The organism is Pseudoflavonifractor intestinihominis (genome assembly GCF_040096055.1).
Lineage (GTDB): Bacteria > Bacillota > Clostridia > Oscillospirales > Oscillospiraceae > Pseudoflavonifractor > Pseudoflavonifractor intestinihominis.
Genome location: NZ_JBBMFK010000024.1, coordinates 1 through 57,671, shown reverse-complemented (window position 1 = coordinate 57,671; position 57,671 = coordinate 1). Strand labels below are relative to the sequence as shown.

At 52.9% G+C, this 57,671-nt stretch carries 45 protein-coding genes, 1 tRNA gene and 2 riboswitches (1 of these 48 running past the window's edge); of the genes, 34 read left to right on the top strand and 12 right to left on the bottom strand.

The genetic code is table 11. The features are described from left to right. Nucleotides 1–4,910: the 5' portion of a PDDEXK-like endonuclease domain-containing protein gene (locus tag WMO64_RS13215; RefSeq protein ID WP_349232270.1), read on the bottom strand. Its footprint begins 253 nt before the window's first position; only the first 4,910 of its 5,163 coding nucleotides appear in the window; its start codon is at nucleotides 4,908–4,910; its stop codon lies off the left edge, out of view. 330 nt (nucleotides 4,911–5,240) lie between these two features. Continuing rightward, nucleotides 5,241–5,465, bottom strand: coding sequence for an LLM class flavin-dependent oxidoreductase (locus WMO64_RS13210; RefSeq protein ID WP_349232269.1), 225 nt, complete (start codon nucleotides 5,463–5,465; stop codon nucleotides 5,241–5,243). 612 nt (nucleotides 5,466–6,077) lie between these two features. Here WMO64_RS13210 and WMO64_RS13205 point away from each other — a divergent pair. After that, nucleotides 6,078–6,920, top strand: coding sequence for a helix-turn-helix domain-containing protein (locus WMO64_RS13205; protein ID WP_349232268.1), 843 nt, complete (start codon nucleotides 6,078–6,080; stop codon nucleotides 6,918–6,920). A gap of 151 nt (nucleotides 6,921–7,071) precedes the next feature. On the opposite strand, the gene WMO64_RS13200 is transcribed toward WMO64_RS13205, so the two are convergent. Then, nucleotides 7,072–8,601 carry a M23 family metallopeptidase gene (locus WMO64_RS13200; protein ID WP_294521289.1) on the bottom strand — a complete coding sequence of 510 codons (1,530 nt, stop codon included), beginning with the start codon at nucleotides 8,599–8,601 and terminating at the stop codon, nucleotides 7,072–7,074. Nucleotides 8,602–9,090: 489 nt separating this feature from the next. On the opposite strand from WMO64_RS13200, the gene WMO64_RS13195 reads away from it, so the two are divergent. From WMO64_RS13195 to WMO64_RS13175, 5 genes are all read left to right on the top strand, one after another. Continuing rightward, on the top strand, nucleotides 9,091–9,954 hold the full coding sequence (locus WMO64_RS13195) for a metallophosphoesterase (protein ID WP_349232267.1): 864 nt from the start codon (nucleotides 9,091–9,093) through the stop codon (nucleotides 9,952–9,954). 510 nt (nucleotides 9,955–10,464) lie between these two features. Next, a complete protein-coding gene (gene mnmG, locus WMO64_RS13190) occupies nucleotides 10,465–12,330 on the top strand; it encodes a tRNA uridine-5-carboxymethylaminomethyl(34) synthesis enzyme MnmG (RefSeq protein ID WP_349232266.1) in 1,866 nt (621 codons plus the stop codon). Between the two features lie 214 nt (nucleotides 12,331–12,544). Next, entirely contained in the window at nucleotides 12,545–13,018 is a 474-nt protein-coding gene (locus WMO64_RS13185; protein ID WP_294521280.1) for a hypothetical protein, read from the top strand. Between the two features lie 27 nt (nucleotides 13,019–13,045). Then, nucleotides 13,046–14,098 carry a tRNA 2-thiouridine(34) synthase MnmA gene (gene mnmA / locus WMO64_RS13180; RefSeq protein WP_349232265.1) on the top strand — a complete coding sequence of 351 codons (1,053 nt, stop codon included), beginning with the start codon at nucleotides 13,046–13,048 and terminating at the stop codon, nucleotides 14,096–14,098. A 316-nt stretch (nucleotides 14,099–14,414) separates the two neighbouring features. After that, nucleotides 14,415–14,503: riboswitch (cyclic di-GMP riboswitch) on the top strand. 50 nt (nucleotides 14,504–14,553) lie between these two features. Then, nucleotides 14,554–17,007, top strand: a complete 2,454-nt coding sequence (locus tag WMO64_RS13175; RefSeq protein ID WP_349232264.1) for a right-handed parallel beta-helix repeat-containing protein — start codon at nucleotides 14,554–14,556, stop codon at nucleotides 17,005–17,007. A gap of 89 nt (nucleotides 17,008–17,096) precedes the next feature. Here the strand turns inward: WMO64_RS13175 and WMO64_RS13170 are convergent, their stop codons facing one another. After that, nucleotides 17,097–17,927, bottom strand: a complete 831-nt coding sequence (locus WMO64_RS13170; RefSeq protein WP_294521270.1) for a MerR family transcriptional regulator — start codon at nucleotides 17,925–17,927, stop codon at nucleotides 17,097–17,099. A 132-nt stretch (nucleotides 17,928–18,059) separates the two neighbouring features. On the opposite strand from WMO64_RS13170, the gene WMO64_RS13165 reads away from it, so the two are divergent. Further along, on the top strand, nucleotides 18,060–19,391 hold the full coding sequence (locus WMO64_RS13165) for an MATE family efflux transporter (protein ID WP_349232263.1): 1,332 nt from the start codon (nucleotides 18,060–18,062) through the stop codon (nucleotides 19,389–19,391). Between the two features lie 48 nt (nucleotides 19,392–19,439). On the opposite strand, the gene WMO64_RS13160 is transcribed toward WMO64_RS13165, so the two are convergent. Then, a complete protein-coding gene (locus tag WMO64_RS13160) occupies nucleotides 19,440–20,861 on the bottom strand; it encodes a radical SAM/SPASM domain-containing protein (RefSeq protein WP_294521264.1) in 1,422 nt (473 codons plus the stop codon). A 240-nt stretch (nucleotides 20,862–21,101) separates the two neighbouring features. Between WMO64_RS13160 and WMO64_RS13155 the strand changes: the two genes are divergently transcribed. The 4 genes from WMO64_RS13155 (at nucleotide 21,102) to WMO64_RS13140 (ending at nucleotide 26,061) form a co-directional block, all read left to right on the top strand. After that, nucleotides 21,102–21,686, top strand: coding sequence for a hydrolase (locus WMO64_RS13155; protein ID WP_349232262.1), 585 nt, complete (start codon nucleotides 21,102–21,104; stop codon nucleotides 21,684–21,686). Between the two features lie 5 nt (nucleotides 21,687–21,691). Further along, nucleotides 21,692–23,071, top strand: coding sequence for an MATE family efflux transporter (locus WMO64_RS13150; RefSeq protein WP_349232261.1), 1,380 nt, complete (start codon nucleotides 21,692–21,694; stop codon nucleotides 23,069–23,071). Nucleotides 23,072–23,987: 916 nt separating this feature from the next. After that, nucleotides 23,988–24,539, top strand: a complete 552-nt coding sequence (locus WMO64_RS13145) for a sporulation protein (protein ID WP_349232260.1) — start codon at nucleotides 23,988–23,990, stop codon at nucleotides 24,537–24,539. A gap of 52 nt (nucleotides 24,540–24,591) precedes the next feature. Next, nucleotides 24,592–26,061, top strand: coding sequence for a M20/M25/M40 family metallo-hydrolase (locus WMO64_RS13140; RefSeq protein WP_349232259.1), 1,470 nt, complete (start codon nucleotides 24,592–24,594; stop codon nucleotides 26,059–26,061). A 358-nt stretch (nucleotides 26,062–26,419) separates the two neighbouring features. Here WMO64_RS13140 and WMO64_RS13135 read toward each other — a convergent pair whose 3' ends face one another. Together WMO64_RS13135 and thiT are read right to left on the bottom strand one after the other, a co-directional pair. Next, the gene (locus WMO64_RS13135) at nucleotides 26,420–27,229 is read right to left on the bottom strand and encodes an HAD-IIB family hydrolase (protein WP_349232258.1); all 810 of its coding nucleotides are present in this window, start codon (nucleotides 27,227–27,229) and stop codon (nucleotides 26,420–26,422) included. A gap of 26 nt (nucleotides 27,230–27,255) precedes the next feature. Then, nucleotides 27,256–27,846, bottom strand: a complete 591-nt coding sequence (gene thiT / locus WMO64_RS13130; protein WP_349232257.1) for an energy-coupled thiamine transporter ThiT — start codon at nucleotides 27,844–27,846, stop codon at nucleotides 27,256–27,258. A gap of 69 nt (nucleotides 27,847–27,915) precedes the next feature. Continuing rightward, nucleotides 27,916–28,033: riboswitch (TPP riboswitch) on the bottom strand. 117 nt (nucleotides 28,034–28,150) lie between these two features. Between thiT and WMO64_RS13125 the strand changes: the two genes are divergently transcribed. Continuing rightward, nucleotides 28,151–28,648, top strand: a complete 498-nt coding sequence (locus WMO64_RS13125; RefSeq protein ID WP_294521245.1) for a GNAT family N-acetyltransferase — start codon at nucleotides 28,151–28,153, stop codon at nucleotides 28,646–28,648. Nucleotides 28,649–29,066: 418 nt separating this feature from the next. On the opposite strand, the gene WMO64_RS13120 is transcribed toward WMO64_RS13125, so the two are convergent. From WMO64_RS13120 to typA, 4 genes are all read right to left on the bottom strand, one after another. Continuing rightward, nucleotides 29,067–29,981 carry an RluA family pseudouridine synthase gene (locus WMO64_RS13120; RefSeq protein ID WP_349232256.1) on the bottom strand — a complete coding sequence of 305 codons (915 nt, stop codon included), beginning with the start codon at nucleotides 29,979–29,981 and terminating at the stop codon, nucleotides 29,067–29,069. After that, on the bottom strand, nucleotides 29,956–30,456 hold the full coding sequence (lspA, locus tag WMO64_RS13115) for a signal peptidase II (RefSeq protein ID WP_294521240.1): 501 nt from the start codon (nucleotides 30,454–30,456) through the stop codon (nucleotides 29,956–29,958). Before lspA ends, WMO64_RS13120 begins: the two co-directional genes overlap by 26 nt. Before the next feature lie 64 nt (nucleotides 30,457–30,520). After that, nucleotides 30,521–30,736 (bottom strand): hypothetical protein, encoded by a 216-nt coding sequence (locus tag WMO64_RS13110; RefSeq protein WP_294521237.1) that lies wholly within the window; start codon nucleotides 30,734–30,736, stop codon nucleotides 30,521–30,523. 193 nt (nucleotides 30,737–30,929) lie between these two features. Continuing rightward, nucleotides 30,930–32,756 (bottom strand): translational GTPase TypA, encoded by a 1,827-nt coding sequence (typA, locus tag WMO64_RS13105; protein ID WP_294521234.1) that lies wholly within the window; start codon nucleotides 32,754–32,756, stop codon nucleotides 30,930–30,932. Between the two features lie 671 nt (nucleotides 32,757–33,427). Between typA and WMO64_RS13100 the strand changes: the two genes are divergently transcribed. The 21 genes from WMO64_RS13100 to WMO64_RS13005 all read left to right on the top strand — a co-directional run bounded on the left by WMO64_RS13100 (nucleotide 33,428) and on the right by WMO64_RS13005 (nucleotide 56,338). Then, nucleotides 33,428–33,504: transfer RNA gene (locus WMO64_RS13100), tRNA-Arg, on the top strand. A gap of 341 nt (nucleotides 33,505–33,845) precedes the next feature. Further along, nucleotides 33,846–34,265: a GIY-YIG nuclease family protein gene (locus WMO64_RS13095; protein WP_349232255.1), complete on the top strand. Its 420-nt coding sequence runs from the start codon at nucleotides 33,846–33,848 to the stop codon at nucleotides 34,263–34,265. A gap of 128 nt (nucleotides 34,266–34,393) precedes the next feature. Continuing rightward, nucleotides 34,394–34,732 carry a plasmid mobilization relaxosome protein MobC gene (mobC, locus tag WMO64_RS13090; RefSeq protein ID WP_435412073.1) on the top strand — a complete coding sequence of 113 codons (339 nt, stop codon included), beginning with the start codon at nucleotides 34,394–34,396 and terminating at the stop codon, nucleotides 34,730–34,732. Nucleotides 34,733–34,843: 111 nt separating this feature from the next. Then, a complete protein-coding gene (locus tag WMO64_RS13085; protein ID WP_349232254.1) occupies nucleotides 34,844–35,137 on the top strand; it encodes a hypothetical protein in 294 nt (97 codons plus the stop codon). A 74-nt stretch (nucleotides 35,138–35,211) separates the two neighbouring features. Continuing rightward, entirely contained in the window at nucleotides 35,212–36,612 is a 1,401-nt protein-coding gene (locus WMO64_RS13080; RefSeq protein WP_349232253.1) for a relaxase/mobilization nuclease domain-containing protein, read from the top strand. Between the two features lie 318 nt (nucleotides 36,613–36,930). Then, on the top strand, nucleotides 36,931–37,137 hold the full coding sequence (locus WMO64_RS13075) for a helix-turn-helix domain-containing protein (protein WP_349232252.1): 207 nt from the start codon (nucleotides 36,931–36,933) through the stop codon (nucleotides 37,135–37,137). Nucleotides 37,138–37,139: 2 nt separating this feature from the next. After that, a complete protein-coding gene (locus WMO64_RS13070; RefSeq protein WP_349232251.1) occupies nucleotides 37,140–38,024 on the top strand; it encodes a DUF4007 family protein in 885 nt (294 codons plus the stop codon). Between the two features lie 7 nt (nucleotides 38,025–38,031). Further along, nucleotides 38,032–41,604 carry a hypothetical protein gene (locus tag WMO64_RS13065; protein WP_349232250.1) on the top strand — a complete coding sequence of 1,191 codons (3,573 nt, stop codon included), beginning with the start codon at nucleotides 38,032–38,034 and terminating at the stop codon, nucleotides 41,602–41,604. Between the two features lies 1 nt (nucleotide 41,605). Then, nucleotides 41,606–43,276 (top strand): phosphoadenosine phosphosulfate reductase domain-containing protein, encoded by a 1,671-nt coding sequence (locus tag WMO64_RS13060; protein ID WP_349232249.1) that lies wholly within the window; start codon nucleotides 41,606–41,608, stop codon nucleotides 43,274–43,276. A gap of 11 nt (nucleotides 43,277–43,287) precedes the next feature. Further along, entirely contained in the window at nucleotides 43,288–44,409 is a 1,122-nt protein-coding gene (locus WMO64_RS13055) for an aminotransferase class V-fold PLP-dependent enzyme (RefSeq protein ID WP_349232248.1), read from the top strand. A 4-nt stretch (nucleotides 44,410–44,413) separates the two neighbouring features. After that, entirely contained in the window at nucleotides 44,414–44,611 is a 198-nt protein-coding gene (locus WMO64_RS17120) for a putative Se/S carrier protein (protein WP_353963968.1), read from the top strand. Between the two features lie 12 nt (nucleotides 44,612–44,623). Then, on the top strand, nucleotides 44,624–46,804 hold the full coding sequence (locus WMO64_RS13050; protein ID WP_349232247.1) for a DEAD/DEAH box helicase family protein: 2,181 nt from the start codon (nucleotides 44,624–44,626) through the stop codon (nucleotides 46,802–46,804). Next, a complete protein-coding gene (locus WMO64_RS13045) occupies nucleotides 46,782–46,937 on the top strand; it encodes a hypothetical protein (protein WP_349232246.1) in 156 nt (51 codons plus the stop codon). The genes WMO64_RS13050 and WMO64_RS13045 overlap by 23 nt, the downstream gene beginning before the upstream one ends. Further along, nucleotides 46,934–48,934 (top strand): AAA family ATPase, encoded by a 2,001-nt coding sequence (locus WMO64_RS13040; RefSeq protein WP_349232245.1) that lies wholly within the window; start codon nucleotides 46,934–46,936, stop codon nucleotides 48,932–48,934. The genes WMO64_RS13045 and WMO64_RS13040 overlap by 4 nt, the downstream gene beginning before the upstream one ends. A 1-nt stretch (nucleotide 48,935) precedes the next feature. Next, complete coding sequence (locus tag WMO64_RS13035) at nucleotides 48,936–49,490, top strand: hypothetical protein (protein WP_349232244.1); 555 nt, start codon at nucleotides 48,936–48,938, stop codon at nucleotides 49,488–49,490. Between the two features lie 129 nt (nucleotides 49,491–49,619). Next, nucleotides 49,620–50,645, top strand: a complete 1,026-nt coding sequence (locus WMO64_RS13030; protein WP_349232243.1) for a hypothetical protein — start codon at nucleotides 49,620–49,622, stop codon at nucleotides 50,643–50,645. Further along, nucleotides 50,645–51,364, top strand: a complete 720-nt coding sequence (locus tag WMO64_RS13025) for a hypothetical protein (RefSeq protein WP_349232242.1) — start codon at nucleotides 50,645–50,647, stop codon at nucleotides 51,362–51,364. The genes WMO64_RS13030 and WMO64_RS13025 overlap by 1 nt, the downstream gene beginning before the upstream one ends. 40 nt (nucleotides 51,365–51,404) lie before the next feature. Beyond that, nucleotides 51,405–52,385, top strand: coding sequence for a helix-turn-helix transcriptional regulator (locus WMO64_RS13020; RefSeq protein ID WP_349232241.1), 981 nt, complete (start codon nucleotides 51,405–51,407; stop codon nucleotides 52,383–52,385). Between the two features lie 63 nt (nucleotides 52,386–52,448). Further along, on the top strand, nucleotides 52,449–54,422 hold the full coding sequence (locus WMO64_RS13015) for a DUF262 domain-containing protein (RefSeq protein ID WP_349232240.1): 1,974 nt from the start codon (nucleotides 52,449–52,451) through the stop codon (nucleotides 54,420–54,422). 113 nt (nucleotides 54,423–54,535) lie between these two features. Beyond that, entirely contained in the window at nucleotides 54,536–55,207 is a 672-nt protein-coding gene (locus tag WMO64_RS13010; RefSeq protein ID WP_349232239.1) for a LexA family protein, read from the top strand. Nucleotides 55,208–56,047: 840 nt separating this feature from the next. Further along, a complete protein-coding gene (locus tag WMO64_RS13005) occupies nucleotides 56,048–56,338 on the top strand; it encodes a helix-turn-helix domain-containing protein (protein WP_349232238.1) in 291 nt (96 codons plus the stop codon). Between the two features lie 148 nt (nucleotides 56,339–56,486). Here WMO64_RS13005 and WMO64_RS13000 read toward each other — a convergent pair whose 3' ends face one another. Continuing rightward, nucleotides 56,487–56,969, bottom strand: coding sequence for a hypothetical protein (locus WMO64_RS13000; protein ID WP_349232237.1), 483 nt, complete (start codon nucleotides 56,967–56,969; stop codon nucleotides 56,487–56,489). Between the two features lie 115 nt (nucleotides 56,970–57,084). Here WMO64_RS13000 and WMO64_RS12995 point away from each other — a divergent pair, with 115 nt between their 5' ends. Beyond that, nucleotides 57,085–57,327, top strand: a complete 243-nt coding sequence (locus tag WMO64_RS12995) for a helix-turn-helix domain-containing protein (protein ID WP_349232236.1) — start codon at nucleotides 57,085–57,087, stop codon at nucleotides 57,325–57,327. Nucleotides 57,328–57,671: the final 344 nt, after the last annotated feature.

Genomic DNA, 57,671 nt, shown 5'->3' with positions numbered 1-57,671 from the left:
TCCTGCGTTTTTAATGGAGGCATTTTCTCCGGGGCAGGATTTTGCTGCGCAGTCTTTAATCGCTGATCACGGACAAGCTTTATTGCCGTTTCGGGAAGAACTACAGGCGCACTCACAGGAAAAATTTCGCTTTCAGCAGGACTTTGCACTGTATCCATATCTTTTATCCCTGTAACCTGTTCCTTTTCTTCTGGAACGGCCAGATCATTTACTTTTTCAATAGATGTGCCAATCACATCGTTTTTAGGATCCAGCGCGGCTTCGATGACACTCTCATCCAACTCAGATGTTTCGCCGTCATCTTGGTGAATGATTGCGAAAGCACGTTGCTTCACCCGTTGCAAAAGCTCTGTTTCTCTGATCTTGGTATCCTGAACGGCGGAGGACGCTTCCGGCTCAATACCATTGTCATTCAATTCGGAAACAACGCGCTCCATTGTCTTGTTGGGATCACGATAGTATTCACTTCCACGGATTCGGATAAATTGCCAACCCAATCGTTCCAGAATCGTCTGGCGCTCCATATCTTCCCGGATCTTATCCTCGCCGCTATGCCAACGCTCGCCATCGCATTCGATTGCGACCTTTTTTCTGCCGCATACGGCCACCATATCCAGACGATATGCGCCGACTTTCCACTGCTGTACCAGGTGATAGCCTCTGACTGTCAGGAAGCGAGCCACCGCAGACTCAAAAGGCGATTCTGCTTTTTGTTCAATCTTGGCGTTGGATATGGCAACAGATTCTGGATTCAGCGAATAGTCAATCAGCATTTTACGAATATCACCCGGCTTCAGGTCATTTGCAGAATCAAGTGAATCGACAACCCACAGCTGATCTCTGGCTCGGCTGGCAGCAACATTATAGCGCTTCCTGTAAGCGTCATCCACACCGAACGCTTGTTTTGCCACCGGGCCCGTACCATTTGCGCAGTCTACCACACTCAGGAAGATAACATCCCGTTCATCACCCTGAAAGTTCGAGGCATTACCGCAGAGGATTCTTCGCTCACTGACGTCCTTGGGATCAATATGGGAATAGATTTCTTCTTGTAACTTTTTGACCTGTTCATCTCCCAGCAAAGAGATGATGCCAAATGTTTTTCCTGCATACTCCGGCTGCTCCATACAAGCCTGCATCAGTGCGACAACAGCTTTCGCTTCATTGGGGTTGGTCTTACCGATACGCTCACCGTTTGCAACCCGATAGTTTACCACAGCAGGCAAAAGGACATTGTTGCTGCAATCCCGCAAGGGCTTAATTTTGAAGTCGTAAGAGAGCCAGTTGGAAAATCCGATGATCTCCGGCACACAGCGGAAATGTTCATGGAGCATCAGCGGTTGGAATGTGGTTGCCGCAATATCATAGATAGAGGTCTTAGCGTCATAGAGGTGGTCATTGGGAATCTTGCCGGCAATATACATTTCTTTCAATGCATTCATCTTATCGACCTGAACGCCGACCGCCATAGGGCTGACCTGTTTATCGTCACCTACAATGACCAGCTTTTTTCCCATATACAAAATAGCCAGAGAAGAAATATCCGACTGACTGGCCTCATCAATGATGATAATATCAAACTTATTCGTACCGGGATTCAAACTTTCCAGCGCCTTGCCAATAGGCATAATCCAACCAGGAACCGCACTTTGGCACTTGACCATCAGTTCACGGGCCTTAGCTCGATACATCGGAGCGTTCTTACCAGTTCCTTTGCCGATTTTCTTGACAGTCTGCTTCCAGCCAATCAGCGCCTGCTTCATGCTGATGTCATGCTCGGTTGTTCGCAAAAGATTGTACCAGGCAGCCTTCTCAGCATACTTTGCAGTAATCCTGCGATACTCCTTACTAAGGGCAAGACTACGCTTTTGAAGCTCCGGGAAAGGCTCAGCAATAATCTCTTCAATGATCCCATAGTACTGTTTCCACTTCCACGCATCGTCAATGTCACTTGGAACGGCAGCTTCTCCGTGGATACCGCTTCGAGTCCGAATAGCGTCAGCCCACTGAGGTGCCACCGGAGCCAGCCGATTCAAATAGTTTTCACGCTTGGCCTTCAGACTTGTCTTGGCATAGGTTTCCTCCAAGATTGCAAAGGCAGTCCGATATGCATGCGGATCATAGGCTTCTGCGGCTAAATGCAGTACTTTGCAGACATTGGAATATATACGTTTTCCAATTTGAAGGACATTGCGGTTTTTCTCAAGCTCTTTCTGTGTGTCGGCAATTGTCTGAACCACATCAAAAATATCACAGATTTTGGGAATGGTGTTTCCGAGGGCTGCCAGGATTTTCTCGGCGGATACAAGTTCGGAATCCAGCACATTGCGCTGGAAAATCATATCACAGGGCAATCCCACAGCACTCATGCGCATTGTCAGCACTTCATATTCTCTCTGGAACCAATCCAAATACCGCTGAATATAAGGGATATAGTTTGCTGCAACTCGTTCTGGCTCAGATGCATCCAAATCGTAAAATGCAGGAACACCATGCTTGGAAAGCAAATCATTCCAATAAGAAGCGCACTGATCCCGCATGGACTTCATTTCCATAACATGGAGGATCAGCTGACAGTCTTCAATAGTCTGTGGTTGCCGCCCGTTCACAGTTGCGCCATTCAATGCCATTTCCAGCTGTTTATTAAAAAGTAGCGTCAGCTTGCCAATCTTTCCCCCTTGTTTGTACTTCTCCAGCAACTGTTTCATTGCATCCGCAAAATCAGGGTCTGGATTAAAAATCTGAACGTCTTTGCCAAACTTTTCAGCGGTTAATCTTTCTGCGTACACAGATGTGTCCTGTAACTGCTGAATCAGCTGAGTCCACAACTGTTTATACGTCTCTCCCTTCTTGCCATCTACAGCGCAATGCTGCATCCAAGGTTCTACTTTTGGGAATGCAGAAACATAGTCTCGCAGTTGGTTAACAGCAATCGATTCTGGATAATCCAAGGTCAATTGGCCAAAAGGCGCGGTGATTGATATTTTGTTTTCGACAGGCAGATTCTGAATTTTCCACCCTTCGTTTTCGGATATAGTATCCAGATGAGCCATAGCCGAGTTTAGAGCATTGCATTTATCTTCAAAGTCTTTGGGGGTCATCACATCCTCTGGATTTGGAAGATCATGGTTAAATTCGGATTCATCTTCTGCGGTGATACTGCTATTGCTCCGATATAACTCAGATAGTTCTGCAAATGTAAGTGGCAACGGCTCGTAAAGGCGGACCATACCGGGAATATAGGATAGGGTTTCGCTGTTTTCCCGAACAAATTCAGCGGCCATAGAGGGAGAAAGTTCCTCGCCGTTAAAGACAATGCAATTGCATTCCTGATTGATAATAGAAAACAGTTTCTTTCGAGTTTTCGCAAGATCACGAATAATTTGCTTCCGTTCCAGCCCCAAGGACTCCATTTCCTTTTTTAGCTCGAAGGAAGTGTACTGAGACATATAGCTTGTAATTCCATCAATGGATTTCTCCATATCCACATTGGAATCATCCAGCATGGAAACGCATAGGCTTTGCAGTCCCGGAGCGACCTTGTCTTTCAGAACAATCAATGCCTTTTGCGTATGGCTGGTCACCAGAACACTCTTACCTTGGGCCAAAAAGTGTCCCATGAGGTTTGCAATGGTGTGTGTCTTACCTGTACCGGGAGGCCCCTGTACCAAAACGGCATTATAGCGTTCGATCCGCCGGGCAATCTCCAGCTGTTCCTTATTGGCCTCTTTGGAGAGCAGAATATCTACACTTTCACCGCCAACTGCCGCAAGCTGCTCTTCAATAGAGACTTCTCCAGTATCTTCGGGAATATCAATTTTTCCACCCTCGACGATGTCGCCAATCGGGGCAGGAACTTCTCCGGTTTTCTCGACATGTTCAATAATTTGTTCAATGGCTTTCAGCGCACCATCCATGCGTTTCCGCAGAATATAGCAGGGATTGCGGTACAGTAGGAGCCTTTCTTTTTTCTGCCAGCTGTCAGGAATACCGTCTTCGACATAGATACTCTCCGAGGAGAGCTGATGGACAAATATTTTAAGAAATGCAGGCAGATCATTACGATCTAAGGGATGGTAGTCATTCTGGTGGAGATCATCCCGCATATGGTTAATGGAAGACAGATTGATCCCGTCCATGCTCTGGAACATTACGGTGTACAATTCGGTTTCCACATTGGTATCCTCGATATATATCGTGTTTTCCGCTGCGTCATGCCGAATCTTTACACGCCGGGTCAAAATTGGGTGATCAAGTTCGGGCAGATCCCGATCTCGAAGAAAGCCATCGGCGACCACCAACTCCAGAGTTTCAGACTCCCGCTCCAAATCAACGCTGATCTTGTAAAGCTCCGAGAAGAAATCTCTGGTTTTTTCCAGCATTTTCTGCTTTTCCGCCCACAAATCTCGTTTTGCTGTCCATGTATGAAATGCTGCTATACGTTCTTCGCTGTCAGAGAAAAACTCCCTATAGGTGTGATTTTCTTCGTCAATGCGCTCCTTATCAGCTTCTGAAATCTCTTCCGGGAGCCGCACTTGATCCAGAGGCAGAAGAATAAAATTCTTAACTTTTGCCTTATAATGATAGTCATTCCAGCCCTGTTCCAGCCAATTTTCTAAGTTGGGATCAGGAGTTGGACAACTCTGAAATTCAGGCTTATGAACGGCCAGTAACACATCTGTCGTATCCTCAGTATCTTCCTCTTCTACGCGATCCCGGTAATACACTTTGATGTTTTCCGGATCATCAGGAAGGGAGCTGATGGGGCGGAACCACGGGTAATCGGATACTCGAAGCACCACTTTTTGCTTTAATTTATTCAGCTCTTCAATAAACTTGAAGAGAGATAGTACTTTTTCCTGTTTGGTGATTTCCTGCCTCACTTCAGTAGTCTCAATCTTATCGTCCAAGATTACACCTCTTATCCGTTACACATCTTGATTGGAGTGGAAATAGCCTCCATGATGCGCCTAAATCACAGTTTTTAGAACTCTGCACATTCTTTGCAAGCGAATCTATTGATATATCTATATTTTAAGTTGCCGTTGGATACAAGTCAATGGCTACACACAATGTTTGTAAGAATCACTTCCAGGTGCATTTTTGCATGATTAAATCCGCCCCATGTATCCTCTGTCAGAATTCAGTATTTAACCTTAAGTGATTATCGTGGATAGACAAGAAATGTGATTTTTTGGAACTAATAAGGCTATATCTGTAAGTGGAGTCAACAATTTTTCTCATCCTTGGCGCTTCTGCCAAACAATGTCATACCCTAACACATCGGCCAGCTCCACCGCCTCACCGTAGCGCAGGCTGCCGCGTTTCAATTTGTCGGACAGATTGGGGACGCTGCTGCTCCAACCGTATTCGTCGGCCAAGATTTCTACGGCCTCGCTCATAGTCATGCCAGCCCGGATGATATACGACTTGATCTCGTTTCGGTAAATCTCTTTGTTTCTCATGGCTTATGCCCTCCTTTTTTTGTATGCCTGACGGTGAAGCCGATGTGCTGGTGAACGTACTGGGTTCATCGTTGGGCGATGGATAATGGTATGCGAATAACTGTTTTCTCTGTCGTATGCGAAGCCCTGTTCACAAGTGGTGGGGTTCGGTTTCACTGTTCCGTATGGATTTTTGCGGAACGGAGAAATTATGCGCTGGACAGCGTATCCGCTTCGCTGCCCAGCGTATCGTGCTTTGATGGCGTTATCAGTATGAAAACGCCGGATTTTTCGTTGTTTTCACTTCCTTCGGAAAAATCACTGAAATTTTGCCGTTCTCCCCGAATGCTGTTCCTGCCCCTGCCTTTTCAGCGGCGTATTCCAGCATTGGCACGCTCTCCCGTGCTTTTAGGCACATGGAGTCATGGCGCTGCTTCCCCTGCCGGGGGTATCCCATTCGGACGGTCATGTAATTTTCAAGGTACTGTCGTCTCTCGACAAGTACAGTTTAACGAAAAATCGGGCCTGTTCCCGTATATCCAAGAGGTTGGAAAACGGGTGCGAAACGCAGAAATTTCCACGCTTATAGAAATCTGTGCTATAATGGGAAGCAGAACGAGAGGGGGCGCGGATATGAACATCAAACTGACGATCCCAGAGCGGCTCAAAGATTTGCGGACAGAGCGCGGCCTGACGCTGGAACAGCTTTCCGTGGCGACTGGGATTTCCCGTGCCGCCCTCGGCAAGTATGAGGCGGACGATTTCAAGGACATCAGCCCGTTCAGCATCGCGGCACTGGCAAAGTTCTATGGAGTGTCCTCCGATTACCTGATGGGATTGACGGAAACAAAAAATCACCCAAACACAGAGCTGGAAGCCCTGCATTTGGGTGACAGTGCGATTGAAGTATTGAAAGACGGACAGTTCAACCACCGGCTGCTGTCGGAGCTGATCTGCCATAAAGATTTTCAGCGCTTGATGCTGGACGCAGAAATCTATGTTGACCGCATCGCGGATATGCGGATCAACGACATGAACGCCGTGCTGGAAGCTGTGCGTCAAATGGTGCTGACAAAGCGGGAGGATAGTTCGAACGATCTCTACCTCCGCACACTGGAATTGGCGCAGGTGCCGGAGGAAGAATATTTCGGCCATGTGGTTGCGGATGACCTGACAGGGATACTCCGCGATATTCGGGAAGCCCACAAAACTGACAACACAACGGCGGACGAGCCATCCGCCGCTGCACAAGCCCAGCAGCAGTTGCAAACGGCTATGAACTTTGAAGGCAGCAGCGATGAGAAGAAGGCGCGGGCGTTTCTGGCGACTTTCGGCATTGACTATGATGCCATCACAAAGGAGCAGTTTATCACGCTGATTGAAATACTGCGGCTATCAAAGCACATGAAAAGCCCCATAAGCCAGCGGGGTAGAGCCAGCATGACACACGGGAAAGGAAAACGAAAGCGCAAATAGGCAAGAAAATACGCCGTATCCAGCAAAATCTGCTGAATACGGCGTATTTCTTCGTTGCCCAATCCTGCCTGACAGATGCCATAATTGGTTTTCTTTCAAATCACTTTCTTATGAGCACCTGTCCCAGGCGCGGGGGATGCTGTTATCTTGTTCAGGGCAGGTAGGACAGGGGGTTGACGGTGGTGCCGTTGATCTTCACCTGGAAGTGGCAGTGGTTGCCGGTGGACCGGCCGGTAGAGCCCACCCGGGCGATGACCTGGCCCTGGTAGACCTTGTCGCCGACGCTGACCAGCAGGCTGGAGCAGTGGGCGTAGTAGGTCTGGTAGCCGTTGCCGTGGTCAATGATGACATACTTGCCGTAGCTCCAGTTGCTGCCGGTGCCGGTGCCCGCCCAGATGACGGTGCCGCCGTCAGCGGCCTGGATGCCGGTGCCGTAGGCCGCGGCGATGTCGATGCCGGAGTGATAGCTGTAGCTGCCGAAGATATAGCGGTAGCCGAAGTAGGAGGTGATGTTGCCGTACACGGGCCAGATGAAGGAGCCGGTGGGCAGCCAGCTGGGCCGCTCCTTGGTGCCAACGGCGATGACCTTGGCGGTGGGCTCGGTGATGGTGACGTTGTTGGTGATGTTGCGCTCACGCTCGTTGCCGTTGACGTAGGTCACGTCGGCGGTGATCTCCGCCAGGCCCTCGCTGCCTGCGTCCAGCACCTTGGTGTCGCCCTGGTACATGGAGTCGTCCTCCACCTCTTCCACCGGGCTGGCGATGGCCTCCTGGTAGGTGATGGTCTCGGTGGTCTGGACGGACAGGAAGGGGATGACCTCCCGCACGTTGAGGATCTGGCCGATATAGATGTTGTTGATGTCCACGTCGGGGTTCAGGGCCTCCAGCTCGGACAGGGACATGTCGTTGTCGTAGGCGATCTGCATGAAGGTGTCGCCCTTCTGGACCTCATAGGTGGTCTGGCCGTTGGTGTTGGCGGTCAGGCGGGCCTCCATGGCGGACAGATCCTGCTCCACGTCGGAGGGGGTGTACTGCCGGCTGATGGACACGGACTCCACAAACTCGGCGGAGGTGGTGTTCTCGTTGACATAGGGGGCCTTGATGGCGTCCAGCATGGCGGTGAGAGAGGTCTCGTCCTGGGCCGCGCCGATGAATTGGCCGTTGACCTTGAGCACGTAGCTCTTCATCACCTCGCCGATCTGGTCGAACAGGTAGGTCTCAAAGTCGCCCACGTTGGACAGCTTGTCCTTCTCGGTGAGGGCGAAGTCGTAGGTGACGGCGTTGTCCAGGGTGTAGTCATACCCCAGAATATCGGAGGCCCGGGCTTCCACCCGCTCCATGGCGCCCTCGAACACCTCCGGGTCGGAGACCACGCCCAGGGTGACGCCGTCCACCGACACCACGTAGCTGGGGGTGTACACGGTGCCCACCACCAGGGCCACGCCGATGACGCCGGCGATCAGCAGGAAGGCCAGAGGGCCCACGGCCTTGTGGCCGGCGGCGGCGGCGTCCGCCCGGTGGAGCAGGGCGCCCACGCTGCGGCCTGCGGCGATGAGGGCGTCCAGCACAGGGCGGCGGCCCTGCCGGGAGCTACCTTCCTCCCGGACGCCGCCCGCCGTCTCTTCGGCGGGGATGGCGTCGGGCACTGCCTGCCGGCCATTGGAGTGTAAGATCTCATCCATCGGAGAAGGACCTCCTTAAGAAAGGCAAAAAGTCAAAATAAGAATCCGCCTGCAACACAGCGGGGAGCGCTGAAAATTACAGAACGGAATGAAATGATTACAAACTGGTTACAAACGGTATCATACACGCTTTTTGCCTTTACGTCAATACTTTTTTACATGAAAACGGGCGGGAAAGGGGAGATTTTTCCTACGAAAGGGGCCGGGGCGGGGAGTAAGCTTAAAAAACGGGGCGAAATCTTAAGAAAACCCCGTCCCGCCGCCCGCCGGGCGGCGGGGTTCGGGCGGCTTTTCTTGCGTGGGGGCGGTGGGGCGTGGTATAATAGCCGCTGCCCGGCCATCGTTATTTTTGTTTTTTAGGCCGGCTCTCCCGCCCCTTTCAGGGCGACCGGAACTCCCGGCGGGAGATCATTCCGGCGCCGCCGTCATGGGATACGGCATCATTAAGGCGGCGGTGCCGCCGGTCCATTTTTCAACTGGAGGCGCTTCATGGCAACAAGGAAATCCCGTCCCCGGCGCAGAGGGCCGCTGATCCTGCTGGCGGCGGTGCTGGTGCTTGTGGCGGGTGGACTGTTCTTTTACGACCAACAGACCCGGATTCAGACCGAGACCCTCACGGTTGCCTCAGACCGGCTGCCCGCGGGGTTTGACGGCTACCGCATCGTGCAGATCTCCGACCTCCACGGCAGGGAGTTCGGGGAGGACAACAAAATTCTGCTGGAAAAGACGGCGGCGCTGGAGCCCGACCTGATTGCCATCACCGGGGACGTGATCGACGACCCGGACCAGATGGGCATTCTGGAGCCCCTGGCCAGGGGCCTGACCGCCATCGCCCCCACCTTTTATGTGACGGGCAACCACGAGTGGGCCATCAAGGAGGCGGCCACGGTGAAGAGCCTGCTGGAGGAGCAGGGCGTGACGGTGCTGTCCAACGAGTACCTGACCCTGGAGCGGGGCGGGGATACCATCGTCCTGGCGGGCATCGACGACCCCAACGGCCCCTACGACCAGAAGACCCCGGAGGAGCTGTCCGACGAGATCCACGCCGCCCTGGGGGACCCCTACGTGGTGCTGCTGGCCCACCGGAACGAGTACTACCAGGTGTACGACCGGTGCGGCTTTGACCTGACGCTCTGCGGCCATGTCCACGGGGGGCTGATCCGGCTGCCCTTTACCGACGGGCTCATCGACAATACCCGCCGCCGGTTTTTCCCCACCCACACCGCCGGGCTCTATCCCCTGGACGGAGGCGGCACGCTGATGGTGTCCCGGGGCCTGGGCAACGGGGGCATCTCCTTCCGGCTGTTCAACCGGCCCCACCTGCCGGTCATTGTGCTGAAATCGGGGGAGTAAGAGGTAAAACAGGCATAAAGCCCGCTCAGGCAGAGGCTGGAACACGGCGTAGAGACTGCGTGCGGCATTGAGAACGCCCCTTGAATTGCAGCTGCTTACAAGTCTGGGCGGGTAACTCTGCTCGGGCGACGCAGGAACGATACGTAGGGCACCGAACCGGCATAGTAACTGCTCACAAATACAGCGGGTGATTGAATTTTGCCGCCGCCGGACGTACTCCGAAAGGGGGTACCAGGGGGAAACGGGCGCGTTTGGCCCTGAAAGGGCCCTCCGCGCCTGTTGCCCCCTGGCGAGCTTTTCCTACTTTCCCTCGCTGGAAAGTAGGCCGCCGGAGGCCGTTCCCCTTGTATCCACAAACCGCCTGCGAACTGAGAGATTTCCCCTCATCCGACATTTGCTGCGCAAATGCCACCTTCCCCCCAGAGGGGGGAAGGCTTAGGACGCGCCCCATAGGCTTTCCCCCGGGGGAAGGCATTTTACCCCCACAATATAAAGAAAAGAGAACTGACCATGGAATATTTTGCGGGAACCTTTGATATTGCGGTCATCGGCGCGGGCCACGCGGGCATTGAGGCGGCGCTGGCCGCCGCCCGGCTGGGCCTGCGGACGGTGTGCTTCACCGTGAACCTGGACGCGGTGGGCAACATGCCCTGCAATCCGGCCATCGGCGGCACGGGCAAGGGCCACCTGGTGCGGGAGATCGACGCCCTGGGGGGCGAGATGGGCCGGGCCGCCGACGCCGCCTGCATCCAGTACCGCATCCTGAACCGGGGCAAGGGCCCTGCGGTGTGGTCCCTGCGGGCCCAGGCCGACCGGCGGGAATACCAGAAGGTGATGAAGCACACCCTGGAGAGGCAGGAAAACCTGTGGGTCAAGCAGGCCGAGGTGGTGGCCATCCGCACGGAGAACGGCGCCGTGTCCGCGGTGGTCACCGCCACCGGGGCGGTGTATGCCGTGCAGGCCGCGGTGGTGTGTACCGGCACCTTCCTGGGGGGCCGCACCATCGTGGGCGACGTGGTGCGGGACTCGGGCCCCGACGGTCTGGCCGCCGCCCTGCCCCTGACCGAGTGCCTCAAATCCCTGGGGCTGTCCATCCGCCGCTTCAAGACGGGCACGCCCCCCCGGGTCCACCGGCGGAGCGTGGACTTCTCCAAGATGGAGCTCCAGCCCGGCGACCCGGACGCCCAGCCCTTCTCCTTTGAGACGGCCGCGCCCCCGGCCAACAGGGCCGTGTGCTACCTGACCTACACCAACGCCGCCACCCACGCCGTCATTCGGGCCAACCTGGACCGCTCCCCCCTCTACGACGGCACCATCGAGGGGATTGGCCCCCGGTACTGCCCCTCCATTGAGACCAAGATCGTCCGCTTTCCCGACAAGGAGCGGCACCAGCTCTTCATCGAGCCCATGGGCCTGGACACGGAGGAGCTGTATATCCAGGGTCTGAGTTCCTCCCTGCCCGAGGAGGTACAGGTGGAGATGCTCCACACCATCCCCGGCCTGGAGCGGGCCGAGATGACCCGTGCGGCCTACGCCATCGAGTACGACTGCGTGGACCCCACGGAGCTGCTGCCCACCCTGGAGTGCAAAAAAATCCCCGGCCTGTACGGCGCGGGCCAGTTCAACGGCTCCTCCGGCTATGAGGAGGCCGCCGCCCAGGGCCTGGTGGCGGGCATCAACGCCGCTTTGAAGCTGCTGGGCCGTCCCCCCATGGTCATCGGCCGGGACCAGGGGTACATCGGCGTGCTCATCGACGACCTGGTGACCAAGGGCACCAACGAGCCCTACCGGATGATGACCTCCCGCACCGAGTACCGGCTGCTGTGCCGCCAGGACAACGCCGACCGCCGTCTCACCGGCCTGGGCCGCCAGGTGGGGCTGGTGAGCGAGGAGCGGTACCGCGCCATGCTGGACAAGTACGCCGCCGTGGACCGGGAGTGTGCCCGGCTGGAGCACACCGGCGTGTCCCCCTCCCCCGCCCTGGACGCCCTGCTCTCGGGCAAGGGGGAGCCCCCCGCCCCCAACGGGGCCCGGCTGGCCGACCTGCTCCGCCGTCCCCGCATGACCTACGGCGACCTCTCTCCCCTGGACCCCGGGCGGCCGGAGCTGCCCGCCGCCGTCACCGAGGCGGTGGAGATCGACCTGAAGTACCGGGGCTATATCGAGCGGCAGCAGCGGCAGGTGGAGGAGATGCGCCGGCTGGAGAGCCGCCCCCTGCCCCCGGATTTGGACTACCAATCCCTCCAGGGCCTGCGGCTGGAGGCCAGACAGAAGCTGTCGGAAATCCGTCCCCTGAACCTGGGCCAGGCCAGCCGGATTTCCGGCGTGAGTCCTGCTGACATCGCGGCGCTGATGATCGCACTGGAGCGGGGCTGACGCCATTTCCCTCATCCGCCCCCTGCGGGGGCACCTTCCCCCCAGGGGGAAGGCTTTGGGCGCGATACGGATGAGGGGAACCGCCCCGCTGCCGTTTTCCGGGGAAAGGTGGGTCGGGCTTAAAAAATCGTCACGATTTCTTCACAGGCTGTCCACATTTTCCGGGTAGACTGTGGAGAAAAGGAGGCGAATAGCCGTGATGAATGAGGATAGGATGGAAAAAGAAGTACGCCGGGGCGTGCGGTTCAACAAGATCGCCCTGGCAGCGCTGGCGCTGCTGGCGGCGGTGGGGGCGTGGGCGCTGCTGAGCTGGTTTGGCCGCCCCCTGGACGACAGCATCACCCCCGACGGCCTGGCCCAGCACCTGAGCGGCGGCGCTCTGGGCAAGACCGGCGGAGTGTACTACACCCTGGAGGACGGCAGCGGTCTGGTGGACGTCCTGGACCTGCCCGGCTGGACCATCACCCAGGAGGAGGCGGAGGGAGAGCCGCTGGTGGTGTTCCGCCTGTGGGAGAACTGCGAGCTGGCCCTGTACGAGGGCGGTCTGGCCTATGCCTGGAACGGCTACGCCCCGTCGGACACCACCGGGGCGGCCTGGTACACCGTCCCCGAGGGGACAGCCCAGGCGGCGGCCTCCCTGCTCAAGGCGGACGGACAGCTGGAGGCGGACCCCGGCGTCCGGTTCTGACTTATTTTTAAATAAAGGAGCAAGCACGTGACAACAAAGCCAAAGGTAGTGCTGGGCCTGTCGGGCGGAGTGGACTCCGCCGTGGCGGCAGAGCTGCTGAGCCGGGACTATGAGGTCCACGGCCTGTATCTGGACATCGGCCTGGGGGGCACGGGAAAGGCGGACGCCGCCGCCGTGGCCGACCGACTGGGCATCCCCTTCCACACCGCGGACATCCGGGACGCGCTGGAGCGCCAGGTGTGCGGCCCCTTTGCGGCGGACTATCTGGCGGGGCGCACCCCCCTGCCCTGCGCCCGGTGCAATCCCACGGTGAAGTTCCCCGCCCTGCTGGCCCTGGCGGAGGAGATCGGCGCGGACAAGGTGGCCACCGGGCACTACGCCCGCACCGCCCTGGCCCCCGACGGCAGGGTGTTGCTGCGCAAGGGCCTGAGGGCCAACGACCAGTCCTATATGCTCTCCCGGCTGCCCCAGGATATATTACAGAAGGTAATTTTCCCCCTGGGTGATTACGAAAAGACCCAGGTGCGGGCCATGGCGGGGGCGGCGGAGCTGCCGGTGGCCAACAAGCCGGACTCCATGGAGATCTGCTTCATCCCCGACGGGGACTACGCCGCCTGGCTGGAGCGCCGGGGCGCGGTGCCGCCGCCCGGGGACTTTGTGGACAGGGACGGCAAGGTGCTGGGCCGCCACGGAGGCATCCACCGGTACACCCTGGGCCAGGGCCGTGGGCTGGGGGTGTCCGGCCCCCACAAGTACTATGTGACCGAGATCGACCCGGCCTGCGGCAAGGTGGTGCTGTCCGACGGCGCCGACCTGATGGCCGGGCGGGTATACTGCGCCGACATGAACTGGCTGGCCGTGGACGGCCTGCCGGAGCCGCTGGAGGTGACGGTGCGCCTGCGCCACTCCAAGACCGAGCTGGCGGCCGTGGCCCGTGCCGACGGGGAAAGCGTGGTGCTGGAGATGCAAACCCCCGCCCGGGCCCCCACGCCGGGCCAGCTGGCGGTGCTCTACCTGGGGGACGTGGTGGCGGCCAGCGGCTGGATCACCGGCGCGGACCGGACCGTCCCCGGCCCATAGAGACAGAAGGAACAATGGCTCTCCCCGCTGGCGGGGAGAGCCATTGTTTTTTTACGAAAAAAAGAGATGACAGAAAAATGTTTTTCTATGGAAAACAAAAGCGCGGAAATGAATGAAAATGAGTGTTTTATAGAAAATCAGGGGGGAATACGCACATATAGGGAGGATGAAGCGGGAACAGAAGATCCCATTCCTTCACAATAGAAATATAAATAAAAAACATTTTTTGAAATGTGACCGAAATGTAACCGTTGCATGATACAGTATTGCCGTAGACGGGGGCGGACCTGACTCGGGATGGTCTCCCCTTCTGAAGAAGCGACAAAGGCAAACCGGCCGAAAGGCCGGGACGCAAAGCCAGGAGGCTAAAGCGGCAGCTGCCGCCATGCCGGTCCGGCCGCCGCAGATTTCATAGACCTTTCTCCCGCAGCGGAGAAAGAAAGGAGAAATGAAATATGCTGGCAAAGACGAAGAAGATCTTAGCAATGGTCCTCACCCTGTGCATGGTGGTGGGGATGCTGGGCACCGCCGCCATCGCGGCGGAGGAGCCGGAGAGCACCGGCAGCCCGGAGGTGCTGAGCGGCACCGACCCCACCCCCGGCGAGAACCCTGACGACACCCAGCCCACCGACGGCCAGGCCGCCCTCCAGGCCCAGGTGGACGCCGCCGAGGCCGGCGGCACGGTCACCCTGGAGGGGGACGTGGAGCTGGCCGGGGCCGTAAACATCAGCAAGAGCCTGGTGCTGGACCTGAACGGCCACAGCCTGAAGGGCGCCGGCGCGGACCAGCTGCTGGTCATCACCAGCCCTGACGGCGCCGCGGTGGACGTGACCGTAAAGAACGGCACACTGGACGGCGGCCAGAGCGCCGGCCGGGGCAACGCGGCATTTTACGGCGGCGCCATCTACTGCACCGCCGGCAAGGCCAGCACCCTGACCCTGGTGGACTGCGCCTTTGAGAACAACGTGGCGGGCACGGGCAGCGCCCTGTGGACCGACAGCTCCCTGTACATGGAGGGCTGCACCCTGGAGAACAATGTGGGCACCGCCGGCACCAACTACGGCTCCGCCGTGGCGGTGAAGGGCCCCACCACCAGCGAGGGCGCCGACGCGCCCAAGGTCCCCTCGGTCACTGTCACCGGCTGCACCTTTGAGAGCAACGGCCGGGACGACGCCAACACCCTGGGCGGCGCGCTGTACATGCTGGGCGTGGATACCGTCGCGGTGAGCGACAGCTCCTTCACCGGCAACCAGGGCGGCACCGGCGGCGCCGTGTACTGCAGCAACAGCAATTCCGTGTCCTTTACCGGCGTGACCTTTACCGGCAACAGCAGCGTCAGCGGCTCGGGCGGCGGCGGCGCGTACGCGGACAACGTCAAAGCTCTGCGCTTTGACGGCTGCACCTTCACCGGCAACACCGCCAGCGGTATGGGCGGCGGCCTCTGCTCCGGCGCCCAGAACAGCCTGACCGTCACCAACTGCACCTTTACTGACAACAGCTGCACCGCGGGCAACGGCGGCGCCATCTCCCACCAGAGCGGCCCCGCTGTCATCTCCGACAGCACCTTCACCGGCAACACCGCCGCGGTCATGGGCGGCGCCATCCTGGTGGCCGACACCTTCACCATGGACACCAGCCTGAAGCTGGAGAAGTGCACCATCGCCGACAGCACCGGCGGCTATGGCGGCGCGCTGGCCATCCAGGGCATCAAGGGCAGCTACAACGTGCCCGCCACTGTGGACAGCGAGACTACCATCACCAACAGCACCGCCACCGTGTACGGCGGCGCCATCTACGCGGCCTACATGGACCTGGACCTGGGCGCCGCCATCACCGGCAGCACCAGCCCCAGCTACGGCGGCGCGGTGTACGCCTACCTGGGCGACCTGGACGTGACCGGCTCCATCACCGGCGGCGCCGGCGCCAACTACGGCGGCGGCATCTACGCCAACCAGGTCAACGTGACCGTCACCGGTACCGTCACCGGCAACGCCGTGGCCCTGCACAGCACCGGCGTCAACGGCTACGGCGGCGGCATCGCCAGCCTGTACGGCACCCTGACCCTGGGCGAGGGGGCGGCCGTGTACAACAACACCGCCGCCGGCGCGGGCGACGACATCTACAGCATGGGCATGGAGGGCTACCCCAACGTGCTCAACCTGGTACCCGCCGGCCAGATGTCCGGCGACCTGACCCTGACCGGCGGCGACAAGATCACCGGCTGGTATGTGGACGGCCTGAAGGGCGCCGATGCCACCAGCCGCTGGAGCGTGGACGGCTACTACGACGAGTACACCCCTGTGGCGGACGAGGTCACCTATCTGGCCCTGAAGGCCGCCCACGGCGAGCCCTACGTCCCGTCCTACATGTACTACCACGTCACCGTCAACTATCTGGACAAGGACACCGGCCGGACCATCGCCTCCAGCTACACCTCTCCCAGCCACATTGAGGGCAGCGCCTATGACGTGAGCGCCTATGACGCCATCGCCATCGACGGCTACACCTACGACAGCACCAGCGGCGACGCCCTGACCGGCGTGCTCAACAGCAACAAGACCGTGAACGTGTACTACGTGGCCGACAAGGAGACGGACATCGATGATGAGGACACCCCCACCACCGACCTGCCCGAAACCACCGATCCCACCGACCCCGGCCAGGGCGGCCAGACCGAGATCCCGGATGAGGATACCCCCACCACCGATCTGCCCGAAACCACCGACCCCGGCCAGGGCGGCCAGACCGAGATCCCCGACGGCGACATCCCCACCGGCAACCTGCCCCAGACCGGTACCACCAGCAGCGCCCCTGTGTTCCGGGCCATCAGCGGTGTGTTCCTGTGCCTGGCGGTGGTGTTCGGCGGCGTGACCGTGGTCCTGTTCCGCAAGGAGCGCCACCAGGGCTGAGCCTTCGGCCTGAACCCCGCGAGAGGAAATTCCAGCACCAGAGCATAATGGAGCCCCGCCCCTGATTTCAGAGGCGGGGCTCCTTTGTTCTACAGACCATGCTCCGGCGGGGCGGTGAGGATGGACATCTGGAGCACGTAGTTGTCGTACCCGTCCACGGACAGCTCGTCCAGCAGGGCGTCCTCGTAGAAGGGGCCGGTGAGGGGCAGGCCCTGGTCTTGTGCCCAGGAGAGCATACGGCGGTAGGTGCGCCAGGCGGTGTCGTACCCGCCGGTGTGGCAGGCCACCAGGTACTGCCCGGCGGGCCGCACGGTGACGGGCACCCCGCCGGGGCGGCGGTCCATCTGGGTGTAAAAGGCGCAGTACCCGTCGGGGCTGGGCTGCACCGCCTTCTCCGGGTCCATGATGGCCCCCACCGGGTAGGGGCTGACGATGTGTCTGGCCTCCCGGAACTGCATGTGGGCCACAAAGGCCAGGCTGACGCTCTCCCCCGGCCTGCGGGGGGTGGTGATGAGCAGGGCCTGGGGCCGCTCCTCCACCCGCACCCCCTCCCGGTCCGCCGCCATGGCCGCCCGGGTCAGGGCCGCCTTCCGGCGGATCAGGTCCCGCATCTGCCGGAGCCGGCGGATCTTGTCCTCCAGCTCCCCCGCCTCCCCCTCCAGCAGGGCCACCAGTTCCTCCGGGCTGCGCCGGTCCAGGTAGGCCTTGATCTGGGACAGGGGCATGTCCAGCTCCTTGAGGGTGGAGATGACGTAGAACACATCCATCTGGGGAAAGGTGTAGTACCGGTAGCCGTTCTCCCCCTTGACCGCCGGGGAAAAGATGCCCAGCTGGTCGTAGTGGAACAGGGTGTGCTTGGTGGTGCCGCACAGGCGGGCAAAGTCGCCGGTGGTGAGATAGCCCTGGGGGACTGCGCACATGTCCCGCCGCCTCCTCTCTGACAGAAACAGCCGCCCGGAGCGGGCGGGAATTTGGCTCTTGACTATCGGGTTACCCGATACCCTATAATATCTGACGCATCAAGATTCTGTCAAGAAAGGCCGGTGCCTCCCATGGAAAACCGTCTGGACAGGGACTATGATTTTCTCTCCCTGCTCCGCTTCTCGCTGCCCAGCGTGGTGATGATGATCTTCACCTCCCTCTACACCATTGTGGACGGCATGTTTGTCTCCCGCTTTGTGGGGGAGGACGCCCTGGCGGCTCTGAACATCGTCTTTCCCGTCATGTGCCTGATCATGGCGGCGGGGATCATGCTGGCCACCGGGGGCAGCGCCATTGTGGCCCGTCGGATGGGCTCCGGGGAGGAGCAGTCCGCCCTGGAGGGCTTTTCCCTGCTCATCCTGGTGAGCGCGGCGGCGGGCGGGGCGTTTTCGGTGCTGGGCCTGGCGGCGGCGGAGCCCATCTGCCGCCTGCTGGGGGGCGAGGGGGACCTGATGGTCCACTGCGTGCCCTACCTGCGGATCATCATGCTCTTCGGGCCCATGAGCATGCTCCAGCTCATGTTCCAGAGCTTTTTCGTCACCGCCGGACGGCCCGGGCTGGGTCTGGGCCTGACGGTGGCCGCCGGCGTGGCCAACATGGTGCTGGACTATGCGTTCATCGTGCCGGGGGGCATGGGGGTGGCGGGGGCCGCCCTGGCCACGGTCACCGGCTACTGTATCCCGGCGGTGGCGGGGCTGGTGTTTTTTGCCCGGCAGCGGCAGGGGCTCCGCTTCGCCCGGCCCCGGTGGGACGGCCGCATGCTGGCCAATGCCTGCTTCAACGGCTCCTCCGAGATGGTGTCCAACCTGTCCAGCGCGGTGGTCACCCTGCTGTTCAACCTGACCATGCTGGAGCTGCTGGGCCCCCCCGGCGTGTCCGCCATCACCATCGTGCTCTACGCCCAGTTCCTCCTCACCGCCCTGTACATCGGCTTCTCCATCGGCGTGGCGCCGGTGTTCAGCTTCAACTACGGCGCCGACAACCGCCCCCGGCTCCGGGCCCTGTTCCGTTCCTGCCTGGTCTTTGTGGGAGTGACGTCGGCGGCGCTGTTCTTTGCCTCCCTGTTCATGGCCGACGGCGTGGTGGCCGTCTTCTCCACCAGGGGCTCGGAGGTGTACGGCCTGGCGGTCCACGGCTTCCGGCTCTTTGCCCCCATGATCCTCTTCGCCGGGGTGAATATCTTCGCCTCCGCCCTGTTCACCGCTCTCTCCAACGGCCCGGTGTCCGCCCTGCTGTCCTTTCTGCGGACCTTCGGCTTCCTGACGGCGGGGCTGCTGCTGCTCCCCCGTCTGCTGGAGGTGGACGGCGTGTGGCTGGCCGTGCCGGCGGCCGAGCTGCTGTCCTTTGGGGTGAGCCTGTGGTGCTTCCGCTGGGGCGGAAAGCGGTACGGCTACGCCGGATAGACGAAAAAATCCCCGCCGCGGTACGCGGCGGGGATTTTGGTATGTAGGTTACTGGCCGATGGTCTCTCTGGGATCCCGGAGATTCTCGCGGGACACCCGCTCCTCCTCGGAGACGTAGCGGTCCGGGTGCTTGCTGGCCTGGCTGTCGTCCCAGATCTTCTTGGCGGCAGGGGCCCAGCAGGCGGCGTAGCTGTCGCACTTGGCGCACAGGTGCTCGGCGGACTCGGGGGACTGGGGGTCGGTGGAGTGGGCGCCGGTCCGGGCCACCATGTCGCGCAGCTTGTTGGGGTTCTCCAGCATGGGGCAGGGCTGGAGCATGTTCTCGTTGAAGGGCTGGCCGTCGTGATAGGCCATGAACAGGGGCCCGCGGAGGGCGTCCAGCAGGGACTTCTCCCGGATGTTGGTGTCGGAGTAGTGGATGAACACGCAGGGGTCCACATCGCCGTTGGCGTTGATGTGGAGGTAGCGGCGGCCGCCGGCGATGCAGCCGCCCACGAACTCGGCGTCGTTCTGGAAGTCCATGGCGAACAGGGGCTTGCGGCTGCGGTAGTCACGGACACGGCGGTACATCTCGGTGCGCTGCTCGGGGGTGGGCAGCAGCTCGGGCACGGCGTCGTTGCCCACGGGCATGTAGTGGAAGTACCAGACGAACAGGGCACCCAGCTCGATCATCTTGTCGTAGTAGGCCTCGCTGGTGATGGACTCGAAGTTGGCGCTGGTGTAGCAGCAGGAGATGCCGTAGGGCAGGCGCTTGCGCTTGAGCAGCTCCATGGCGGCGATGACCTTCTGGTACACGCCGTTGCCGCGGCGGCCGTCGGTGGCCTCCTCGAAGCCCTCCAGGCTGATGGCGGGGATGAAGTTCTTCACCCGCAGCATCTCGTCGGCAAAGGCCTCGTCGATGAGGGTGGCGTTGGTGAAGCAGAGGAACTGGCAGTCGCTGTGCTTCTCGCACAGGCGGATGATGTCGGCCTTGCGGACCAGAGGCTCGCCGCCGGTGTAGATGTACATGTACACGCCCAGCTCCTTGCCCTGGCGGATGATGTCGTCGATCTCGTCAAAGGACAGGTTGAGCTTGTTGCCGTACTCGGCGGCCCAGCAGCCGGTGCAGTGCAGGTTGCAGGCGCTGGTGGGGTCCAGCAGGATGGCCCAGGGGATGTTGCAGTGGTACTTGGCCCGGGCGGCCTCCTGCTTGTCCCAGCCGATCAGGTTGGCGTTGAGGAAGAAGTTGACGAAGGTGGTCTTGAGCACCTCGGGGTCGATGTCCTTCACGATGTGGAGGATCAGGCTGTGGTAGGGGTGGTTGGGGTCGGCGATGGCGTTCCGGATGGCCTCCCGCTGGGCGGGGAAGCTGCCACGGGAGAACTTGTCCACCCAGCTCATCAGAGTAGGCAGATTCTTCTCCGGGTCCTTGGTGATGTAGTCCACGGCCTGTTCAATGCCGAATTGCTTCAAACTGTTGGGGATATGCATAAAAATCACTCCTTGTCCGTCAGTAGAACAATCTTTGATACTAAATTATTCCGGGCCCTGCCGATTCTCAACGGACAGAGTGGGGAAAGTGTCAAATTTGGGGACAAAACCGCGAAACTGTCCAAAGATATGGGGGCGGCAGGGAGACGCGGCGGGGAAAGCGGCTGGATTTTTCGTGGCGCATATGCTAAAATTATATTTTACCGTATGGGAGAATATGAACAGGAAAAGAGGAGTGTTATGAGCGCCCGAGAGGAATTTATTGAAATTTTTACCGGGAAAATCCACCGGAACGGGGCCTCCGCCCTGCTGGACTATCTGGAGAACAAGAGCGATTTTTTCACCGCTCCCGCCTCCGCCCGGTTCCACGGCGCCTACGCCGGCGGCCTGTGTGAGCACAGCCTGAACGTGTACCACTGTCTGGTGGACTATCTGTCCCGGCCCCGGGTCCAGGAGCTCTACGGCCTGGAGTACAGCGAGGAGACGGTGGCCCTGGTGGCCCTGCTCCACGATGTGTGCAAGATCGGGTGCTACAAGCCGGGCACCCGCAACGTGAAGGGGCCGGACGGCAAGTGGCAGTCCGTGCCCACCTACTCCTTTGAGGACCCCCTGCCCTACGGCCACGGGGAGAAGAGCGTGTATATCGTCAACGGCTACCTCCGCCTGACCAGGGAGGAGGCCATGGCCATCCGGTGGCACATGGGCTTCTCGGGCACCGAGGACGCCCGCACCGTGGGCCAGGCCTTCCAGAAGTTCCCCCTGGCCTTCGCCCTGGCCACCGCCGACATGGAGGCAACTTATTTCCTGGAAAATGAGGAGGCGTAATCACCGTGGCAAAGCGCACCAATGACCTGGGCAAAGACCCGGTCCCCCAGCTGCTCCGCCGGCTGGCGCTGCCCGCCGTCACCGCCCAGGTGGTCAACGCCCTGTACAACATTGTGGACCGGATGTACCTGGGCCACATGAAGCCGGATGGGGACATGGCCATCACCGGCGTGGGCGTGACCTTTGCCGTCATCATGTTCATCTCCGCCCTGTCCGCCCTGGTGGGCATGGGCGGCGGCTCCCGGGCGGCCATCCGCACCGGCGAGGGCCGCACCGACCTGGCCGAGGAGATCCTGGGCAACTGTACCCTGCTGATCCTGATCATCTCCGTGGTGGTCATGGCGGTGTTTCTCCCCCTCCAGCGGCCCATGCTGCTGCTCATGGGGGCCAGTGAGGAGACCATCGGCTATGCCGTGGACTACCTGACCATCTACCTGTGGGGCACCGTGTTCGTCCAGATCGCCCTGGCCCTGAACAACTTCATCACCACCCAGGGCTTCTCCACCACCTCCATGCTCACGGTGGTCATCGGCGCGGTGATCAACATCGTGCTGGACCCCATCTTCATCTTCGGTTTCGACATGGGCGTCAGGGGCGCGGCCCTGGCCACCATCATCGCCCAGGCGGTTTCGGCGGTGTGGGTGCTGGCCTTCCTCACCGGGAAGCGTACCAGACTGAAGATCCGGCTCAAATACCTGCGCCTCAAGCCCAAAATCCTGCTGCCTGTGGTGGCCATCGGCGTGGCCCCCTTCATCATGCAGTCCACCGAGAGCCTGGTGAACATCGCCTTCAACTCCTCCCTGCTGAAATACGGCGGCAATAAGTTCGTGGGGGCCATGACCATCTGCTCCTCCATCATGCAGGTGCTGACCATGATCTTCCAGGGCCTGGCCCAGGGGGCCCAGCCCATTGTGGGCTATAACTACGGCTCCGGCCAGCTGGACCGGGTGCGCAAGACCTTCCGCCTGCTCATTACCGCGGGCATCATCTACTCCGTCGCCGGCTGCCTGCTGGTGGAGCTCTTCCCCCACGCCTTTGTGGCCATGTTCAACGACAAGCCCGAGCTGGTGGAGGCCGCCGTGTGGGCCCTGCGGATCTACCTGGCCTGCTTCTTTATGCTGGGCGTCCAGTTCTCCTGCCAGCAGACCTTTGTGGCCCTTGGCCAGGCCAAGGTGTCCCTGTTCCTGGCCCTGCTGCGGAAGATCATCCTGGTCATTCCCCTCATCTATATCCTGCCCCACATCATCACCGGCGACCAGGTCTTTGCCGTGTATCTGGCCGAGCCGGTGGCCGACTTCCTGGCCGCCGCCACGACCGGCCTCATGTTCGCCTGGAAGTTCCCACGGATCCTGCGCCGGCGGGAGATGGAGCTGGGCAAGGCCTGATACAATATGATTATTAAGGAAAACGCCCGGAGGGCTGCCGCTGATGCGGCAGCCCTCCGGTTTTTCTGTTACATTGCTTTTTCCGGGGTCCCGCGTGAGCCCGGAAAAGCGCAAATAAAAGCCTTCCCCCTGGGGGGAAGGTGGCTGGCCGAAGGCCAGACGGATGAGGGGAGCAGCTGGACTAAGCAAAGCAAACGGGGTCCCCGCCGAAGCACAGCGGAGCGGGTTCGGTGGGGGGGAGGACGAGCAGCGGAGTGAACGAGCCCTGGTATTTATGCCGGGGCGAGCGATACGCAGCTTGCGAGGACGCGCCTCCGGCGGCCTGCTTTCCAGCGAGGGAAAGTAGGCAAAGCTCGCCATGGGGCAACAGGCGCGGAAGGGCCCTTTCAGGGCCAAACGCGCCCGTTTCCCCCTGGTACCCCCTTTCGGAGTACGTTCGGCGGCGGTGGTGTCCAAGAAGCCGCCATATTTGAGAGCAGTTACTATGCCGGTTCGGTGCCCCGCGTGCCGTTACTGCATGGCCCGAGCAGAGTTACCCGCCCAGACTTGTGAGCCGCTGCAATTCAATGACCTTTCTCAATGCCGCACCCAGTCTCTGCGTTGTGTTTCAATCTCTGCCCGAGGCAAGTGAGGTGGCTGCTTTTCGGGGGCCCCACACGAGCCCAGCGGAGCGGGTCGTGTGGGGAGAGGACGAGCAGCGGAGTGAGCGAGGCCTGCCGCTTGCGGCGGGACGAGGGATACAAAGCTTGCGAGGACGAGGGGGGAAGGTGGCATTTGCGAAGCAAATGACGGATGAGGGGAAAGTCCCTCAGACTGCGCCCAGCTTGTAAAGACGCCCCGCATGGTAGGAAGCTTGCGCCGCCGCCGCACCCCTCCCCCGCTCCCGGCATAGGATGGCCGGAAGGGAGATGGGAAATTGGACGTTTTGGCTTCCATCGGGGCCATACTGGTCTTTACCATGGCCTGCAACCTGGACACGGTCCTGCTCTCCATGGGGTACGCGGCCCGGGGGCTGGCGGTGTCTCTGAGGGGGTGCCTGATCCTGGCGGGGGTGACCACAGGGGTGACCTGGCTGTCCCTGGCCCTGGGGGCCACGGCAGGCCGGTTTCTGCCCGGAGCGCTGGCGGATATGCTGGGCGGCCTGGTGCTGCTGGGCATCGGGCTGTGGTTCCTGCTGGACTGGCTCCGCTCCCCCGTGGAGCCGGAGGAGCCCCTGCCCTGTGTGCGGGCCTGGGTGCCTCTGGCGGCGGCGCTGGCGGTGAACAACGCCGGGGCCGGGGTGGCGGCGGGTATCAGCGGGCTGTCCCCCCTGGGGGCGGCGGTGTGCAACTTCTGCGTGACGCTGCTCTTCATCCCTCTGGGGGGCTGGCTGGGCGCGGGCCCCCTGGGCCGCCTGCTGGGCAGATACGCCCTGCCCCTGTCCGGCGTGCTGCTGGTGCTGCTGGGGGGCGCGGAGGCCTTTCTCTGAGGGGCGCCGTGTGGTACAATAGAAATAATACATAGCACAGGGGGCTTGCATTATGACAGAGCTGACAGCGCGGCTGGGTGGCCCGGAGGCCATCACAGCGGGGATTTTGGAGGAGTTCCGGGGGATGTGCGCCGTCCCCCACCCCTCCCACGGGGAGCAGGCGGAGCGGGAGCTGCTCTCCCGGCGGCTGGAGGCCCTGGGGGGGACGCCGGCGGCGGACGCCGCGGGCAACCTGACCGCCGACCTGCCCGCGGCTCCGGGGTGTGAGGGCGCGCCCCTCACCATCCTCCAGGGCCACATGGACATGGTGTGTGCCGTCCGGCCGGGCAGCGGCTACGTGCCCGAGCGGGACCCCATCCGGCCGGTGGCGGCGGACGGCTTTTTGAGGTCGGACGGCCGGTCTTCCCTGGGGGCGGACAACGGCCTGGGCAACGCCGCCGTCCTCTGGCTGCTGGGGCAGAAGCTGTCCCGGGGGCCGGTGCGGGTCATCTTTACGGTGGCCGAGGAGGTGGGCCTGGCGGGGGCACGGGAGGTGGACCCGGCCTGGCTGGCGGGGGCCAAATACCTGCTCAACACCGACGGCTTCCACCTAGGCACCGCTGTGGTGGGCTCGGCGGGCGGACGGCGGGAGACCTTCTCCCGCCCCCTGGCCACCTGCCCGGCGGCGGGACAGGCCTTCACCGTCTCCCTGTCCGGCTTCTCCGGCGGCCACTCGGGGGATGACATCCACCGGGGCCGGGGCAACCCGGTCAAGGCCCTGACCACCCTGCTGGCCGGCCTGCCCTTCCCCTGGCAGCTGGCGGATTTCTCCGGCGGACAGGCCCACAACGCCATTCCCACCTGGGCATCGGCCACGGTGGTGGCGGACAGGGCCCGCTGCCTGGACCTGCGGGCGGCCTTTGCCCGCTGGGCGGCAGAGCTGGAGACGGCCCACCGGGACAGCGACCCGGACTTCCGGGCGGAGCTGAAGGAGGTCCCGACGCCGGAGACGGTGTGGGACGATGGCTGCCTGGCCGCCCTGCTGGCCCTGACCGGGGGTCTGTCCTACGGCGTAAGGCGGTGGCACGCCGACTTCCCCGGGGTGGTGTCCGCGTCGGCCAACCTGGGCCGGGTGTGGACGGAGAACGGCGCGGTCAAGGTGGCGGAGTTCCTCCGCTGCGCCGACCCGGCGGACGAGGCGGACATGGCCGGCGCTCACCGCCGTCTGGCGGAGGACAACGGCTTTGCCGTGGCCGCCACCGGCTATCCCGCCTGGCAGGGCACTCCGGACAACCCGCTGGCTCTGCTGCTGGACCGGGTGTTCCGCCGCGAGACGGGGCGGAGCATGACCATCTCCGCCGTCCACGTGGGGCTGGAGCCCTCTCTGTTCCACGTGAAGGCCCCTGAACTGGTAATGGCGGTGTCCGGTCCGGACATCCTGGACGCCCACTCCCCCGACGAGCGGGCGCCCCTGGCCTCCCTGCCCGCCTACGCCGCCCTGCTGGCCGGTACCCTGGAGGAGATCGGTCGCCAGCGGGATTGAGCGCCTTCCCCTGCTTTCCCATGGGGAAGGCTTGCCTCGGGCAAAAGCTGAAACACGGCGCAGAGACTTTGTGCGGCATTGAGAAAGGTCATTAAATTGCAGCGGCTCACAAGTCCGGGCGGGTAACTCTGCTCGGGCCATGCAGTAACGACACAGGCCAGCCGAACCGGCATAGTAACTGCTCTCAAGTATGGCGGCTTCTTGGACACCACCGCCGCATCGTCGTTCCCCTCATCTGCCCCCTTCGGGGGCACCTTCCCCCCTGGGGGGAAGGCTGGGGGTTGTCCACAAAAAGACTGCACAATGTGGAAAAAACAATGCCCGCCGGAATCCCGGCGGGCATTGAATATGGCATTGTTCAGCTGTACCGCTCATCCAGGATGCGGATGATGTCGGCAATGCAGTGGTCGTCGCTGGACTTGACGATGACGGCGCCGAAGTCCCGGACCGGGTCGGCGCAGTTGGCGGGGGCGAAGGGGATGGCGGACACGGAGAGCATGGGGATGTCGTTCTGGTTGTCCCCCACGCAGTAGATGTCCTTCCGGTCCACCCCCAGGTACTCCGCCAGCCGGAGGACCATACCCCCCTTGGTGGCGCCTTTTGCGGTGATCTCCAGCAGGGCGGTGCTGGAGAAGATGACCTCGTACTTGTCCGCCCAGCGGTCCAGCAGGAACTTCTGGGCGGCCAGCAGGGTCTTGTGCTCGTCCTGAATGACCGCCTTGCTCCAGGGGGTGGGCATGTCCGCCAGGTCGCAGGGGGTCCAGGTGGTGCCCACCCGCTTCACGTGGCGGTCGGTAAAGGCGTTGGGGTGGTGGATATACACGTCGTCCCCGTGGTAGGTCTCCATGCCGATGGAGGGCATTTCCGCCGACAGCACCGCCAGGTCCCGGGGCGCGTCGGCGGGCAGAGGCAGCTCACAGACCACCCGGTCGGCGGCGTAGTCGTAGAGCAGGGCCCCGTTGGACAGGATGACGGGGGCGTTGATGGGGGCCAGATGCACATAGGGGGAGAAGGTGCGGTGGGCCCGGCCGGTGGACACGGTGAAGTAGCCGCCCTCCCGGATAAAGTACTCGATGGCGGCCACATTTTCGGCGGACACCTCCAGGCGGGAGTTGTAGAGCGTGTCGTCGAAGTCGCTGGCCAGCAGCACGCGGTCGAATTTACCCAATTTCCTTCCCCCTTACATAGTGTGATTTACCAGATATCAGCGCCCAGGAAGTACTTCTTCAGGGGCTTGTACAGCAGGGCGAACACCACCAGGCACAGGGCCATGTCGATGGCCATGTAGCTGCCGTTGTAGGCCAGGGAGTACATCCAGGGGCTGGTGAAGGTCATGTTGAACAGCTCCGTGGGGGCCACAATGGCGTAGATGGTGATGCCGCTGATGAAGTGGACGATGAAGCGGACCACAGAGCCCAGCACGGTGCCGGCGAAGATGCCCCAGTTCTTGCCCTTGAACAGGCCGGCCAGGCCCAGAGGCGTGAAGGCCACCAGGTAGTCCAGCAGCAGGGACTGCCAGCCCCAGGCCACGGCGCCGTCAATGAACATCTGGAGCAGGCCGAAGGCGAAGCCGGCCAGGAGGCCGGGGCTCACGCCCCAACGGACGGCGTAGAAGAAGATGGGCAGCATCTCCAGGGTGATGGAGCCGCCGTTGGGCAGAGGGAAGATCTTCAGCTGGTTGAGGACCAGGGCCAGGGCCACCATGATGGCGCCCTCGCAGAGCATCCGGGTGTAGAGGCGGCGCTTGCTGGACTTGCTTTTCTGGGTTGGGGTTGCGACAGGCATGATTGGATTCCTCCCGAAAAAATATGTACCGCAGGCCGAACGGGCGCAATGCGGTACGAGAGAAACGACAATCATAGCCGAATCATCTTCCTACGCCGGCATTACCCGGATCAGGTTCAAGGGACCGGGAGAAGCGCTATCCTCCACATCTCAGCCGGACTTGCGTCCAGCGCCCCTGTGTTCGATTGTCTGCGGTCGGGCAATATTTTATACCAGGGAGGAATCCCTTGTCAAGGCGCGGGGGGAAAACAGTACGGATGCCGAAATTACAGCCCATCGGGGCGGAAAAAAGGAGCGGATCTGCATGAAGCTGAGGAGATACCGGCCGGAGGACTGCCGGGCGCTGGGCGCGCTGTTTTACGACACGGTGCACGCGGCCTGCACCGGGGAGTACGACCCCCGCCAGCTGGACGCCTGGGCGCCGCCGGAGGGGGTGGATCTGGCGGCCTGGAATGAGAGCCTCTCCGCCCACCTGACCCTGGTGGCGGAAGAGGACGGGGCCATCGTGGGCTTTGGGGACATGGCCCCCGACGGCTATCTGGACCGGCTCTATGTGGCCCACACCCATCTGCGCCGTGGGGTGGCCTCCGCCCTGTGCGCCGCCCTGGAACAGGCGGTGCCCGCTCAGCGGTACACCACCCACGCCTCCCGCACCGCCCTCCCCTTTTTCCTGGCCCGGGGCTGGCGGGTGGTAAAGGAGCAGACCGTGGAGCGCCGGGGCGTCACCCTGAACAACTATGTGATGGAGAAAAAGCCTTCCCCCCAGGGGGAAGGTGGCATTTGCGAAGCAAATGACGGATGAGGGGAACGCCTTTCGGGGACAATGCGGGGGCCCCGCCGAAGCCCAGCGAAGCGGGTTCGGTGGGGAGAGGACGAGCAGCGGAGTGAACGAGCCCTGGCATTTATGCCGGGGCGAGCGATACGCAGCTTGCGAGGACGAGGTCTGGCGGCGGTGGTGTCCAATGACCCGCCGAACTTGAAAGCAGTTACTATGCCGGTTCGGCTGGTCCGTGTCGTTCCTGCGTCGCCCGAGCAGCGTTACCCGCCCGGACCTGTGAGCCGCTGCAATTCAATGACCTTTCTCAATGCCGCACGGAGTCTCTGCGCCGTGTTTCAGTCTTCACCCGAGGCAAGACAGAACCCCCGCCCGGGGCTCTCTGTGGAGAGACCTGAGCGGGGGCTTTTGTATCCACATTGTGCCGCGCTTTTGTGGAAAAAGTTCAGCTCATGCGCCGCAGCTTGTCCAGCACGGCCTCAAACCAGTCGGGCAGAGGGCACTCCACGGTCATCCGCTCCCCGGTACGGGGGTGGACGAAGGAGAGCCGCCGGGCGTGGAGGCACTGGCCCGCCAGGCCGGGATAGGGCTTCCTGGAGCCGTACACCGTGTCCCCCAGCAGGGGGTGGCCGATGTGGGCCATGTGCACCCGGATCTGATGGGTGCGGCCGGTCTCCAGCCGGCACTGGAGGTGGGTGTACCCGGAAAACCGCTCCAGCACGGTATAGTGGGTCACGGCCTCCCGGCCCTGGAGGAAGTTGACCGCCATCTTTTTCCGGTCGGTGGGGTGCCGGGCGATGGGCGCCCGGACGGTGCCCTCGTCCTCCTTAAAGCCGCCCACCGCCACCGCCTCATACTCCCGGTACAGGGAGTGGTCCTGGAGCTGCTGGGCCAGGGCCAGGTGGGCGAAGTCGCTCTTGGCGGCGATGATGAGGCCGGAGGTGTCCCGGTCGATACGGTGGACGATGCCGGGCCGCAGCTCGCCGTTGATGCCGGAGAGTGATTTTCCGCAGTGATATAACAGTGCGTTGACCAAAGTGCCGTCGGGATGGCCCGCCGCCGGATGGACCACCATGCCCACCGGCTTGTTGATGACGATGACATCCCCGTCCTCGTACACCACGTCCAGGGGGATGTCCTGAGGGACCACGTCCACCTCCACCGGGTCGGGCAGGGAGAGCACCAGCTCATCCCCCTCGGCGGTCTTGTAGTTCTTTTTCACCGGCAAGCCCTTGCGGGTGACGGCCCCCTCCTCCAGCAGCTTCTGGGCCGCCGAGCGGGAGAGCTGGGGCAGCTGCCGGGAGAGGAACTGGTCCACCCGCTCCCCTGCCCGGTCAGCCCTCAGGGTCAGCGGCGTCATGGTCTGCCTCCTGTCCCGCCGGGGCCTTCTCCAGCTTCTCGTAGAAGAAGAGCACGTACACCACCATGGCGATGACGCCGCACACCAGGCAGCAGTCGGCCACGTTGAACACGGCGAAATTGATGAAAATGGTCTGGAACATGTCGGTCACATAGCCGAAGAGCACCCGGTCGATCAGGTTGCCCACGGCGCCGGCCAGGATGACGGCCAGAATGACCTGTCCCGCCGGGTGGCGGAACACCCGCCTGACCATGATCACCACCAGGGCCACGGACACCACGGCGGAGATGAGGGCCAGGACCCAGGTGTGCTCCCGGAAGAGGGAGAAGGCGGCGCCGGTGTTCTGGTAGTAGGTCAGGTTGAGGATGTGGGGGATAAAGGGCACGCTCTCCCCCAGCTCCAGATTGGACCGGATGAGGAATTTGACCACCTGGTCGGCCACTACCAGCACCGCGGCGAGAATGGCATAGGGCATAGCAAGAGTCTCCTTTGATATTCAGTGTGGACGTGCGTGGGATTTCTGACCCAAAAGCCAGGAATCAGGGAGATGGAAGCATAAAAACAAGGATGAGGAAGAACCACAGGAGCGCAAAGCATATCATAATTGTGCCGAAGCGCTTTGAGACGTTGGGATACTTTTTCGCAAGGGGATGGTCGAGAGCGGAAAAGAGGTCCTTTTTGCGGAAGAGTACGCCGACAGCACAGAATATGAGTGCCAGAACAGCGGCAGACAGTATCATGAACCATTTACCCATTCCCATAGCTCCAATTCATAGGCCTTCAAAGGCTTGGCTGCCGCGATACATTATAGCACGGTTTTCCACCCCTCACAACGGCTGAGGCGGAAAAAGGACGGACACAGGCACTGTGTCCGTCCTTTTTGTGTCGAAAAGCCCTCGGCGGGCTGCATCCCCTCTCTCAAAAACGCCTGCGTTTTTGAGAAGCGGTTTACTGCTTCTTCTTGGAGGCCTCGCGCATCCGGGCGGCGTGGTCCAGCAGGCGCTTGCGCAGGCGCAGGCTCTGGGGGGTGACCTCCAGCAGCTCGTCGTCGGCCAGGAACTCCAGGCACTGCTCCAGGGACATCTGGCGGGGCGGGGTCAGGCGGAGGGCGTCGTCAGAGCCGGAAGCGCGCATGTTGGTCAGCTGCTTCTTCTTGCAGACGTTGACGGAGATATCCTCCTGCTTGGGGGTCTCGCCCACGATCATGCCGGCGTAGACGGGCACGCCCGCGCCGATGAACAGCACGCCCCGCTCCTGGGCGTTGTACAGGCCGTAGGTCACGCTCTCGCCGGTCTCGAAGGACACCAGGGAGCCGGTGTTCCGGCGGGCGATCTCGCCCTTCACGGGGGCGTAGGAGTCGAACACGCTGGCCATGATGCCCTCGCCCTTGGTGTCGGTGAGGAACTCGTTCCGGTAGCCGAACAGGCCACGGGCGGGCACCAGGAACTCCAGCTTCATGCGGCTGCCCACGGGGGTCATCTCCAGCAGGTCGCCCTTGCGGGCGCCCAGCTTCTCGATGACAGCGCCCACGTTGTCGGCGGGCACGTCCACCACCAGGCGCTCCATGGGCTCGCACTTGACGCCGTCGATCTCCTGGAAGAGCACGCGGGGCGGGGAGACCTGGAACTCATAGCCTTCCCGGCGCATGGTCTCGATGAGGATGGACAGGGACATCTCGCCCCGGCCGGCCACGTTGAAGGAGTCGGTGTTGTCGGTCTCGGTGACCCGGAGGGACACGTCCTTCAGGGTCTCCCGGAACAGGCGCTCCCGCAGCTGGCGGGAGGTGACGAACTTGCCCTCCTTGCCGGCGAAGGGGGAGTCGTTGACGGAGAAGGTCATCTCGATGGTGGGGGCGGAGATCTTCACGAACTCGATGGGCTCCACGCAGTCGGGGGCGCAGATGGTATCGCCGATGGTGATGTCGCCGATGCCGCTCATGGCGATGATGTTGCCCGCGTCAGCCTCGGTGACGGGCACCTTGGCCAGGCCGTCGAACTGGTAGAGCGCGGTGGCCTTGGCCTTCTTGGGGGGCTGGTCGGGGTTGTGGTAGTTGCACACCGCGATCTCCTGGTTCTGCTTCACGGTGCCCCGCTCAATGCGGCCGATGGCGATGCGGCCCACGAACTCGTTGTAGTCAATGGAGCTGACCAGCATCTGGAAGGGCTTGTCCACGTCGGCCTCGGGGGCGGGGATATAGTTGAGGATGGTCTCAAAGAGGGGCTTGAGGTCGGTGCCGGGCACGTCGGGAGAGTAGGAGGCGGTGCCGTTGCGGCCGGAGCAGAACAGGGTGGGAGACTCGAACTGCTCCTCGGTGGCGTTCAGGTCCAGCAGCAGCTCCAGCACCTCGTCCATGACCTCGTGGATGCGCTGGTCGGGGCGGTCGATCTTGTTGACCACCACGATGACCCGGTGGCCCAGCTCCAGGGCCTTGGACAGCACGAAGCGGGTCTGGGGCATGGGGCCCTCGGCGGCGTCCACCAGCAGGATGACGCCGTTGACCATCTTCAGGATGCGCTCCACCTCGCCGCCGAAGTCGGCGTGGCCCGGGGTGTCCACGATGTTGATCTTCACGTCCTTGTAGTGGACGGCGGTATTTTTGGCCAGAATGGTGATGCCCCGCTCACGCTCCAGGTCGTTGGAGTCCATCACGCGCTCCACGGGGGCCTGATTTTCACGGAAAATGCCGCCCTGCTTGAGCATTTCGTCCACCAGGGTGGTCTTGCCATGGTCGACGTGGGCGATAATGGCTACGTTGCGCAATTTTTCGTTTTGCACAGGGAATACACCTCAAATCTTTCTTCAAACAAGTTCGGTATCAAACACAACCACTTATTATAGCGTACAAAGGTGAAAAACGCAACTTTTTTCCCCTTTTGTTTTAAAAATATTTTGCCCAAAAGTGAGAAGGAATTTTACCCCAAAGTTGACAGCGACGCGGGGATAGGGTAAAATACACTCCGTAGCGCAACCGCGCAGCCCTGTCCGGATGCGCCGGGTTTGCCGGATGGACGGGCCCTCGCGGGGCTCTTTCTGCACAGAGACGTCTTTGCCGCCTACATCTTAATACGCTATATGCGCCAGTAGCGCAGCAGGATAGAGCGACCGCCTCCTAACATTTGGCGGGTTCTCAACCGCCGGGGTCACAGAAACGAATAAAAAATAAATATGCGCCAGTAGCTCAGCTGGACAGAGCACCGCCCTCCTAAGAAGTTGCTTGTCACGGGCAAATCGGTATTTTTAAATCTGAACTCCGGTTCGAACGGCATCAGCATTTTTACGGTTTTCTAACGCCGGAGAGATGCAACAATTTTGAGCAAACGCCACTTTTGTGGCTGAAAATTCATTAGATAAACGGCCAGTTTTCTAACGGAGCGGCTCTCAAAATTCGGATCGTCACCTTGAACGAAATGCGAAAAACCGCGTAAAATCAAGGAAAAACCATACATGTCTCCGTAGCTCAGTTGGATAGAGCGCGAGCCTCCTAAGCCCGAGGCCCCCGGTTCGAGCCCGGGCGGGGACGCCATCATAGAATCGCGGAAGATTTTTTACGAGATCTTCCGCGATTTTTTCTAAAGAATTTTTGCCTTCATTGACGAATTGTCAAAATAACCGGCATTTTTTCTAACGCCGAAAACCGGCTTCTGGGGGCCAATCCGCTAAAAACGGCGGGTGCACCCTTAAGTACCGGTGCTTCTGGGTGTAAATCTGTGACTCATCTGTCTGCCCTCCCGAAAAAAGTTCAGATCGACCGGCCCAGAGTCGGGCTGATTCAGCGGCAAAATTCTAAACCGCATTAGAGAATTCAACTTTGACAACCTGGTTTTCCAAAATCAAACGCCGGTATTAGAAAGGAGTTTTCCCAAAATGGAAGATATCGAGGAGGCATTAATAGAAGCCCACAAAATCGCAGATCGGTTGCTGGAGTCTGCCCCACTTTATTTCCGTGATTTGACACCATCTGATCTTCCGGAAAAAATGCCCGGCGTGTATGCGATTTTTGATGAGGATCATCACGAGGTTTTATATGTCGGGCGCACAAAGAATTTAAGGCGTCGGTTGTACACGAACCATCTGCATGGTCCAAAGACGAATGCAAGATTGAAGAAATATCTTGTTGAGGACAAAATGCAGACGGCCATCGATGATTTGGATGCAGCCAAGCAATATCTGAAAGATCATTGTTATGTGAAGTATCTCGTAGAAGAGGATACTCTGCGGCGTGGCAGAATTGAAGGCCTCTTGAGTTATTTGCTAAACGTTCGATATATCCACGAAGAGCATTGATACTCTACGCTTCCCTATAACTGAATACCGATATCTTACATAGCCCTGTGGTGATTTTCTTTCACCACAGGGCTTTTGTCGTTTCCGGGTCTCCCCGGGGATGGATCAAACACAAGGAGGATATCGAGATGAGCAAAAAAACGAAGCGCAAGACCATTCTGATTGACGGCATCCGGTACTATGCGGACAAGCCCGACACCTGCCGCAAATGCTTCTTCTGGAAAAACCGCAAGGTCGGCTGCATCCTGGGCAAGCAGAATTGCTACTACCTGGCGGAGGCTGCCATGACAGCGCAGGAGATGATTTCCCTCCTGCGCTACTGCAGCAACAACCTGAACCAATACGCGAAACGGGCCAACGAGAACGGCTCCATCTATGCGGAAGATATCCGAGATCTCCAGTCGCGTCAGAATGAAATCTGGGAAATTGCAAAAGAGATTCTGGCAAGACTGGCAACGATCCAGTAACAAACCGGTGTGGCAGATCGATGCCACACCGAGTACATAGGCGCGACATCCTTGACTTCAGAAAAATGGCCTCATAGACTATACGTAGAACACGTAAAGGAGGATTTACCTATGTGGCTGATTAAACTCCCTTTTAAAATAATCGCGCTGCCGATTATGGCAATCGTTGCGGTGCTCTCCCTATTTTATTCCCTGGCGCTGCATCTCTCCTCTTTGATCGTCGGTCTCGCCTTTCTGCTGCTTGGTTTTTGCATTTTATCGCTGCTGGTTCAGCAAATGTGGGCGCTTGCAGCAATCGTGTTTGGTGTAGCCGTTCTCGCTTTTCTGACCGTGATGCTTGCGGAAATGGTGTCCCTTGGACTGGAGGTGCTGGTGGGCAAGCTGTCAAAGTTTATTTTTTCATAACAAACGATACTGTAGGACCCGAGGAGTGAGAACCCCTCGGGCCTTTTTTATGCCAGCACAAAGGAGGCGGGGCCATGGCAGCCACACGACTGATCCCCATGCACGTGAACAAAGGAAAAACGCTTGCGCAGAGCCTGGGTGACCGGACTGATTATGCCAAAAATCCGGAGAAAACGGACAAGGGTGAACTGGTCACCGGATATCAGTGTGACCCGGTGACCGTAGACGAGGAGTTCCTGCTGTCCAAACGTCAATATGAGCAAATCACCGGTCGTCGGCAGCGGCATGAAGTGATTGCGTATCAGATCCGGCAGTCTTTCAAACCTGGTGAAATCACGCCGGAAGAGGCAAACCGATTAGGGCGAGAGCTGGCGCTCCGCTTTACCAAAGGCAAGTACGCTTTCCTCGTTGCCACCCATACGGATCGAGCCCATATTCACAACCACATCGTATTCAATTCCACTTCCCTGGATGGAACCAGGAAGTTCAAAAACTTCTGGCTGTCCAGTATTGCTTTGCAGCGGATCAACGACCTGCTCTGTCTGGAAAACGGACTCTCGGTAATCACCCCGAAACCGTATCAAGAGCGGGCAAAACGCACGGCCTATCCGCGCCGAATCAAGAACAGAGATCTCTTATGCGATGCTATCGACGCCGTCTTGCAGAAGGATCCCGGTTCCTTTGATGAGCTGCTCAAAGAATTGCAGGCTCTGGGCTATGAGATAAAGTGCGGCAAGCATGTTTCCGTCAAGGGGAAAAATCAATCGCGGTTTATTCGCCTGTCCTCTTTGGAGGAAGGATATACAGAGGCAGATCTGCGGGCTCACTTTCTTGGCCACCGGCAGCATAAGCCGCGTGCAAAACAATCGTTTCGTGCAGAGGTACGCCCCTTCAATCTTGTCATTGATATTCAAGATAAGCTGCGGTCCAAAGGTGCCGGATATCAGCGTTGGGCATCTGTCTATAACCTGAAGCAGATGTCAAAGACGCTGCTCTTTCTGCGTGATCATAAGATTGAAAGCCTGGAGCAGTTGAACCAGCTTGCAGCGCAGAAGATTGCCGAAAGAGATGAGCTGCTTGCCTCTGTTCAACAGTCGGAAAGACGGCTGGCTGAAATCGGGACATTGAAAAAGCACATCATCAATTACTCCAAGACCCGGCCAATCTACGAGGAGTACCGCAAAGCCGGTTACAGCAAAAAGTTTTTGGAAGCCCATCGGGAGGAAATCACGATCCACAAAGCTGCCAAGGCCGCCTTTGATGCATTGGGAGTAAAGAAGCTGCCGAAGGTGAAAGAACTCAGTATAGAGTACGCTGAAATCCTTGATGCAAAGAAACGGACCTATACAGAATACCGCCGGACGAAAAACGAGGCGCAGGAACTGCTGCTTGCCCAGCGAAACATCGCTTCCCTGTATGCTGCAGAGCGCAAAGAGAAGGAACCGGACCTCCGGAAGGAAGAACAAAGTCACTAAGCCAGGAATGCCGCAAGGTCCGGGTAACAGCTACTGTGCTGTTACCCGGACCTTGTTTTTTAGCGTTTTGGAGAAACGCGCAGCCATCACAAAGTGATGATCCATAAGGGCTTGGGAATATCCCAACAAGCAAGTTGTCCCCTGCGGGGATAACGGTGTTTTCGCCGGGCTTGGCCAAGAAAACATTGCTTGCGAATTAGCGAGGTGCTCAAAATATTGGGCAACTGGAGAGCTAGAACAAGTTGATTTTATGCGAGGTTTAGAGTACAATTAATTCGTTGAAGTATATGGTCTTCTCGGATAAGAACGGAGAAATACATGGGCTATTTATCAATTAGACAAACATCTGAAAAGTGGAACGTTTCTGCACGATGGATCAACGATCTTTGTTCTAGAGGAAGGATTCCGGGCGCAATGAAGATTGGGTCATATTGGGCGATCCCAGAAGATGCCGAAAAGCCTCGCGATGCACGCCTTAAAACAGGTAAGTATATTAAAGATGCTATTGTCCGAAAGGAATTTTGAAAATGACATTAAATAAGCATGGTTCATTTTATATCAGAAATGGCTGGCCTACTAAAATAATGGATGCTATTACAAGTAATCCGCATATTTTTTCGCCGAATAATGAATTACTGGCCGTAGATTCAATCGGCGTAGGTCGCGTTATGATTAAGGCGATGCGTTATTGGGCATGTGTGATGGGTATAGCGGTGGAAGGAAAAGATCAAATAGGAATCGTGCATACCTTGACAGAGATCGCCAATTATGTTCACGAATATGATCCTTACTGCACTGATATTGGGACGTTGTGGCTGTTTCATAGAAACCTTTCACGAGATGCCGATAATGCAACTGCATGGAATTGGGCCTTCAACATTTATGATGCTCCTACTTTTACCAAAGAGGATTTTTCAACCGCGCTTTATGCTTTCATCCAGCGCGAAGGTGGAGCATATGCAAAAAAGATGATTGAAAAAGAATTTGATTGCTTTAAGAACACATATGTTAGTGATCAGGCTTTTTCAATAAGCAAGATTATTGATGAAGACACTGTTCCCTTTTTTGCTCCGCTGAAATTGATTGAATATAAAGGAAGCGGACGTTTTGAAAGAAGAAGGACTCATTCAAAAGATGTTCCACTGGATATTTTCTTTGCGTGCATCTTACTTGATAACCAAGAACACTTAAATGGAAATCGACAAATAGGAATTGATCTGTTGCTAGAGGGAGACAATCAAGCTGGAAAATATATGAATTTAAGTTACTCGACACTTCTTGAGCTACTGCAGCAGCTTGAAAACAAGAACTATATCCGTCTGGTGAATAATTTCGGCAACCGATATATAGAAGTACATGATCACTCAGCCAGCGAAATATTAGAAGCCCATTACCATACGATTGGAAGGTAAAATATAGATGTCTTATTGTGATTTGATCCGACAGGAAGGCGAATATACTTATTCTGTCAATATTCAGTTTGATATTGAGAACGATACTAAGCTGCTTCGTTTTATTCCGAATGATACCACTATCAAACTGCTGAAAGACTATTTTACGGATTTGGTCCGAGCAAAGTCATATAACCACGCCAGAATTTTATATGGGTCGTATGGAACGGGAAAGTCGCATCTGCTTACTGTTTTAAGCCAGATAATCGGGAAAAGCCATGTGGACGGTGTAGCATATCATACGTTTATTGAGCGCATTCGAAACTTAGATAGTTCCCTGGCAAACGATATTGATTCGTTTATTAATGATGATTCTCGCAAACCTTTACTAGTGGTCCCGATTGTTTTTGACTTTGAAGATTTTGACAGGTGTATCTATTTCTCTCTAAAAAAGAAATTAGATGCACTAAACATTCGAATTCAGTACAAAACTTTTTATGATCAAGCAGCTTCATTGATCGAGCAGTGGAAAGCAAATCCCAATTCGGCATCTCGCTTAAGTGATGTATGTGCCGATGTGGGAATAAGTCTCGATAGATTAGAAAGAAAGCTGGAAAATTTCGATCCTCATTCAGAACAAGAGTTTGAACGCATTTTTGCGGCAATGACTTTTGGTGTTAAATACATTTATGAAGTAACAAATATGGCAGACACGCTTAACCAAGCAAATGCTGCCATTGCAAATGAATATAGTGGCATACTATTTATCTTCGATGAATTCGGCAGATACATGGAAGATAACCTGAAGCGCATTAAAGTTAAATCCGTTCAAGATCTGGCTGAATTCTGTGATCATTGCGCTGGAAACAACCACATTTTATTGGTTTCACATAAAGAAATCAGCCAGTACACCCAGCATTACGGAAAGGCTATTGCGTCTGAATGGAAAAAAGTCGAAGGGAGATATAAGGCTGATTCTATTAACAGCAAACAGGACCAGTGCCTATCACTGGTAAAGAGTGTGTTAGTTAAAGTGCCTACTGTTTGGGAAACGTTTTCCGCACGGTATGAAAATCAATTGAATCGTATGTATTCGGAGGCAATGGACTTTAAGGGGTTCCTCATAAATATCGCTACTGCCGACAACCCTTTTGAAGGTGCATTCCCTCTCCATCCGATTTCTCTGTTTGCTTTAGACCGGTTGTCCAAAAAAGTCGCTCAGAATGACCGAACTTTTTTCACGTTTCTTGCCGGTAAAGACGAGCATAGCTTGTATCGCTTTTTGCAAAAGCACGAATTAGACGAGTTCCACTTCGTAGGGATTAATGATATTTACGATTATTTTGAACCGAGCATTAAGTCTGTACAAAGTGATGATAGCTATGCATGGTATAAAAATTTGCAGACTGCATTAGCAAAAAATCATAGTGATGAATACGATGACTCCCCTGAAGTGATGATTTTGAAAGTTATTGCAACTATTGGAATCATTAACGATGCCGGTGCACTATCTGCCAATAAGCGTACTATTCTTAGCACTATTGATTGCCCAAGAGATGTATTGAGCAATGCACTGGACGGTTTGTGTGATAAAAAAATCATTAAGTATTCTGGCACTTATGATCGGTACGATTTTTATGATGCTAGCATCTATGATGTGGAAGCAATGATCGAGGAAGAAAGCTTCCGCATTGGAGAAGATTCTGTAATCAAGGCATTAAATGACTATTTCGTTGATTTTGTTTTATATCCCTACAGATACAATAGGGACTATAAAATTTCTCGCGTATTTGTGCCGGTGTATGCCACAGTCAATGATTTAGCAAAACGCGCATTGGGAAATAGAGCAGGGGCTTCCTATGATGGAATCCTTATTATGCTTATGGGTAATTCGGACGTTACCCCGGAAGGCATATTGGAGTTATCACAAAATCATCAACAAGCAGTCGTATGGGTGAACAATGACTGTTCACAGCTTATAAGTACCGTAAAGAGATACATTGCAGCGAAGTATTTAGAAAGTCAAAAGAGCAAATATAATGAAAAAGATCCTGCTTTTGAAAAAGAACTCCAGTATAACCTGAATGAAATCACCGCAACGATTTTCGCTATTATTGATGACTGGAAACACTTTCGCAATCTGGACGGCTTTGTTATAAGTGAAGGTGAACTGCAGGAAAACGTATCCTCTATGGAGCAAGTATCTAGCCTTGCCAGCGAAGTTATGTATAGAGCATTTCCTGATACCTTGCTTGTAAACAATGAGCTCATAAACAAAAATACTATTTCCGGAAGTATTGCTAGCGCAAAGAAAAATGCCATTAGGGCAATCATTAATGGCGAGGATTCTACTCAATACTTTGGGTTGCCATTTCTGTCCCCTGACTATATCGCCGTCCGTTCTGTTTTGGCAAAGAACAGCTTTATTGCAACTGCAGATAACTGCGGCATTAATGAGATGGAAGATGGCAGAAGACCGCAGGATGCTATTAAAGAATACCTGAATGAAATTATTGATCGAGCTAAAAAAGGCACTATCGAATTCGAAGAAGTGTACTCCACTCTAAAGCAGTCTCCCTTTGGCTTAAGGGATGGATATCTCTCGTTGTTGCTGGCAAGCATTCTTATTCCTTATAAGAAGTCTTTGATTATTTCTAGTCATGGTTCAGAACAAGAGCTGACTGCGGAGCTGTTTGAAGAGATAGTACGTAGACCACACGATTTCACATTTACTGTCGCTAACTGGACAAAAGAACAGTTAGAGTATATGGATCAGTTAGAATATGCTTTTCGTTCCTTTATTGATCCTTCAATGCTTTCTAAAAACAGGTTAAAAGCAATATATGATGCAATGTTGAGCCACTACAAATCTGTTTCAAAGTTTGCCAGAACGACACAAAGATACACTTCGGATCAAACAAAAAAATATCGTCAATTGATGGAACGTAGCTATGCAAGTTATTCGACTTTTTTCTTTACTAAGCTAAAGGGGTTAACGGGCGATTACGATTCTACAGTTGTTGCAGTTAAGAGCAGCAAGAAAGAATTGGAAGAAGCTTTAGGTTACATCCAGGCGGACATTAAAAATACTATCCTCGAATTGACCGGAGCATCTTTGGGCACTTCATTGAGCAATGCATTGAGCAATGCCTATAAAAATGATTGGAGCTTAAAGCGGCAAAAATCCTTTGATTACTATACAAACGCTTTTCTGGAATATGTTAGTGGTATTAATGTTGCCACTTCGGATGAAAAAATTGTAGCGAAGTTGTCAAAGTCACTAACAGGAATCGAATTGTCCTATTGGGGAGATAGCCATGTCGATGAGTTCAAAAACCGTTTAATCGAGATCAAGCAGAAGATAGACGCCTATACTGTGAGCGATACTCTAAATGAGGGTGAAACAAAGATGACGCTCACAACAGCATCTGGGGAGAGAAGAGAAGTGATATTTGATGACGGTGCTCTTTCTGATTTGGGGATTACGGTGAAAAACAAACTCAATGCAACCCTGGGAAACTTTGGCCTTTCTATTTCTTACGATGATAAGGTACAAATTCTCCTCTCTATCTTAAACGATCTAATGGAAGGAAAAGAATAAAATGGTAAATACGATTTACTGGTGTCCGCATTGCAAGGTGCCAATTATAAAAAACAGAATATGCCCGCTTTGTGGATCTGATTGTAAATCGTTATCTACAACTGGCGTATGTAATCCAGTCTTCTTACAAGAACGCAAACTTATCTCTTATATTTTAGGGAAAGATTTGACGCAATCTGATGTATGGTATCTTGGCAGTAGCTACTATCTTATTGACGGAGCGCGTATGCGTCTGCCTTATATTGATTTTTATAAGGGTAAAGAGCATTTGAAGATTGCTGGAGAGCTGCGCACAAATATTGTAATTGACGACATATTTCCACAAACAGATACATTTGTTGCAGCCAATGAGCAATATATCAAGGAGATGGTCTTTGAAGCTGAGGAATACGTTGTAAATCTTGTAGAAAAGCTTAAATCACAGGAAGACGTACAGTACATGCCAACTGTATCTTTTTCTGGAGGTAAAGATTCTACTGCTGTAAGTCGTCTCGTAAGGGATGCTTTACAGAATGAATCTATTATCCATTATTTCGGCGATACAACGTTGGAGTTCCCTTCTACACACGTTTATGTAGAAAATTATTTTAGAAAAGAAAATCCATTCACCCCGATGATCCCGAGTGAAACAGAAAATGACTTTTTTAAGCTGTGCAATGTCTTTGGTCCACCTAGTAAGTTTGAAAGATGGTGCTGCACGATATTCAAAACCAGCAACTTGAATTCCGAGTACCAAAACTTGAATGGTAATAGCCTTACTTTTTTAGGAATAAGACATAGCGAATCTAGAGAGCGTCAAAACTATGAGAGAACACAGGATCACTCCAAAATTGGTTCTCAGATTAATGCGATGCCAATTATTGAGTGGTCGGATTGCGATGTGTGGTTATACATCCTCTATCGTGGTGTTCGATTCAACGATGCATACCGGTGGGGATACAAAAGAGTTGGCTGTTGGTGTTGTCCAAACAATTCTGATTGGTCAATGATGCTAACGGACATCTACTTCCCTGAGCTAGCCGCCAAATGGAAAGCTACTCTATTTGATTTCGCAGTAAAGACCGGAAAGGCTGACATAGAGGATTACGTCGAAAATGGCCGCTGGAAGACAAGAAAGGGTGCTAGTGGCTTACAGACGCGAAATGTAACAATAGCAGATACAGCATGCAATCTTTCTGATCGGGCAAGAAATATCATCATTAAGAAAAAAATCAATCGGGATGTAATAGAGTTTTTAAAGCCATTTGGTCAGTTGGAAATTTTTGATAAGGAAGATGCGACTTATATAACAGTAACAGAAAAAGAGGTCCGTGATGCAAAAGGTAATGTTGTTTTACCAAAGCGTAAGATATGTGATTTTGTTATCACATGGGGAACGCCTGTACTCAAAGTCCTGCCGACAAAGGGAACCGATATTTCGTTACTCGTAAATCGTCTCAAATGCCAGCTTCGCAAATATCAATACTGTATCCGCTGCTCTGCTTGTGATTCCGTTTGCCCATTTGGTGCAATCAACACCATGGGAGATTCTCGCTATTCAATTGACGAAACAAAATGCAAACAGAATCTTTCAGAGTGTTCAAAGTGTATCGCAAAATTCTATAATGGATGCATCACATGTCAAGTACTTGCTGGAAAAAAGAATGTTGCACCTGACAACGAGGATTCCTGAGGTGGAAACACATGATTTATTTTGATAATGCTGCAACATCGAAATACAAACCGGATGTAGTGTATGACGCATTTATGCATTATGTGCGCGAAATAGGTACTAGTCCTGGCAGAGGCAGTTATAGCTTGGGTGTCCAGGCTTCGAGGATGCTATATCAAAGCAGGAAAAAAGTTAACGCTTTCTTTGGTAACCCAAGCAAGACGAATGTCGTTTTTACAAAAAACTCTACTGAAGCGATCAACCTGTTTATTAAAGGATTTTTAAAAAAGGGCGATCATGTTCTTATTAGTTGTTATGAACACAATGCTGTTCTACGCCCTATTCATTCTTTATATGAGAACGGGCTCATTACATATACCGTTCTCCCTGAACAAGTGCTAGAATCCCCCGAATCTGAATTAGAAAAATATATTACTCCTAGTACCAGACTGGCAGCAATTACGTTAGCAAGTAACTTGACGGGACAGCTTGTTTATTCTGCAGCATTTGGCGATGAGTGCAAAAAAAGGAATCTGACGGTATTTGTCGATGCTTCACAAGGTGGAGGAAAAAAGCTGGCTCACATGGAGCGAGATAATATTGATTACCTTGCATTCACTGGACACAAAGACTTATATGCTTTGCCCGGAGTTGGTGGTTTATGTTCGAAGGCCCCATTAACATTTCCACCTTTAATTCAAGGCGGAACCGGCATACATGGCGAGCATTACACCAATCCAGAAATCTATCCGGAGGCTTATGAGTCGGGCACTCTTAATATGCCCGCCATCTGGTCTTTGAAAACATCGATTGAGTTTCTGGAAGAAAATTTAGAGAAAATATCTCAAAAGGAACAACTGTTGACCCAAAGAATCATTAGTGGGCTATCTTCATTACCTAATGTGGATCTATATAAGCCCACTAAAAGAAGAGTCTCTACAGTTTGTTTCAACGTGAAGGGTGTCTCTTCGAGTGACGTGGTTTCATATTTGGACAAGAATGGAATTTGCGTGCGTGGCGGAATCCATTGTGCAATTTTAGCACATGAAACGTTGGGAACAGTTAAAACAGGAGCCATTCGCGTAAGCCTCAACTATATGAATACCGAGCAGGAAGTGGACTATTTCTTAGATGTTCTTCGGGAGATGAAATAAATTGGTGAATTTGGTTTTTTATAGAACGAGTGATGTTTTTGAAGCTGAGGAGATTTTGCAATCCAAGGATATTGTCGTTGAGATTGTGCCTACTCCTGTTCAAGACAAAGCATATTGCGGAGTTTGTATACGGATAAAAGCGGATGACTTGAGCCGATCACAACTAGAATTGAACAAATTTGATTTCCAGGTTCTACCTTAAGAGGATTTAAAAATGGGATATGAACATCTAACCATCTTGCGAGGATATAAAACCAACAAAAATGATATTGTACAAGAGTTTTACCTTCCCGTTTTGAAAGAGTCCGTCTTGTATAAGCGCGCGGTAGGCTTCTTCTCATCTACTGCCCTTATCGAATTGTCAAAAGGCATTGCTGGGTTAGTTAAAAACGGAGGAAAGATTCGATTTATTGTCTCTCCGCTGCTCTCCGAGGAAGATATTGAAGCAATCCAGAAGGGTTATGAAGCCCGCGCAATTATAGAAAGTGCTCTTGTGCGAGAAATAAAAGAACCCCAAAGTGATTCTGACAAGGAACGCTTAGGCTGGTTATCGCAATTAATTGCAAATGGTGTCTTGGAAATAAAAGTTGCATTTACGCCTCCGCATAAAACGACAGGAATGTACCACGAAAAAATAGGTGTGATTTATGATGGGAACGGAAATTTAATCGCATTTACGGGGTCCATGAATGAAACCATCAATGCCTTTCATAACAATTATGAATCCATAGTAGTCTTTAATTCTCTTGTTCAAGAAGATAAACAAAGAGTTCGTGACTTAGAGAATGACTTTGATTCTCTTTGGGCTAGTCGCGAGGAAAACATCACAGTATTAGAGTTTCCAAAAGTGGTAAGGGATAAGCTGGTTCCATACGAAAAATATCGTCTTTCAGATCATGGCAATGACCATTTTGAAGAAGAAGATGCATATGAATTAAGCCCAGTAGTTGCGGGCGTACCCGCTATACCCAAAGGAGTCTCGTTACATGAGTACCAGAATGACGCCATCTCCGCTTGGATAAAAAATGGAATGCGCGGAATTTTTGATATGGCAACAGGCACTGGCAAAACGTATACTGGCCTTGGAGCCGTGGTAAGAGCGTTCGAACTTAACAAACGATTAGCAGTGATAATTGTGGCTCCTTATCAGCATCTTGTTGATCAGTGGGTAGAAGATATAGTTAAGTTTAATATGCGCCCGACAATTGGCTATTCGGCATCTCCTCAAAAGGATTGGAAGCAACGACTCGGAAATGACGTTTTAGATTTTGAACTGGGAATAATTGATACGTTTTGCTTTGTGACAACTAATGCAACCTATTCTTCAGCTTTCGTGCAAAAGTTGTTAGATAGACTTGGTAAAGATACATTATTGATTGTAGATGAGGCCCACAACTTTGGTTCTCTCAATCTTAGTTTAAAACTCAATCCAAAATTCACATTTAGATTGGCGTTATCAGCAACTTTGGAAAGACATGGAGATCCTCAAGGGACTCGCTTATTAATTGACTATTTTGGAAAAAAATGCATTGAATATGGGCTAGAGCGGGCCATCAGAGAAGGAAAACTCACACCGTACTATTATTATCCAGTCGTTGTTTATCTAGAAGATGATGAACTAGAACGATACAAAGATCTGTCTTACAAGATTTCCAAGGAATGCCATGTTACAAAATCAGGAGAGCTGAAGGTAACCGAACGAGGCAAGATGTTATTGCTCGCCAGATCTCGAATTATCGCTGGAGCCAAACAGAAAATTGATGCATTAAAGAAAACAATTAAACCATATCAGAATGACACACATATGTTGGTTTATTGTGGAGCAACAAAAATCTCCGACTATAGTCAAGATACCTCTGATTCCGATGAGGAAGGCGAACGTCAAATTGTTGCTGTATCCAAGTTGTTAGGTAATGAGTTGAAAATGAAGGTTACTCATTTTACCTCCAGCGAATCTGCTGCCGAGAGAGAAGTAATAAAGCGACGATTTGCTGACGCAGACCCATATCAAGCAATAGTAGCAATTAAGTGCTTGGATGAAGGCGTAAATATTCCGAGTATTAAGACTGCGTTTATATTGGCTAGCACAACCAACCCTAAAGAATACATTCAAAGACGAGGTCGTGTATTAAGGCTTGCGCCTAATAAGCCTTATGCGGTTATATATGATTTTGTCACGTTAATAAAACCTCTTGATGAAGTTGATCCTTTTGGAAGCGACTATACATGTGGGCGTGCTTTGGCCAAAAGAGAGCTTAACAGAATTAAGGAGTTTGGCCGTATTGCTCTAAACGCTAGAGATGCTGACGAACTTATTAACGACATTGAATTTGTTTACAACATAGCAGATGATGATGGGGGGGACAATTTTGATGCAGACGAATTTGGAGCTTGATGAAAAGAAGTTAAACACTATTAAGCTAAGAATACTCCAGATGGAAACCGATAATATTGTAAAAAAAGAGTCGAATCCAGCTATGGAAGAGAAAATTAAAAAGCTTATCATTGCGGAGGTGGACAAGCGATGATTATTAATAGACTGGAAATGTACAATTTCCGGCAATATATTGGCCATCAATCTGTAGATTTCTCAACTGATCCAGACAAAAACGTCACCGTTCTAATTGGTATCAACACTTCAGGTAAAACAACTATAGTCCGCGCATTTGAGTGGTGTTTGTACGGCAAGAATGGATTTGAGGATCCAGTTTTGCTTAACAGCGACGTTAGGGCGAACATGAATGTGGGCGATGTCCAGGAGACATGGGTTTCCGTTAATTTCACCCACGATAACAGAGAATATACTCTCCGCCGTTCGTTTAAATATGTATGTAGTGAACGCAAGGCCGTAAGCGATGGTACTGTTGAGGTTTCTTTAAACAAAAAGCCCGAGGAAAAGCTTACCCTAGAGTATCTGCAAAGCGACGGACAAACAAAGACTCCAATCGACAGATCCAATATAACAGAATCCATGGATCGTGTATTGCCAAGGGATTTGTCCGATTATTTTTTCTTTGGCGGTGAAAGAATTTCAAGCATCGCCAATAGAACTGATTTGTCAAAAGCTGTGCGCGGTTTAATGAGACTTGATGTTTTAGAAAACGCCAGGGACCACCTTGGGAAAGTATTAAAGAGTTTTCAGGGAAGCATTGATACATCTGGTGATGCTAATGCGCAGCGGGCCAAAGATGCTATTGAGACATATAAGATTCAATTGGCCCAGTATGAACAAGATAGAACAAACGCTGATCAGCAGATGCAGTATTGGAATGATAAAGAAAAAGAACACAGCGCTGAGTTAGCAAAGAGCGATGTTGAGCAGGTTAAAAAAGCAAAAGCTGAACGAGATCGCCTCGAAAGGACTATTGCTTCTGAGAAACAACGCTTGGAAAATGCAGTCAAGGCAATGGTGGACGCGTTTAACACTCGCCCCTTTGTCTTCTTTGGCATGCCAGCTCTTAAGAAAACTATGGATCTCCTCGAATCTGTAAAAGATAGTACAGAATGTGTTCCGGGAATGGATCAGGATTCAATTGATTATTTGCTAAATCGAGGCTATTGCATTTGCGGGACTCACTTGGATCCAAATACACTCCCCTATCAACGCGTAATGGACGAAAGGAGAAAACTTCCTCCAGAGCATATTGGCGCTGTAGTAATGAATTACAAAAACAAAACAGAAGGATATATGGCGGGAAGCGAGAGCTTTTTGACCACTTTGGAGAGTAGATATAAAGAAATTCGTTCCATCCAACGAACTTTAGGATTGCTTCAGGATGATTACGATGCGCAAGCCGGAATCATTATTGATGATACGGATGCCAGAGCTATTGAAGCGAAGCGAAAGGATGCTCATGCGCACTACATAGAGGCAAAGAGTGATTATGATCAGGCAACGCAGAGCATTGGACGTTGCAAAGAAAACATTAGAAATTGCGAAGATACCATATCTAAGTACGCAAAAAACAGCAAGAAGAATGAGCGGATATATCGAATGATTGCATATTCTGAGGCTGTCTATGAGTGGTTAAATAGAACGTATCAGGAAAAAGAAAGCACTGTTCGTTCCCAGTTACAACAGCGAGTAAATGACAATTTCTCTCGCATGTATCATGGAGAACGCTCCATCATTATCGATGACAAATACCGGGTTCGTTACAGTGATATTAAGACAGAGGAATCTGACGGTCTAAAAGCCGTTAAGAGTTTTGCATTTATTGCAAGCCTTGTTTCTATGGCAAAGGACAAAATTCTGGATGATCAAGAAATGCAACTGGGACAAGTGTATCCGCTTGTAATGGATGCCCCCTTCTCAAATGTCGATGAAATCCACATTGATAACATTTGCAAAATTTTGCCGCAAACTGCAAATCAGGTCATTATGGCAGTAATGCAGAAGGATTGGGGATATGCGGCAAATGATTTGGCGCCTTTTGTTGGTAGGAGTTATGTAATAGCAAAAGACCTAGATGCTGAAGGTCATGAAATTGACACCAGCACACATATCGTTCCGGCGGAGGTTTGAAATGTTCAATAATGACTTTAAGATAACAGGAAAACATGCAAACTATTGGAAAGATTTATGTGAATTGGCAGGTAATGTTCCAGACAGAGATCAGCATGCAAATTTTAAAATTTTCAAGGCCTACATTGATGCCTATATCACCTGCCCGATAATCGGCTACCACTATAACAGAAAAGGAAAAATAGATAATTCTGTTCCGGGTGAAGCAGGCATGCTAGCAGCAATCATCACGAAACGAAGCGCCGAATTGAAATTTGTCTATCAGATCATTATGCTCTTGGATGAAGAGTCTGAGCCTGATCCTGATCGCAGAATCTATCGTGCCTTCAATTTTTCCGAAAAGACAGAGGAGGATCGGAAATTTATTGCTGAAAATATGGCAATATATAATGCTTATTTCCTTGGTGGACTTGAAGTTCTACATGAACAATTTGTTGATGAATGCCTCGATCGAGATGCATATTTGTTAAAGATGTACCAATTTGCTAAAGAGTTTTACGAGTCTCAAGATGGTGAGGCACTCGAATCGGCAATCAACCAGATATTGAACAAATAGAGCGAAATATTAAACGATGAATACGTTGTAGTAGTTAGGTACACATTCATAGCACATATCCACTTATACCGTAGCTGATTACTTTTGCTAACATTTTGTGGGAAGGAGCAGTAATGAAGGTCATTTCTCATGATGGCTTTTATTATGTATGATGCCATGGGAGTACAAGCATATAACTCAGGTGAATTGGATGACATATTTCAAGATTTGATGAATGGTTATTCCTTGGATTATGCCTGTGCTTTCTTGCAAAACTGTTGGTTCTGGCCTGAAAAAGCTGTACGAGAAGAGCATTCTCTGGAACGAATGATTTATACCCAAGGCAATCCAAATGAGGTATATACCGCATACGAACGAGGAGTCATTGAGAAATTCGATCAACAAATTGTATTTTGCAGTTATCGTTTATCATCAATAAACAAAATGGTAAAGTGCAAAACACTTGCTCTCAACATACAAGATAGTACTGAGCCATTAAAAGACGCAATTGCCTTAATGAAGATATTTAACAAAGCGTTTGCGGGTTTTAATGTGTTTCTCTTTGCTTATGAAAAAGGGTTGTTTCTGGGATGTTCTTGTATTAAAAGCAGTGCTGTTGGTATGGATTGCGTGATATCACCGATAATATCTCCTGAGATTAACTGGGATGCATTGTACGATACATTTTTGTTTAGAAATGATTCATCTAATTTTTACGATTACTACTCCGGGGTAGTTGGCTCAATTTTATCCATACCCGATTGCTATTCTCTATCGGAAAAAGAAGATGAGGATATCTATAAGTCTGGATTTACATATGACTATGATTCGGATGCTTTGGAGGATTATCGCAACTTCGGTTTTTCTCGTATGATAGATTATCATCAAGACATATCTGCAAAACCAAAACCGCGATTTGACAAAGAAGAGTTTTTGAACGACGTTCAAGACTGCATGGAAGAATTAAGATTTATTGTCGCAAATAGAATCAATCCGTTGGAATTACTTTTTGAAGCGCAAAAAGCACACGAAGAGAATAGGGCCATAGATTTTGAAAATACGCATTCCACTAATTCGCATCCCACAGCAGTAAGTGAAGATGATATGAATGCTTTTAGCATGCTAGATGATCCTATTGCTCTTATGAAAATGTTAAAACGACAGCGAGGTATATAATGGGTACTAATTCATTCCTTGATATTACAATTGACGATTTGGATGAAAGTGATTTCGGAGACCCGATTTCGCTATTGGAAGCGCTTTTAAAAAGAGGTTCCGCACGCAAACAAATATCTTCGGATCTTCCAAAGGAATCTGATTGTTTGACTGCGTCTCAAATCTCACAAAAATATAATGTTGAAGTAGAAGACATTCTTAGCGCAATCAAAAATGGTAACTTAGTTGCGGATAAAGTTGTCCCACTATTTTCCCCAAAAGTTGTTGAGGCGTTTTTGTCGGACCTAAATAGTGGAAAAACAACACTTTTTGACAATTTTATGCATGAAATAACTCATATGAGAGTCAATTACTCATATAAACCTGTCTTGGTTATGGCTATTATGGAGAATGCATCAGAAAATGGAGAAATAGCACTAAGTGATCTTGTAGATTTCTTTTTGGATTTTTATGAAAAGCGACAAGCTGCGGGCCTCGTAATAGAAAAAGCCGATAGTTCTTTTGTAAAATTTCAAAATGACCGACAGCATGCGGCAAGAACAATTATTAGGTATCCTATTACTGTTTTCGAAAACAAACAGTTCATTAGCTTTGACCGTCAGACATCAGTTTTGACAGTTGCAAAACCAATATGGCAAAAAATTGATGCGGAAACGAAGGCATTTATTGAAATGAGTTGTGAAAAAATCCTTGAAGGATATTATGCGCCTTTGAGCTAATCGGATCTATTTGCTAGTTTTCAATAGTGAGGATTACCATATGGAAAATTGCACTAAACTTAGAATTTTATATTTATATCAGCATTTAGTACGGCATACCGACGAAGCGCATACGCTTTCAACAGCTGAACTAATAAAAATTCTTAAGGAAGAGTACAACCTTAATGTGTCACGCAATACCATTAGCGACGACCTGGCTATGCTTAATGAGTGTGGCCTTCATATTGAACACTACGAATCCACACAGAACAAATACTACTATGATGGCCACATTTATGAGCTGCCGGAGCTAAAAATCCTTGTCGATGCGATTTCTTCTTCTAAGTTCATCACGCAGCGAAAGAGCGACGAGTTGATAGCGAAGCTCCTTACTTTGACCAACTCACAGAATGCTGCAAAGCTTCGTCGACACATTTATACTACTGGTCGTGTAAAGTCGGAAAACGAGCAAGGTTACTATATAGTAGACGCAATCAATGAGGCGATTGATACCAAAAGAAAGATTTCCTTTTATTACACAGATTATGACGTGCTAAAGAAGCGATATATCACAAACGATGGTAAGCCATACACAGTTAGTCCCTACACATTAATCTGGGATGGTGATTACTATTATATGCGCGGATTTTGTGACGAGCGTCAAGAAATGCGAAATTTCCGATTAGATCGGATTGCTGAACAGCCAAAGATTCTTAACCAGATTGCCATAATGCCTCCTGAAGGATATACTCCTGCTGAATACAGTAAATATGTTTTTCGGATGTATGATACCGATGAGCCAGTTTTAGTACATCTATATTGCCACGTGTCTGTTATGAAATATCTGATAGATAACTTTGGAGTTGATATTGAAACGGAAGCTATTGATTCAGAACATTTCAAGGCAAAAGTCGCTGTATGTACGAGCACTACCTTTTATCGTTGGGTATTTGGATTTCATGGAAAAATAAAGATTTTATCGCCGGACAACATAAAAGAAGAATATGTACAAAGGCTTCAAGATGCATTAACACAAGTATGACCGGCGGGCGTTAATAAATCTATTATATTTTCCAGCTGTATAGAGAAAATGTTGGGGTAGAATATGAGCGAAACAATTAGTGGGATTATCACTATAAAAATACTAATGGAAAACAAAGCCTCCGCGATGGGCTATGTTGATTATGTAGATGACAGTTCCGTTCAAAAGTGGGAATTAATAAAGGATAGAGAGTACATCATTCCTGGATATCAGAGAGAGATACGCTGGAAGCGCCAAAACGTCCAGACCCTTTTGGATGATGTTTTGAATAACAGCAAATTTTTGGGGAATATTCTGCTAAGTACCGCTCAAAAGAATCTTTATGAGATAATGGACGGTCAGCAAAGAATAACTGTAATTCTAATGATTCTTGAAAGACTAAAAAAGTATCTAGATGTCATTCCCCTATGCAAATTACAAAACAATACGTTCCCCAATTTTGCCAAAGAATTGGAAATGGATTTTCAGATAGATAGAATTGAGGATCCAGTTGTAAAGGATTTATATATTGAACAGGATGTCTTAAATCAACGAGAAAAGCTTTCCCAACTGTGGATGTGTATATGCACATATGTTGACAATTTGCCGCCGGACACCCGTTCTAATTTATTGGAGAACCTTTTAGATAGCGAGATAAACTTACTTATTACAAAAGTAAACCCACAAAAAAATTCGTCTAGAAGACTATGTGTAGATTATTTTATTGATATTAACAACAAAAGTGAAAGCCTAGATTACATAGATATATTGAAGGCATATGCGTTTAGAGAGCGATTCGATAAAGCAACTACAGCTTGGATTCAAATTCAGGCTCAAGAAAAGGTAATGACTGAATTTTATTATCCTAAAGAAGTAATGTTTTTGCATTATATACTCTGTCGCGTAAACAAGGGGTTAGGATATAAAGTCAAGAAGATTTCAGATGATCTTCGATTACAATCGGAGGTGATATTACCAACTGGGAAAAAATATCTCAAAGGAACAGATATTGAGGTTCTTATAACAGACACCAGTTTCTATCAGAACATGCTCTCTTGCTTACTTGCTTTTCAAAAGTTTATTGATGTTACGTTAAAAAGCAAGACTCATCCAGATGAAGCCTTTTTGGCATATATAAATACCAATCCAAACGGAAACAAACTGGACTTTGATACAAAATCCAATATCTTTTTCATTGTAAATTCAATTGTGAGAAGCTCGGATGTTGTCCCTAGACTATTGTTGATGAAATATTATCTGGATGTTATTTGTGATATAAGTTCAACAAAAGATGATTACAAACTCATTTACGATATTAATTTTTTGGCAACATGCTTTTCGGCAGGGAATCCTAATGCTAAGTCAAGAGCATCTTATTCTTCAATCGTAATGAAAGAAAAATGGAAGGATGCCTTGAAACGATCAGCAACTTCGGTTAAAAATCAGTTTCATAAAAAAATACAATATGGTAGAGAAGTGCAATATAAAGGCAAAGCGACAGCTACTAGTGGTGAGTATCTTGCCAAACGAGTGGCTGCTGTTGCATATTCTTATGTAAGAAGTGGGACAAGCCTCAAATTCGACGAGAAAAAGTATAATCGTTTTTGCAGTAGTTTGGATCATAATGCAGAGCATTTTCTGATTAATCAGAGTTACTCTGTGACCGCAAAATACCATGGAAATACGATAAAATATGAATACAGTCCTGAGCTAAGGGGCTGGATTTCATATTTATCAAATTATCTGATAATTAACGAAGATATAAATGGACTGCTTGGAAACGCTTGTATCGGGGATAAAATTAGAATTATCGACAAGTATATGGAGAGCCATCCGGATGCATGTGTGCTTGTTGATCCTATCAGTAAGCGAAATTATAAATTGGCTAAAGATTCATTTATTAGTTGTCCTTCGCCTGAAGAACTTGATGCATGTGTTTCGATAGAAAGTGCACAAGAGTTACTAACTAATTACTATGAGGGCGCTTTCAAAACTGAGTTTGTTTCATACCTTAATGCGATCAAAGTATACACTGAAGACATATTTTCGTTATCGTAAAGATCTTTTTGATCCCGAGTTCTCTCTTAAATTCCTATTTGTGCCCAATATTCTGGGCACCTGTGTTCCATTATACAAATCACCCCTTGATTCTCAGATCAAGGGGTTTTATAATGAGCTTAACGGAACAAGTTGTTCCATTATTGATGAAAGGAATTAATGCCATGAGAGTCATGAGCACAGAAGTGATGGATCGTATCATTTTCTATGTGGATCAGTATTTCTGCGACAAACACACCACCCCCTCTGCAGGAGAGATTGCCCAGGGAGTTGGTATTCCCAGAACAACCGCTTATCGCTACCTGGTGGAAATGGATGCGCGCGGAATGATTGAATACGATGGAAAATCCCGTACCATCCGTACTCCGATGATCAAGAAATTTGCTCCCGATTCTGCGCCCTGCCCTCTTTTGGGTTCCATTCCCTGCGGTTCCGCGCAGACTGAGGAGGAAAATGTCCAGAAATATATAAGTCTTCCGATTTCCCTGTTTGGGAAGGGCAAGTTTTATATTCTGGAGGCATCCGGTGATTCTATGGTCGATGCGGGCATCAATGACGGGGACCTGGTTGTTGTCAGAACGGATTGCACTGCTGAAGCTGGCGACATTGTAGTCGCTCTTACCGAGGACAATGAAAGCACGCTAAAAGTATTTGGCGGCATTGATATGGATACCAAGAAAGCCGTTCTTGAATATCGGAATCAATCAAAGTATCCGGACAAAAAAATTCTCGTAAGGCAGTTGATTATTCAAGGTGTAGCCAAGCATGTGATCAAGGCATTGTAACCGATTTGTATTGGAGGTGACAAAGGGTTATGAATACATACGATGTAATTTGTCCGATTTGCGGTGCGGTCAATTGCAGCCTGTTGCTGGAAGAGACGGATGGCTGGATGGAGTGCGAAGCCTGTGGAACTACGACGAGATCTCGTTGGAAGGCACAGGCCCAAAAGCTGACCCCGGTATTCGTAATCCGAAAGCCGCAGGCCCAGAACGCACCCGCCGATTGATATCCGCGTTTTCAGAAGGGGGCCATATCCTTGCAATACGAACAGACTTCATGGCGCTTAAAGCAGATCTACTGCCCCAACTGCCGCCACCTGGTAAACGGCTATGAAAGCAAAGATGGTACAACACGAATGACCTGCGAGAAGTGCGGATCTGTTATGATTCGCAAAACAATGGGACGCAGACATGATCGTATCGACCTCTATGCACCACGGGGACAAGAGCGCATTTGACAATTGAATGAGATTGGCATACCGACGGAATGGTCGAGATGAAACAGGCTGCGTAAATCCATTTCCAGGTCATATGCTGGAACGATCGGTCAGTTAAACCAAACATACATGAGAGGCTGCCGACAAGACGGGATACCCATAGCGATGGGATCTCTGCCTTGCCGGCAGTCTTTTTTTATTCCGGCAAGGCTTTCGAAAAACAAAATATTGAAAGCCTGACATGCATTAAGGGCTTAGGATACATATATTGCAACCTTTCTGATTTTCAGAAAGAGCAGTATGGGTACCCTTCCCTTTATGCGCCATTTTTGGGGAATACGGTCAGGAACGTACTGTGAGCAATGGTATCCTTTGCTCTTCCGCTGCAGGCGGAAAGGAAAACAGTATGTTCTATTTTGACGTGACCGAATTTGCAGCCCGTTTAAGTGCGCTCCGCAAGGCACGGGGCATGACCCAGGAGGAAATGTCCGAAGCGTTGAACATCAGTCTGGAGCATCTCAGCAAGATGGAACGCGGCAAGAGAAAACCGTCCATCGATCTGATCGTAGCCATGGCCTGTTACTTTCATGTGAGCACGGATTATCTGCTTATGGGGAAAAACCATGACAGGGTCGACAGCCGGACCAAGCTGCTGGATGTGATAACGCAGCTGACGGAAATTGCGAAGAGCATGTAACAGATCCGAATGACAAGGTTCTAAAAGCGCGATAGAGGCGATCCGGCTATAAGGCCATGTCCATATTTTGCTATCCTCAATGGGCGGCATCGCTCAAATTGTGTTTTGTTTTGAGTGATGAAATGAGCGATGCGGAAGATATGGCTGCTCATGAATGCCCTCCGCAAGACTGCGTTTTATTATCTGCAGGTTTAAGATTGATTACCTGTTTACCTGATTTGACTGCTTTCTCGGCAAACTTGGCGGCACCGCCCCAGGAGTGCGTAACGTATGTTATCACATAGTCGGCTCGTTTAAGCATCCAGCGGTTTCTCCAGTCGATGGCAAAGCGCTTGGGTACGGTTTCTATTCCTTCCGGGTACATGCTATCAGAGTAATTCTGGTTCCGTGCCAATTCATCCTTCTGTTGGGGCGGCAAATAAGCCAACACAACCGCGTAAGAGATGTTTGCATACTGCTCCGCAAGCTCGCGAAGGACAGAATGAGCCATACCGTCAAAAGAGCCCTGGTTCCCCACATAAAACGTGGTGACGCCGTGGTTAAGAATTAAATCTTCCAGACATTGTTTCAACACAGGGCGCAAGGAATCGGGGCTCTGCCGATGGCCAAAGAAGGTGCAGCATTTTCCCAATGTAACACCTCCTTCTAAATTAGTCTACCCATAGCCTAATAGTAGTATGTGTAGCCTACTTTGTATAGCTAAACCCAGTATTCTAAAAATAGAAACTGGAGGTGAGTGCAAAGGTATGGACATGGTGACAGCTATTAGGAACCGTATTCTGGGTCTTTGCGGTGAACAAGGCATAACCATTAATAAGCTCGCTACCTTATCAGCCTTGCCGCCTTCAAGCATAAAGAACATTCTCTATGGGAAAAGCCAAAACCCCAAGGTGATTACGATCAAAATGATCTGTGACGGCTTGGGGATCACGGTAGGCGAATTCTTCTCTACGCCGGAGTTTGACTCGCTTGAGCCGGAAATCAAATAGATTCTTCTCCACAGGAGTCCAGAAAAGCCTGACCGCATTCATAGCGGTCAGGCTTCCTTTACTTTACAGGATCACCGATTTGTCGGTGGTCCTTTTTTGTGCCTTCTACGATTTTGAAAAAATCGGGCTATGGCCATTCTCACAAACTGTATAAGCCTGCAAATCCGTACAACTAGGGCGGGCAACCCGTACTGTCGGTACCTAAAGATATCCAGCCATCTGCGATAAACTTGAACATGTAAGGAGCCAAGAAACTCCTTCTCATGAACCTTGCTACGAAAATAAGTAGCGAGGGCGTGAACCTTGACAAACAGGCTTTCAACGCCTCATGAAAAACCATCGCA

Bases quoted from the DNA above. Each gene is read 5' to 3' on its own strand.
- WMO64_RS13045 (WP_349232246.1), top strand. From the start codon at position 46,782: ATGCAGACGAATTTGGAGCTTGATGAAAAGAAGTTAAACACTATTAAG.
- WMO64_RS13085 (WP_349232254.1), top strand. From the start codon at position 34,844: ATGTGGCTGATTAAACTCCCTTTTAAAATAATCGCGCTGCCGATTATG.
- WMO64_RS13060 (WP_349232249.1), top strand. From the start codon at position 41,606: ATGGTAAATACGATTTACTGGTGTCCGCATTGCAAGGTGCCAATTATA.
- WMO64_RS13035 (WP_349232244.1), top strand. From the start codon at position 48,936: ATGTTCAATAATGACTTTAAGATAACAGGAAAACATGCAAACTATTGG.
- WMO64_RS13020 (WP_349232241.1), top strand. From the start codon at position 51,405: ATGGAAAATTGCACTAAACTTAGAATTTTATATTTATATCAGCATTTA.
- WMO64_RS13010 (WP_349232239.1), top strand. From the start codon at position 54,536: ATGAGCTTAACGGAACAAGTTGTTCCATTATTGATGAAAGGAATTAAT.
- WMO64_RS13160 (WP_294521264.1), bottom strand. From the start codon at position 20,861: ATGCATATCCCCAACAGTTTGAAGCAATTCGGCATTGAACAGGCCGTG.
- WMO64_RS13065 (WP_349232250.1), top strand. From the start codon at position 38,032: ATGTCTTATTGTGATTTGATCCGACAGGAAGGCGAATATACTTATTCT.
- WMO64_RS13005 (WP_349232238.1), top strand. From the start codon at position 56,048: ATGTTCTATTTTGACGTGACCGAATTTGCAGCCCGTTTAAGTGCGCTC.
- WMO64_RS13050 (WP_349232247.1), top strand. From the start codon at position 44,624: ATGGGATATGAACATCTAACCATCTTGCGAGGATATAAAACCAACAAA.
- WMO64_RS13030 (WP_349232243.1), top strand. From the start codon at position 49,620: ATGATGGCTTTTATTATGTATGATGCCATGGGAGTACAAGCATATAAC.
- WMO64_RS12995 (WP_349232236.1), top strand. From the start codon at position 57,085: ATGGACATGGTGACAGCTATTAGGAACCGTATTCTGGGTCTTTGCGGT.
- WMO64_RS13025 (WP_349232242.1), top strand. From the start codon at position 50,645: ATGGGTACTAATTCATTCCTTGATATTACAATTGACGATTTGGATGAA.
- thiT (WP_349232257.1), bottom strand. From the start codon at position 27,846: ATGCCTGTCGCAACCCCAACCCAGAAAAGCAAGTCCAGCAAGCGCCGC.
- WMO64_RS13080 (WP_349232253.1), top strand. From the start codon at position 35,212: ATGGCAGCCACACGACTGATCCCCATGCACGTGAACAAAGGAAAAACG.
- WMO64_RS13185 (WP_294521280.1), top strand. From the start codon at position 12,545: ATGGAAAAAGAAGTACGCCGGGGCGTGCGGTTCAACAAGATCGCCCTG.
- WMO64_RS13125 (WP_294521245.1), top strand. From the start codon at position 28,151: ATGAAGCTGAGGAGATACCGGCCGGAGGACTGCCGGGCGCTGGGCGCG.
- WMO64_RS13205 (WP_349232268.1), top strand. From the start codon at position 6,078: ATGAACATCAAACTGACGATCCCAGAGCGGCTCAAAGATTTGCGGACA.
- WMO64_RS13175 (WP_349232264.1), top strand. From the start codon at position 14,554: ATGCTGGCAAAGACGAAGAAGATCTTAGCAATGGTCCTCACCCTGTGC.
- WMO64_RS13200 (WP_294521289.1), bottom strand. From the start codon at position 8,601: ATGGATGAGATCTTACACTCCAATGGCCGGCAGGCAGTGCCCGACGCC.
- WMO64_RS13015 (WP_349232240.1), top strand. From the start codon at position 52,449: ATGAGCGAAACAATTAGTGGGATTATCACTATAAAAATACTAATGGAA.
- WMO64_RS13165 (WP_349232263.1), top strand. From the start codon at position 18,060: ATGGAAAACCGTCTGGACAGGGACTATGATTTTCTCTCCCTGCTCCGC.
- WMO64_RS13120 (WP_349232256.1), bottom strand. From the start codon at position 29,981: ATGACGCCGCTGACCCTGAGGGCTGACCGGGCAGGGGAGCGGGTGGAC.
- mobC (WP_435412073.1), top strand. From the start codon at position 34,394: ATGAGCAAAAAAACGAAGCGCAAGACCATTCTGATTGACGGCATCCGG.
- WMO64_RS13155 (WP_349232262.1), top strand. From the start codon at position 21,102: ATGAGCGCCCGAGAGGAATTTATTGAAATTTTTACCGGGAAAATCCAC.
- WMO64_RS13075 (WP_349232252.1), top strand. From the start codon at position 36,931: ATGGGCTATTTATCAATTAGACAAACATCTGAAAAGTGGAACGTTTCT.
- WMO64_RS13070 (WP_349232251.1), top strand. From the start codon at position 37,140: ATGACATTAAATAAGCATGGTTCATTTTATATCAGAAATGGCTGGCCT.
- mnmG (WP_349232266.1), top strand. From the start codon at position 10,465: ATGGAATATTTTGCGGGAACCTTTGATATTGCGGTCATCGGCGCGGGC.
- WMO64_RS13055 (WP_349232248.1), top strand. From the start codon at position 43,288: ATGATTTATTTTGATAATGCTGCAACATCGAAATACAAACCGGATGTA.
- WMO64_RS13140 (WP_349232259.1), top strand. From the start codon at position 24,592: ATGACAGAGCTGACAGCGCGGCTGGGTGGCCCGGAGGCCATCACAGCG.
- WMO64_RS13195 (WP_349232267.1), top strand. From the start codon at position 9,091: ATGGCAACAAGGAAATCCCGTCCCCGGCGCAGAGGGCCGCTGATCCTG.
- WMO64_RS13170 (WP_294521270.1), bottom strand. From the start codon at position 17,927: ATGTGCGCAGTCCCCCAGGGCTATCTCACCACCGGCGACTTTGCCCGC.
- WMO64_RS13110 (WP_294521237.1), bottom strand. From the start codon at position 30,736: ATGGGTAAATGGTTCATGATACTGTCTGCCGCTGTTCTGGCACTCATA.
- WMO64_RS13095 (WP_349232255.1), top strand. From the start codon at position 33,846: ATGGAAGATATCGAGGAGGCATTAATAGAAGCCCACAAAATCGCAGAT.
- WMO64_RS13040 (WP_349232245.1), top strand. From the start codon at position 46,934: ATGATTATTAATAGACTGGAAATGTACAATTTCCGGCAATATATTGGC.
- lspA (WP_294521240.1), bottom strand. From the start codon at position 30,456: ATGCCCTATGCCATTCTCGCCGCGGTGCTGGTAGTGGCCGACCAGGTG.
- WMO64_RS13210 (WP_349232269.1), bottom strand. From the start codon at position 5,465: ATGAGAAACAAAGAGATTTACCGAAACGAGATCAAGTCGTATATCATC.